The 57,671-nt window shown below is 37.3% G+C and carries 51 protein-coding genes, 1 tRNA gene and 3 pseudogenes (1 of these 55 running past the window's edge); 33 read left to right on the plus strand and 22 right to left on the minus strand.

The genetic code is table 11. The features are described 5' to 3' along the window. The 11 genes and pseudogenes from MP478_RS08175 to putP form a co-directional block, all read left to right on the plus strand. Nucleotides 1-472 (plus strand): hypothetical protein (locus MP478_RS08175; RefSeq protein WP_257200157.1); only part of this gene is annotated, 472 nt, incomplete at its 5' end. Between the two features lie 6 nt (nt 473-478). Next, nucleotides 479-1,168, plus strand: a complete 690-nt coding sequence (locus MP478_RS08180; protein ID WP_257200158.1) for a barstar family protein — start codon at nt 479-481, stop codon at nt 1,166-1,168. 116 nt (nt 1,169-1,284) lie between these two features. Continuing rightward, a complete protein-coding gene (locus MP478_RS08185) occupies nt 1,285-1,488 on the plus strand; it encodes a hypothetical protein (RefSeq protein ID WP_257200159.1) in 204 nt (67 codons plus the stop codon). Nucleotides 1,489-1,856: 368 nt separating this feature from the next. Further along, entirely contained in the window at nt 1,857-1,988 is a 132-nt protein-coding gene (locus tag MP478_RS08190; protein WP_257200160.1) for a hypothetical protein, read from the plus strand. A 330-nt stretch (nt 1,989-2,318) separates the two neighbouring features. Beyond that, nucleotides 2,319-3,263, plus strand: a pseudogene (locus MP478_RS08195) (RHS repeat-associated core domain-containing protein); the annotation flags it as partial. Between the two features lie 3 nt (nt 3,264-3,266). Next, the gene (locus tag MP478_RS08200; RefSeq protein WP_257200161.1) at nt 3,267-3,743 is read left to right on the plus strand and encodes a hypothetical protein; all 477 of its coding nucleotides are present in this window, start codon (nt 3,267-3,269) and stop codon (nt 3,741-3,743) included. A 772-nt stretch (nt 3,744-4,515) separates the two neighbouring features. Beyond that, nucleotides 4,516-5,352, plus strand: a pseudogene (locus MP478_RS08205) (hypothetical protein); the annotation flags it as partial. After that, complete coding sequence (locus MP478_RS08210) at nt 5,352-5,852, plus strand: hypothetical protein (protein WP_257200162.1); 501 nt, start codon at nt 5,352-5,354, stop codon at nt 5,850-5,852. The pseudogene MP478_RS08205 and the gene MP478_RS08210, both read left to right, overlap by 1 nt. Nucleotides 5,853-6,540: 688 nt before the next feature. Beyond that, nucleotides 6,541-6,675: pseudogene (locus MP478_RS08215) on the plus strand (RHS repeat-associated core domain-containing protein); the annotation flags it as partial. 146 nt (nt 6,676-6,821) lie between these two features. Continuing rightward, a complete protein-coding gene (locus tag MP478_RS08220; RefSeq protein WP_257200163.1) occupies nt 6,822-9,386 on the plus strand; it encodes a M1 family aminopeptidase in 2,565 nt (854 codons plus the stop codon). 139 nt (nt 9,387-9,525) lie between these two features. Beyond that, complete coding sequence (gene putP / locus MP478_RS08225) at nt 9,526-11,022, plus strand: sodium/proline symporter PutP (RefSeq protein ID WP_257191400.1); 1,497 nt, start codon at nt 9,526-9,528, stop codon at nt 11,020-11,022. Between the two features lie 168 nt (nt 11,023-11,190). On the opposite strand, the gene MP478_RS08230 is transcribed toward putP, so the two are convergent. Next, complete coding sequence (locus tag MP478_RS08230; RefSeq protein WP_257200164.1) at nt 11,191-12,333, minus strand: MFS transporter; 1,143 nt, start codon at nt 12,331-12,333, stop codon at nt 11,191-11,193. A 103-nt stretch (nt 12,334-12,436) separates the two neighbouring features. Between MP478_RS08230 and MP478_RS08235 the strand changes: the two genes are divergently transcribed. The 5 genes from MP478_RS08235 (at nt 12,437) to MP478_RS08255 (ending at nt 15,589) form a co-directional block, all read left to right on the plus strand. After that, on the plus strand, nt 12,437-12,832 hold the full coding sequence (locus MP478_RS08235) for a helix-turn-helix domain-containing protein (RefSeq protein WP_230038530.1): 396 nt from the start codon (nt 12,437-12,439) through the stop codon (nt 12,830-12,832). Nucleotides 12,833-12,908: 76 nt separating this feature from the next. Beyond that, nucleotides 12,909-13,904, plus strand: a complete 996-nt coding sequence (locus tag MP478_RS08240; protein ID WP_257191402.1) for an MsnO8 family LLM class oxidoreductase — start codon at nt 12,909-12,911, stop codon at nt 13,902-13,904. Nucleotides 13,905-13,964: 60 nt separating this feature from the next. Next, a complete protein-coding gene (locus tag MP478_RS08245; RefSeq protein ID WP_257191403.1) occupies nt 13,965-14,543 on the plus strand; it encodes an AAA family ATPase in 579 nt (192 codons plus the stop codon). A 56-nt stretch (nt 14,544-14,599) separates the two neighbouring features. Next, nucleotides 14,600-15,025, plus strand: a complete 426-nt coding sequence (locus tag MP478_RS08250) for a GNAT family N-acetyltransferase (protein ID WP_257191404.1) — start codon at nt 14,600-14,602, stop codon at nt 15,023-15,025. A 3-nt stretch (nt 15,026-15,028) separates the two neighbouring features. Then, nucleotides 15,029-15,589, plus strand: a complete 561-nt coding sequence (locus MP478_RS08255; RefSeq protein WP_257191405.1) for a DUF6624 domain-containing protein — start codon at nt 15,029-15,031, stop codon at nt 15,587-15,589. A gap of 263 nt (nt 15,590-15,852) precedes the next feature. On the opposite strand, the gene MP478_RS08260 is transcribed toward MP478_RS08255, so the two are convergent. The 3 genes from MP478_RS08260 to MP478_RS08270 form a co-directional block, all read right to left on the minus strand. After that, nucleotides 15,853-16,191 carry a nuclear transport factor 2 family protein gene (locus MP478_RS08260; protein WP_230038541.1) on the minus strand — a complete coding sequence of 113 codons (339 nt, stop codon included), beginning with the start codon at nt 16,189-16,191 and terminating at the stop codon, nt 15,853-15,855. 202 nt (nt 16,192-16,393) lie between these two features. Beyond that, entirely contained in the window at nt 16,394-16,582 is a 189-nt protein-coding gene (locus MP478_RS08265; protein WP_257200165.1) for a tRNA 5-methoxyuridine(34)/uridine 5-oxyacetic acid(34) synthase CmoB, read from the minus strand. A 10-nt stretch (nt 16,583-16,592) separates the two neighbouring features. Next, entirely contained in the window at nt 16,593-17,510 is a 918-nt protein-coding gene (locus MP478_RS08270) for a GNAT family N-acetyltransferase (RefSeq protein ID WP_257200166.1), read from the minus strand. Between the two features lie 176 nt (nt 17,511-17,686). On the opposite strand from MP478_RS08270, the gene MP478_RS08275 reads away from it, so the two are divergent. The 3 genes from MP478_RS08275 to MP478_RS08285 all read left to right on the plus strand — a co-directional run bounded on the left by MP478_RS08275 (nt 17,687) and on the right by MP478_RS08285 (nt 18,976). Then, complete coding sequence (locus tag MP478_RS08275; RefSeq protein ID WP_257200167.1) at nt 17,687-18,457, plus strand: hypothetical protein; 771 nt, start codon at nt 17,687-17,689, stop codon at nt 18,455-18,457. Further along, nucleotides 18,429-18,695 (plus strand): DinB family protein, encoded by a 267-nt coding sequence (locus MP478_RS08280; protein WP_257200168.1) that lies wholly within the window; start codon nt 18,429-18,431, stop codon nt 18,693-18,695. Before MP478_RS08275 ends, MP478_RS08280 begins: the two co-directional genes overlap by 29 nt. Nucleotides 18,696-18,891: 196 nt before the next feature. Further along, nucleotides 18,892-18,976, plus strand: a tRNA-Ser gene (locus MP478_RS08285). Between the two features lie 63 nt (nt 18,977-19,039). On the opposite strand, the gene MP478_RS08290 is transcribed toward MP478_RS08285, so the two are convergent. The 4 genes from MP478_RS08290 to MP478_RS08305 all read right to left on the minus strand — a co-directional run bounded on the left by MP478_RS08290 (nt 19,040) and on the right by MP478_RS08305 (nt 22,383). Then, nucleotides 19,040-19,690 carry a DUF6624 domain-containing protein gene (locus MP478_RS08290; RefSeq protein WP_257200169.1) on the minus strand — a complete coding sequence of 217 codons (651 nt, stop codon included), beginning with the start codon at nt 19,688-19,690 and terminating at the stop codon, nt 19,040-19,042. A gap of 62 nt (nt 19,691-19,752) precedes the next feature. Further along, nucleotides 19,753-19,881, minus strand: a complete 129-nt coding sequence (locus MP478_RS08295; RefSeq protein ID WP_257191410.1) for a hypothetical protein — start codon at nt 19,879-19,881, stop codon at nt 19,753-19,755. Nucleotides 19,882-20,341: 460 nt separating this feature from the next. Continuing rightward, the gene (locus MP478_RS08300; protein ID WP_257200170.1) at nt 20,342-21,070 is read right to left on the minus strand and encodes an NAD(P)-dependent oxidoreductase; all 729 of its coding nucleotides are present in this window, start codon (nt 21,068-21,070) and stop codon (nt 20,342-20,344) included. Nucleotides 21,071-21,195: 125 nt separating this feature from the next. Beyond that, the gene (locus MP478_RS08305) at nt 21,196-22,383 is read right to left on the minus strand and encodes an MFS transporter (RefSeq protein WP_257200171.1); all 1,188 of its coding nucleotides are present in this window, start codon (nt 22,381-22,383) and stop codon (nt 21,196-21,198) included. Between the two features lie 88 nt (nt 22,384-22,471). On the opposite strand from MP478_RS08305, the gene MP478_RS08310 reads away from it, so the two are divergent. Continuing rightward, nucleotides 22,472-23,320, plus strand: coding sequence for an AraC family transcriptional regulator (locus tag MP478_RS08310; protein ID WP_230038568.1), 849 nt, complete (start codon nt 22,472-22,474; stop codon nt 23,318-23,320). A gap of 9 nt (nt 23,321-23,329) precedes the next feature. On the opposite strand, the gene MP478_RS08315 is transcribed toward MP478_RS08310, so the two are convergent. Next, complete coding sequence (locus tag MP478_RS08315; protein WP_257200172.1) at nt 23,330-23,782, minus strand: hypothetical protein; 453 nt, start codon at nt 23,780-23,782, stop codon at nt 23,330-23,332. A 36-nt stretch (nt 23,783-23,818) separates the two neighbouring features. Here MP478_RS08315 and MP478_RS08320 point away from each other — a divergent pair, with 36 nt between their 5' ends. Together MP478_RS08320 and MP478_RS08325 are read left to right on the plus strand one after the other, a co-directional pair. Next, nucleotides 23,819-24,061 (plus strand): hypothetical protein, encoded by a 243-nt coding sequence (locus tag MP478_RS08320; RefSeq protein ID WP_257200173.1) that lies wholly within the window; start codon nt 23,819-23,821, stop codon nt 24,059-24,061. Nucleotides 24,062-24,363: 302 nt separating this feature from the next. Then, on the plus strand, nt 24,364-24,555 hold the full coding sequence (locus tag MP478_RS08325) for a cold-shock protein (RefSeq protein ID WP_230038573.1): 192 nt from the start codon (nt 24,364-24,366) through the stop codon (nt 24,553-24,555). Between the two features lie 111 nt (nt 24,556-24,666). Here MP478_RS08325 and MP478_RS08330 read toward each other — a convergent pair whose 3' ends face one another. Beyond that, the gene (locus MP478_RS08330; protein WP_257191414.1) at nt 24,667-24,948 is read right to left on the minus strand and encodes a DUF3817 domain-containing protein; all 282 of its coding nucleotides are present in this window, start codon (nt 24,946-24,948) and stop codon (nt 24,667-24,669) included. A 481-nt stretch (nt 24,949-25,429) separates the two neighbouring features. Here MP478_RS08330 and MP478_RS08335 point away from each other — a divergent pair, with 481 nt between their 5' ends. After that, nucleotides 25,430-26,461, plus strand: coding sequence for a hypothetical protein (locus MP478_RS08335; RefSeq protein WP_257200174.1), 1,032 nt, complete (start codon nt 25,430-25,432; stop codon nt 26,459-26,461). A 37-nt stretch (nt 26,462-26,498) separates the two neighbouring features. After that, complete coding sequence (locus MP478_RS08340; protein ID WP_257200175.1) at nt 26,499-27,479, plus strand: hypothetical protein; 981 nt, start codon at nt 26,499-26,501, stop codon at nt 27,477-27,479. 426 nt (nt 27,480-27,905) lie between these two features. Here the strand turns inward: MP478_RS08340 and MP478_RS08345 are convergent, their stop codons facing one another. Continuing rightward, entirely contained in the window at nt 27,906-28,049 is a 144-nt protein-coding gene (locus MP478_RS08345; RefSeq protein WP_230036856.1) for a hypothetical protein, read from the minus strand. 288 nt (nt 28,050-28,337) lie between these two features. Between MP478_RS08345 and MP478_RS08350 the strand changes: the two genes are divergently transcribed. From MP478_RS08350 to MP478_RS08360, 3 genes are read left to right on the plus strand one after another with little or no spacing between them, the layout of a single operon-like run. Beyond that, entirely contained in the window at nt 28,338-29,213 is an 876-nt protein-coding gene (locus MP478_RS08350) for an alpha/beta fold hydrolase (RefSeq protein WP_257200176.1), read from the plus strand. A gap of 46 nt (nt 29,214-29,259) precedes the next feature. Continuing rightward, nucleotides 29,260-29,853 (plus strand): dihydrofolate reductase family protein, encoded by a 594-nt coding sequence (locus tag MP478_RS08355; RefSeq protein ID WP_257192167.1) that lies wholly within the window; start codon nt 29,260-29,262, stop codon nt 29,851-29,853. A 58-nt stretch (nt 29,854-29,911) separates the two neighbouring features. Then, nucleotides 29,912-30,280, plus strand: a complete 369-nt coding sequence (locus MP478_RS08360) for a VOC family protein (RefSeq protein ID WP_257200177.1) — start codon at nt 29,912-29,914, stop codon at nt 30,278-30,280. Nucleotides 30,281-30,395: 115 nt separating this feature from the next. Here the strand turns inward: MP478_RS08360 and MP478_RS08365 are convergent, their stop codons facing one another. Continuing rightward, the gene (locus MP478_RS08365; protein WP_257200178.1) at nt 30,396-31,199 is read right to left on the minus strand and encodes an SDR family oxidoreductase; all 804 of its coding nucleotides are present in this window, start codon (nt 31,197-31,199) and stop codon (nt 30,396-30,398) included. A gap of 77 nt (nt 31,200-31,276) precedes the next feature. Beyond that, entirely contained in the window at nt 31,277-31,834 is a 558-nt protein-coding gene (locus MP478_RS08370; protein ID WP_257200179.1) for a Crp/Fnr family transcriptional regulator, read from the minus strand. Between the two features lie 357 nt (nt 31,835-32,191). On the opposite strand from MP478_RS08370, the gene MP478_RS08375 reads away from it, so the two are divergent. Both MP478_RS08375 and MP478_RS08380 read left to right on the plus strand, forming a co-directional pair. Further along, nucleotides 32,192-32,389, plus strand: coding sequence for a hypothetical protein (locus MP478_RS08375; RefSeq protein ID WP_257200180.1), 198 nt, complete (start codon nt 32,192-32,194; stop codon nt 32,387-32,389). A gap of 270 nt (nt 32,390-32,659) precedes the next feature. Further along, nucleotides 32,660-44,164: a non-ribosomal peptide synthetase gene (locus MP478_RS08380; RefSeq protein ID WP_257200181.1), complete on the plus strand. Its 11,505-nt coding sequence runs from the start codon at nt 32,660-32,662 to the stop codon at nt 44,162-44,164. Nucleotides 44,165-44,341: 177 nt separating this feature from the next. Here the strand turns inward: MP478_RS08380 and MP478_RS08385 are convergent, their stop codons facing one another. Beyond that, complete coding sequence (locus MP478_RS08385; protein ID WP_257192173.1) at nt 44,342-45,130, minus strand: helix-turn-helix domain-containing protein; 789 nt, start codon at nt 45,128-45,130, stop codon at nt 44,342-44,344. Nucleotides 45,131-45,223: 93 nt separating this feature from the next. Here MP478_RS08385 and MP478_RS08390 point away from each other — a divergent pair, with 93 nt between their 5' ends. The 4 genes from MP478_RS08390 to MP478_RS08405 are packed head-to-tail and all read left to right on the plus strand — an operon-like array spanning nt 45,224 to nt 49,456. Then, the gene (locus MP478_RS08390) at nt 45,224-45,454 is read left to right on the plus strand and encodes a hypothetical protein (protein ID WP_257200182.1); all 231 of its coding nucleotides are present in this window, start codon (nt 45,224-45,226) and stop codon (nt 45,452-45,454) included. Between the two features lie 12 nt (nt 45,455-45,466). Next, on the plus strand, nt 45,467-46,810 hold the full coding sequence (locus MP478_RS08395; protein ID WP_257200183.1) for a TolC family protein: 1,344 nt from the start codon (nt 45,467-45,469) through the stop codon (nt 46,808-46,810). 5 nt (nt 46,811-46,815) lie between these two features. Continuing rightward, on the plus strand, nt 46,816-47,862 hold the full coding sequence (locus MP478_RS08400; RefSeq protein ID WP_257200184.1) for an HlyD family secretion protein: 1,047 nt from the start codon (nt 46,816-46,818) through the stop codon (nt 47,860-47,862). 4 nt (nt 47,863-47,866) lie between these two features. Further along, complete coding sequence (locus MP478_RS08405; RefSeq protein WP_257200185.1) at nt 47,867-49,456, plus strand: MFS transporter; 1,590 nt, start codon at nt 47,867-47,869, stop codon at nt 49,454-49,456. Between the two features lie 126 nt (nt 49,457-49,582). Here the strand turns inward: MP478_RS08405 and MP478_RS08410 are convergent, their stop codons facing one another. From MP478_RS08410 to MP478_RS08445, 8 genes are all read right to left on the minus strand, one after another. Then, entirely contained in the window at nt 49,583-50,527 is a 945-nt protein-coding gene (locus MP478_RS08410; RefSeq protein ID WP_257200186.1) for an MBL fold metallo-hydrolase, read from the minus strand. Between the two features lie 172 nt (nt 50,528-50,699). Continuing rightward, nucleotides 50,700-51,287, minus strand: coding sequence for a ferritin-like domain-containing protein (locus tag MP478_RS08415; protein WP_257192179.1), 588 nt, complete (start codon nt 51,285-51,287; stop codon nt 50,700-50,702). 68 nt (nt 51,288-51,355) lie between these two features. After that, nucleotides 51,356-52,465: an agmatine/peptidylarginine deiminase gene (locus MP478_RS08420; RefSeq protein WP_257200187.1), complete on the minus strand. Its 1,110-nt coding sequence runs from the start codon at nt 52,463-52,465 to the stop codon at nt 51,356-51,358. Between the two features lie 82 nt (nt 52,466-52,547). Further along, on the minus strand, nt 52,548-53,372 hold the full coding sequence (locus MP478_RS08425; RefSeq protein ID WP_257200188.1) for a GyrI-like domain-containing protein: 825 nt from the start codon (nt 53,370-53,372) through the stop codon (nt 52,548-52,550). A 138-nt stretch (nt 53,373-53,510) separates the two neighbouring features. Next, nucleotides 53,511-54,329: an AraC family transcriptional regulator gene (locus MP478_RS08430; RefSeq protein WP_257192182.1), complete on the minus strand. Its 819-nt coding sequence runs from the start codon at nt 54,327-54,329 to the stop codon at nt 53,511-53,513. Between the two features lie 116 nt (nt 54,330-54,445). Continuing rightward, nucleotides 54,446-55,861 carry an aldehyde dehydrogenase family protein gene (locus tag MP478_RS08435; protein WP_257200189.1) on the minus strand — a complete coding sequence of 472 codons (1,416 nt, stop codon included), beginning with the start codon at nt 55,859-55,861 and terminating at the stop codon, nt 54,446-54,448. A 262-nt stretch (nt 55,862-56,123) separates the two neighbouring features. Then, the gene (locus MP478_RS08440) at nt 56,124-57,035 is read right to left on the minus strand and encodes a PhzF family isomerase (protein WP_257192184.1); all 912 of its coding nucleotides are present in this window, start codon (nt 57,033-57,035) and stop codon (nt 56,124-56,126) included. 85 nt (nt 57,036-57,120) lie between these two features. Beyond that, on the minus strand, nt 57,121-57,671 hold the 3' end of the coding sequence (locus tag MP478_RS08445; protein ID WP_373691684.1) for an FAD-dependent oxidoreductase. 568 nt of this gene lie beyond the right edge of the window; 551 of the gene's 1,119 nt are visible here — the last part of the coding sequence; the start codon falls outside the window, past its right edge; its stop codon occupies nt 57,121-57,123.

The following is a 57,671-nucleotide window of genomic DNA, read 5'->3' on the forward strand; positions in this document are numbered from 1 at the left end:
TGTATATCGTGAGACAATTCCAGCTAAGAGTCCCAAAATAACAAGAGAGGAAATATTTAGGGATAAAAAAGAATCTTTAAGAGCAGAAATTTATCCAGCTGCTAAGAAAGATAAATTAACTGTTAGGACTTTTCCGGCTGAAGAAAAGAAAAAGATTTCTTTTTTCAGTATGTTTGAACCAGTTGGTAATAAATATATTAATAAGGAAGTCAAAAAGGTTGTAAATGGACAGGGAACGGCTAGAGAAGAAGAAGATGGTTCTCAAAAAGTATTTAGAGGAGATGGTTATACAAGAGATTCTAAGAAATATGGATCTCAAAAAAACTGGGTTGGATCTTTAGAGTGGGATGTTCCTGAATCAAAAAATGTACACGATAGAATATTAGAAAGAACTAATAAAGATGGCAGTAAATCATATGGTTATTCAGAATCGGCAGATTACCAAAAAATATACGAAATTAAACAGAAATAATTAAATATGAAAATTATTTTTAATGGTAAAAATAATGTTATACATTATATTAAAATAAAGAGACAATCAAATAAAACGATAGATCACATCTATATTTATCATTCTGACAATTTTTTAGTTGAAGATTTTCTAGTAGGAATTAATATAATAGAAATTATAAATAATACTATTATAGAGATTTCATACTTAAATATGATTCTTACAAAAGCCAGCATTCTTACAAAATCAAAAACATATACGAAGTTAGAAGGATTTATTAGGGAGGAAGATGGATATTTATATGATCAAGATATTATTGATACTCTTTATGATTGGGATAATGGTAAAATAATAGATTGGAGATCTAAATCTGAGAGGTTTAAAGCATCTTATATTAATGCTTGTTCTCTTGGAAATTATAGACAATTCAAATTTATAAATTCTGAAAATAAAATGTTAGACGGTAATAAGGTAAATTCTAAAAATGAACTTTATATTATGCTTGGAGAGCTTTTTTATGGGATAGGAGGTTTTTTTGGGAGTGGGCTAGATGGATTATATGATTACTTAATAGATGTGAGTAAAAATAATTCTCTTAATGAAATGACCCTTTTAATTATTAACAAAGAAAATCTTATTTTAAAATTAGATGAAGATTATTATAGAGCTTTTGTAAAAATTCTTAAAAATAAAAAATTTAATGTAATAGAGAAATAAAAAGATCTTCCTCGCTAGCGCAAGCATTTTGCTCGTCTCTGAGGCAATAAGTATAGCTAGACAATGATCTAGATAAAGAAAAGGCCGCTGCTGTTTTTGGGCAGTGGTCTTTAAATATGAGCTGTCTTATATTAAGCATTATTATGCAGGAAATCAGCCTCTCGCTGGTGCTTAGAATAGAAAACAAATCCCTTGCAGCAGTGAGGGCTTTGGTTTTACAGCAAGATGAAAATTGTATATCCCCGCTGCGCAAAGTCTTTGACTTTGAGCAGGTAAAAGTAAAACCACTGCAAATTGGACATGCCCTAAAAAGTGTTTAACTTTTTGGGGCATATCCAGATACATAGCTTTAGGAAAGGATTCATTTAAGTTTTTCTTTATAACAAATTCTGACAATGAATATAAGCATAAAGTTGATGTAGAAAAGTATAATGAACATTGGCTTTTACTGATAGATATTTCCGATTCTAAATCGAAGAGTTTAAGAATATTTCATGCTAATAGAGATGATTATCGTAAAGAATTAAAACTGTTTGAAGAAGAATTTATTGATAAACTTGAAAAAAGTAATGTAAGTTTTTCTAGTATTCCTCTTCGCTAGCACGAGCTTATAACTGGTGCCCAGAATGAAACCAACTGCGAAAAGTTTATAACCTTGAGCAGATAACATTAAACAAAGCTAACTTTTATGAGTTGGCTTTGTTTTTTTCCTAACGGAATGGCTGTGGTAAGATTGATCTTCAACACCCAGACCCAGAAATATGGGCTGTCTTATACTAAGCATTATTATGCAGGAAATCAGCCCCTCGCTGGTGCTTAGAATAGAAGCCAAAGCCCTTACATAGTGAGGGCTTTGCTTTTATAGCAAGATGAAAATTGTGTATCTTCGTATACAATGGTAGAGGAGAAAGATACGTATTGGTATCATCCTGATCACTTAGAGGGCGGAGCGTAAAGAAAAGGTCTGGTGGACCTTTTTAGCGAACGAGCCAGACTGTCGCGTAGGCGTTCTTTTTATTACCGGTTTAGATGGTGAAGTAACCCAGAATATAGAGTATTTCCCAAGCGGAGAAGTGTTTGTAGAAATCGACGGAGGAGATTCGCCGATTCCTTTAAAAACAATAAATAAGGAAAGAGGCAAAATCATAAGAATTCTTACAATACACCTTATAAGTTTAATGGTAAAGAGCAGGATGATGAGACGGGATATTATTACTATGGGGCGAGATATTATAATCCTAGGGTTAGCCTTTGGTTAAATGTGGACCCCGAAGCTTTTAAAGCACCACAAATCTCTCCTTATATTTATTCTTTTAACAATCCTATCAATTTTGTTGATCCTAATGGAGCTTGGCCTTGGCCGTTTTTAATAAGATCTTTTGCTCCATGGTCTTCATTTGGAGCTGTTAATCAATATGAAGGAGATAAAAGAGGCTATTCTACAAGCAGGAGTGCCACAGCAAGGGTTAATAGCCAATTTACATTTGATCCGGAAAAAGGACAAATAGGAAGTAGACGTACTTGGAGTAATTCAAGTGCTTGGAATATAGATACAGGGAATATTAGAGAGAAATATAGAGATACAGCCCATCCTACAGGAACCACAACTATTTCCTCAGTATCCAAAGATCAATATGGAATGACGAACTATATTTTAGATAATGTATATGCAGGATCATTACCATTGCACCCAGGGTTTGATATTGATGTAAATACGCGATTCAATATATCTGATGATAACAAAGGCACATTATATTTAAATGTAAATCAATCAGGAGATAACTTTCCTACAGCAGAAACACTTATTTATGATTCATCTGGACAAGGATTAATTATAGTTGTTGCACCTGCCGTAGGCAAATATCCAGAAGTAAATGTTGGAGGGGATGGGAATGCTCAAATGATGAGCTCAACAATGTGGATCCACTATAATGATAAAAGAGAATTTACTGGAGTTACGGTTTTAGGGAATAGTTCAACAACAAATTATACCCCTACTGAGTGGAATAACAAAATGAAAAGCTCTCCTGTACAACAAACAAAGTATATCAATGTGAATAAATGGTTAGACAAAATTAAACAAGTAATTCCATAATTTATGAAGAAATATATAATATTATTTATAGTTTTCCTTTGTTTATCATGTAAAACAAAAAATATAACGGAAATTGTATTAATTCCTAAGGGTTTTACAGGTAAAGTAGTCGTAATTTTTAATCAAAATTATGAAATTATGAAAATATTAGATAAGGGAGAAAGAGTTTATTTAATCCCTGAGGATGGGATATTATTAAGTAAATTTAGAAAAGAGAAAGCAAATTATAAGACACACTATTTCTTTGTAGATTCTTTGGGAAATAAAACTCCTATAGAATCACTGAGAGAGGTGAAACGAACGACCGTAAAAATTTATAATGAAGAATTTGGGGTTATGGGGAATTCTGATGATAAAAAAAGTTTAAGATATTTTGGGTTTTATGTTTCCAGTCTTGATAGTCTTGAGTCTTTTTTCAAATCAGATTATGAAAATGATTATAATAAACAGATTATGAAGAAAACAGGATATAATTTTTAATAATTATTAAATTAACATTCCCCCTTTGCTCGCGCAAGCTTTCAGCTCGTTTCCAGAATAAAAAAGAACTCTAGCAATAGCGAGGGTTCTTTTTTACAATATGGTTGTTTTTCCTATTTTAGAATATGAACAAAAGCTAAATTATATCCATCAAAGTCCTGTTATAAGTGGTTTTGTAATAGAACCATTGGAATGGAAATAGAGTAGTTATAGAAATTATTGTAATGATTATCAGAAGATATTGGAAATGGATGTAATTTTATAAAAGAATATCCAATTAGCACGCGCCAGCGGGGAGCACAAGGAGGGATTCAATCTGCTCCTTATATTGGAGAAGGGGATAATGCTCCTCATTTTGATTTAGCAAGACCCGCTACGCAAAGTCTCTGACTTTGAGCAATAACAAAAAGAGGTTCCCTCACTTTTGAGCCTCTTTACAGCAAGATGAAAATTGTGTATCTTCGTATACAGGGGTAGAGGAGAAGGATACGTATTGGTATCATCCTGATCACTTGGAGGGCGGAGCGTAAAGAAAAGGTCCAGTGGACCTTTTTAGCGAACGAGCCAGACTGTCGCGTAGGCGTTCTTTTATTACCGGTTTAGATGGTGAAGTAACCCAGAATATCGAGTATTTCCCAAGCGGAGAAGTGTTTGTAGAAATCGACGGAGGAGATTCGCCGATTCTTTTAAAAACAATAAATAAGGAAAGAGGCAAAACCATAAGAATTCTTACAATACACCTTATAAGTTTAATGGTAAGGAGCAGGATGATGAAACTGGGTATTACTATTATGGTGCGAGATATTATAACCCTAGAGTGAGTCTTTGGTTGAATGTGGATCCCTTGGCGGATTATAATCCGTTTATGAATGATCAGGCTTATATTGATGGGGAACATAATGGGGGAGTGTATAATTCTGGAAATAATAATCCGTATATTTATACCTATAATAGTCCTATTATATTTATTGATCCAAATGGAAAACAGGTTGTTACTCCTTTTATACCACCACCTCCACCACTAGTACCGGGGCCTATTGGGAAAAATCAAAATGGTCCAGTTTATTATAGACCAGGGATACCTTTTCCTCTTTTCGATACTAGATCGTTAGTAGGAGGGTTTAACAGGCAGACAGCTAAGAGTAGCGCTATAATTTTAGGATTTACAATAGTTGCTGTTGAAGGTTTTAAGGAAGTATTTAATAGGACAACTACTGGGTTGTCAGTGTTGTTTTCAGATAAACTTAAACCAGAGAAAGGATATTTAAGAGGGCAAAAACATGGCATAAAATGGCAAGAAGGAGATGCGAAAAAGGTTGCTGAAGATACAGGGTTACCTCAAGGTAAATGGGGAAGTAAGGAAGATTTAGATTATGCAGGAGAAAAAGCAGCAACGCTTCTTCCAGGACCAATAAAAAATGGTACGCCAACACCAGGCGACTTTAAAGATTTTCCGATTAATCCAGGTAGTACAAGTACGGTTTATAATCCAGATGGAACTCAATCTAAACCGGATATGATGCGTTTGAGAAATAATGGAAATGGAACCCTTCATGGATTTCCTATAGATTCAAAAACTGCAGAACCAATATATAATAAATCGAAATAATGTTTAAAATTATTACAAAAAAGGAAATGTTTTTAGGAAATTTGGACCTTGAAGATACGACGGTTACAGAAGCTATTTATACATTATATTTAAATGATAATATGATGATAAATATTAACTGGAATGGTTTTGTTATTCCGATGAATGGATCTTCTTTTTCTCAAGTATATAATGATGTAATATTAATGCTAGAGTTAATAATGAATGATGAAAAAGAATTTTCTATAAATTTTTTAGATAGCTGTTTTACTGCTATATGGAATTTTTCAACTTATGATGATATGATAAAAGTGGAAGCCAATTGGATAGCAATAGCTTCATATGGAGACATAAATGTGTCATTAGAAAATCTTTATAAAACCTCTAATACTTTAATCATAAAAAAACAAAATTTTATTGAAGAGTGGAACTCGCTTTTAAAAATTATTAAAGAAGATTTATTAAAAGTAGGATATAATGATACATTGGAAAATTTTGAGTATTTAAAAACTTTAAACTAGTACTGAATATTACTTTTAGTAATTACCAGCTACCTCTTCACTGGCAGAAACTTCTAGGTCGTGTCCAGAATTGAAACCAATTGCGTAAAGTTTAAAATCTTGAACAGATAATAAAAAGCAAAGCTAACTTTTATGAGTTGGCTTTGCTTTTTTTACCCAATTCTTTTAATTTTAGAATATTAGCAGAAATTTCATTTCATGAAAAAGGAGGCGCTTATTTTATAAGCTTTGCTACGGTATTCTGAAGTGATGTTTTTACCAGAATGGAATATTTTGATAGTATCACTAATGCATTGGATTATTGCAGGAAAAATAAGGAAACGTCTACTTCTCACGCTGCGAAAAGTATCTGATTTTGAGCAATAACAAAAAGAGGTTGCCACACTTTTGAGACAGCCTCTTTACAGCAAGATGAAAATTGTATACCTTCGTATACAGGCGTAGAAGAGAAAGATATCTACTGGTATAATCCCGATCACTTGGAGGGCGGAGCGTAAAGAAAAGTTCCGGTGGACCTTTTTAGCGAACGAGCCAGACTGTCGCGTAGGCGTTCTTTTATTACCGGTTTAGATGGTGAAGTAACCCAGAATATCGAGTATTTCCCAAGCGGAGAAGTATTTGTAGAAATCGACGGAGGAGATTCGCCGATTCCTTTAAAAACAATAAATAAGGAAAGAGGCAAAATCATAAGAATTCTTACAATACACCTTATAAGTTTAATGGTAAGGAGCAGGATGATGAGACGGGGTATTATTACTATGGAGCGAGATATTATAATCCTAGGGTTAGCCTTTGGTTGAATGTGGACCCACTAGCTGAATAGATAAATTCAGTTCCTGCTTCTGTTTTTTTTTGAAAATTATTTTTAAATAGTAAAAAAAACTCACCACAGGGAGGAGTTTGTGTTACCGTAAAATTCTGGTGGATGTTTCTATTTTCCATCACAATTTCTATCCTTATATTTGAATTATGAAAAAAGGGGTACTCGCATTATGTTTTGTTATTTTCAGCAGCAGTTATCATACACAGGTAACATCTTTACCGAAGATTGAATCCGGTGTTTCATATGAATTGGCTCAGCTGAGAAAGAATACACTCAGTGAGATTAAATATGAGCTCAGTCTGAAGATTCCTGAAAGCAAATCTGAGAGGATTTCGGGGACAGAAGTTCTTAGTTTTAACTATAAAAAACAAAATGAAGCTCCGTTGCAGATCGATTTTAAAGAAGAAGCTTCTTCGTTGGTATCGGTGTCTGTGAATGGACAAATGACAAAATCTGTTCTGGAAAATGAACATGTGATCATTGAGGCAAAATACCTGAAATCAGGGTTTAATCAAATCAATTTCACCTTTCTTGCCGGTAATGGAGCTTTGAACAGGCGGGATGGCTACTTATATGCTTTATTTGTACCGGACCGTGCGCGAACCATGTTTCCGTGTTTTGACCAGCCTAACCTGAAAGCTAATTATTCTTTAGACTTAACCATTCCTGAAAAATGGAGCGCCATAGCGAATGGGAAACTTAAGGAAACAAGTATACAACAAGGACAAAAAACCTTAAAGTTTAACCAGTCGGATTTACTTCCCACTTATCTCTTTTCTTTTGCTGCCGGAGATTTTAAAACTTCTACAGAAAAAATAGGAGAGCAGGACTCCAGACTTTTATACCGTGAAACAGATTCTGTGAAAATTAAAAACAGTATGGATTCTATTTTCTCGCTGTATAGAAACTCTCTTGCTTACTTTGAAAAATGGACCGATATTCCTCATCCTTTTCAAAAGCATGGAATGATTGCCGTCCCTGATTTCCAGTTTGGAGGAATGGAGCATCCCGGAGCCATCTTATTTCAAAATTCCACCTTGTTTTTAGATCAGAATGCTACTCAAAATCAATTGAATAACCGTTCCAATCTCATTGCCCACGAGGTGGCTCATCTCTGGTTTGGAGATATGGTGACGATGAACTGGTTTAATGATGTCTGGATGAAAGAAGTATTCGCCAACTTTATGGCGGATAAAAGTACCGGAGCTTCTTCGGATAAAAGTGTTTATGACCTGAAATTTTTAACAACACATTTCCCGGCGGCATATGGAGTAGACCGTACATTGGGAGCGAATCCCATCCGACAGGTTTTGGATAATCTTCAAAATGCAGGGATGATGTATGGCCCGATTATTTATAACAAAGCGCCGATCATGATGCGTCAGCTGGAATTATTGATTGGAGAAGAGAACTTCAAAAAAGGAGTGGGCGAGTATCTTAAAAAATATGCTTACAATAATGCAAGCTGGCCGGATCTTATTGCTATTTTAGACAACCATACACCGGAAGATCTGCAAAGCTGGAATAAAGTGTGGGTTAATGATCCCGGAAGACCCGTCATTGATTACGATGTGAAATATAAGGACAATACAATTGAACACTTTAGCCTTTCTCAGCATCCGGAATATGGAAAGGACCAAAAATTATGGCCTCAGGAGTTTCAGCTCAGCCTGTTTTATACTGACAGGGTAGAAAAGGTTAGTATAAAGTTGTCCAAAAAACAACAGGAAGTTCCAGCATTAAAAGGAAAAGCAAAGCCTCTTTTTATCCTGCAGAATTCTTCAGGAATAGGGTATGGGGTATTCAAAACTGATAAAGCAGTAATGACAAACTTTTCTGTAGTGAAGGATCCGATTAACCGTGCCAGCATATATATATCATTGTATGAAAATATGCTGAATGGTTCAGAAGTAACCCCGCAAGACTTACTGGATTTTTTTGCCGGACAACTGTCAACAGAGAATACAGAACTGAACCTTCGCCTGATTACCGGTTATATTGCTACTATTTATTGGGAATTCTTACCTGAGAATATACGGCTGAAGGAATCTGAAAATATAGAAAATATACTTTGGAAGGCTCTGCAGGCGCAAACGGCTAAAAACAACAAGAAAATTTTATTTGATGGCTATCAGGGGATTTTTCAATCTCAACAGGCCTATGATAATCTGTATACGATCTGGAAATCCCAGACTCCTCCGAAAGAGGTTTCTCTTAATGATGAAGATTTTACCAGCCTTACCCTTTCTTTATCATTACGAAATAACAGTAATAATGATTTGCTGCAAGAACAGCTGACCAGAATTAAAAATCCGGACCGGGTAAACCGTTTTAAAATTATTATGCAGGCAGCTTCATCAGATCAAAAAGTTCGTGACGATTTCTTCAACGGCCTTATTCAAAAACAGAACAGAACGAATGAATCTGCTGTAGGAGCTGCATTGGGCTACCTGCACCATCCACTGAGACAACAGACTTCTATTCAGTATCTGCCTAAATCCTTAGAACTGTTACAGGAAATACAGAAAACAGGAGATATCTTTTTCCCGGATAACTGGCTGCGGTCAACATTTAGTAATTATCAGAATCTAAAAGCACTTGAAACGGTTAATCAGTTTCTTTCGCAGCATCCGGATTATAATGCGATTCTGAAGAATAAAATTCTGCAGGCAACAGACAATCTGAAGAGGGCTCAGGCATTGGTTAAATAGAACCGTGCTGGTTCTTAGATAAATACAAGAACCCTGGTAAGCTTGCCGGGGTTTTTATATTGAGAACATAGCCTGTTTTGCGATACAAAACCTCCGTTTTTCAAAAAATAACTATCTTCGGCTTCATAAAAAAAATGATATGCAAGTATATGAAGGGATTTCTGTGGGGTTGTATCTGTTATTGATGATAGGTATAGGCATCTATTCTTATAGAAAATCAACCAGTAATTCAGAGGAGTTTTTAATTGGAGGAAGAAAAATGGGCGCAGCCGTTACAGCCCTGTCTGCCGGAGCGGCTGATATGAGCGGCTGGCTGCTGATGGGAGTTCCCGGTGCTATGTATTTATCCGGAATTTCCAGTTCATGGATTGCGATAGGTTTAACGATTGGGGCTTATCTCAACTACATCATTGTAGCACCAAGGCTCAGGATTTATACCGAGGTAGCTCAGAATGCCATTACAATACCCGTGTTTTTCGAAAACAGGTTTAAAAATAAAAACCACCTTCTGAAGATCACTTCCTCTATTTTTATTCTTGTATTTTTTACACTCTACACTTCAGCGGGGATGGTTTCCGGAGGAAAACTGTTTGAATCGGCTTTTGGAATGGATTACACTGTAGGATTACTGGTAACGAGCTTAGTTGTTGTCTTATATACCTTTTTAGGAGGATTCCTGGCGGTAAGTCTTACCGATTTTGTACAAGGGACGATTATGGTGTTAGCCCTGGTTATTGTACCGATTGTAGCGATTTCTGAAATCGGGAGCTTTCAGGAAACATTTTCACTTATTAAAGCGAAAGATCCTAAATATCTGGATTTATTCCAGGGCACTACCACAATAAGTATAGTATCTTTATTAGCCTGGGGACTTGGGTACTGTGGGCAGCCACATATTTTGGTACGTTTCATGGCGATAGATAAACCTAAAGATTTGATCAAGGCAAGAAGAATAGGGATTACATGGATGATTTTTACCGTGGCCGGTGCTTTAGCCATAGGTTTGGTTGGGATCGCTTACCTGCAAAAATTCGATATTGCAACGATGATGAAATTTGATGGGTCAAAGACAGAAGCGGAGACTATTTTTATTTATTTCTCCCGCATATTATTCCATCCGTTTATTGCAGGATTCCTGCTTACGGCTATTCTGGCAGCTGTAATGAGCACTATTTCTTCGCAACTGCTGGTAACCTCCAGTTCATTAACGGAAGATATTTATAAAGCTTTTCTGAACAAAAAGGCAACACCCAAACAACTATTGATTACCAGCAGGGTTTCCGTGTTGTTGGTTGCTGTTATTGCCGTTCTTTTATCATTGGATCCTAAAGACAGCATTCTTAACCTGGTAGGAAATGCCTGGGCAGGTTTTGGTTCCGCATTCGGTCCTCTGATCCTTCTGTCTCTTTTATGGAAGAAAACAACCTGGCAGGGAGGCTTTGCCGGGATGCTGGCAGGAGGAGTAACAGTACTGGCATGGGTCTATTTTCAGCATCCGTTTAAAGACTGGTACGAAATGATTCCCGGTTTTACGCTTTCATTACTTACCAATATTATTGTTTCTTTACTGACCTACAAGCATGATACAGTGATTGAGAATGAATTTGATGAGATGAATAAAATAATGAAGGATTAATATTTCCAACCGATATACAACATAAAAAACAAACCCTTGCGGACAGCAGGGGTTTGTTGTATACATTAAAGAACCTCAGGTCTGCAAAAAAGATTAAACCCATTCTTTTTCTACCACAAATAATACACCCAAATCTTAAAATATCACCTTGAAAGGGGTAGATCTGACTTATTCTGTCAGCTTCTTCTTTAAAAGCAATATGCAGAATGCTAATGTGATGCATATAATGCTTGGCCATACAATACTTCCAATACCATAATGGGAAATCCAGAATCCTCCCAGTAAAGTTCCTGCTGTTACGGCAAAATTACCACAGGACGTAAAAATACTGTTGATAAATTCAGGAGAACCGGAAGTGGAGGAAGTAACATTGATATTACTGATCAGAAAACCTCCCGAATGAATCAACCCCCAAAATGCGATGATTCCAATCATAGGAATAAAAAAAACTCCGTAATAAAAAATCAATAGATAAATACCCAATAATAGGATTAAAAAAATAAGGGTAGTTTCAAAAGGAAACCGGGACATGTATTTTCCTGCCATTTTATTTCCTGCAATTCCTACGGTTCCAAACAGGAAAAACATTATACTGATCTGTCTGCCATTCATTAGGGTAATATTCTTTAAAAAATCAGCCATATATCCATACGTAGAATACATTGCCATTATGGTAAAAAATGCAAGAAAAAGGCTGGTCCATAAAGGGATATTATTAAGTGTTTTAAAGCTAAGTCCTGTTGATGATCCTGAAGTATTCTGAATAGAGGGTAAAAATAACTGAACGCCTGCCAGCGCCAATATATTAATGAAAGCAGTCAGAAAAAAAGAGGCTTGCCAGGAGATCAGGTCAGACATTAAAGTGGCTAGCGGGACCCCAAGCACTGTTGCCAAGGTGAGCCCGGAAAAAATAATACCGACTGCCTTTGATTTGTTTTCGGGAGCGGAAGTTTTTTCAGCAACAGATAACGAAATAGACCAATATACCGGATGGAAAAATGCAGGAATCATTCTGACAGCCAGCAGTATATAGAAATTGGTAATATAAGCTGATAAAACATTAGCTGCAGCAAAAATAAACAGAGAACTAACCAGCAAAGGTTTTCTTCTGAAAGATGAAAAGAGAATGATCATAAAAGGCCCGAAAACCGCCACAATCAATGCGAAAACACTTAACAGCCATCCTGCTTTGTCAATCGGGACGTGAAATGCAGAAGCTATTTCAGGTAATATCCCGATGACCCCAAATTCTGTGGTGGTAATCCCAAAAACACCTAAAGCAAGGACATAAAGATTTCTTTTTGATTTCATATTTTTTTGTGCAAATTTGCAAAATGGGCTATCAGAAAACTATATACTTACCTTTTAGTTCTATACTCACCTTTATGAAAGGGTAACTGTAAAAACTATTATTATGCCTGAATTTTTTCATGATAAAAGACTGTATTATACGCCTATTGAGTTTGCGTTAAGCCATATTGGAGGAACCTGGAAAATGCCCATTTTATGGAGACTGCAGGAAAAACCACTTCGTTTCAGTGAGCTTAAAAAAGATATTCCCCATATCACGGATAAGATGCTGACCAGCCAGCTTCGGGAGCTGGAAGCCAAAGACATGATTCATCGTGAAGTATTTCCGGTAGTTCCTCCGAAAGTAGAGTACAGCCTTACCGAAAAAGGAAAGAAAGCGATTCCGGTTATTGAAACCATTATGATGTTCGGATATGATCTTATCAAAGAAGAAGGAATAACCTTTCCTCCCAAAGAAGGAAAGAGTCTCAGTGAGAAAGATGGCATACGAGGCAAATAATTTTAAAACTCAATATATATCAAACTCTCTTTTTTCTTATCTTCACATGAATGGATAAAAAATCTGATTCAATAGTATGAAATTAAAACTGGGGATATTAGATCAGTCACCTACGTCAATGGGTGGTAACGCATCATCGGCATTGACCAACAGTATTAATCTCGCTTTATTAGCTGAAGAAACAGGATTCCATAGTGTAATGTATGCAGAACATCATGGTGTAGAAGCATATGGCAGCTCAAGCCCTGAGCTTTTAGCGGCTATTATCCTGAGTAAAACAAAAAGGATAAAAGTAGGAACAGCCGGAATTATGATGAGAAACTATTCAGCTTATAAAATAGCAGAATGGACGAAACTATTGGGAAGCATATATCCAGGGCGCTTTATCCTCGGATTGGGGAAAGCTCCCGGAGGACTGAAAGATGCGGTGATGGCCTTAAATAATCATAAACCTGTAGTTTTATCCAATATGGAAACGAAACTTCAGGAGATCATTCAACTTATCAAAGAAGAAAAAGGAGTTTATGAAAGCCTTATTGCACAGCCTACACATCTACAGCACCTTCCTGAAATTATTTGGCTGGGTTCCGGAATGACATCAGCCATTGAAGCAGCAAAACACGGAATAGGATATTCTTTTGCTGCCTTTATGAACAGTGAAAACGGAAAAGAAAATACAGAGGCTTATCTTCAGAAATTTGACCGGACTCAATATACTTCCAGCCCTTCATTGCAGGTTACGGTAGCTGCTTCTGTGGCAGAAACTATTGAAAAAGCCACACGTAACGCATATGGGATGGCTTATCAGTTTTTGCAGTCAAGACAATTGGTCAGTCCGGAGGCCCTTTTTCCGCCTGAAATTGTAGAACAAAAAGTCCTGGGAACTCAGGATGAAAAAGAGTTTTTTAGAATTTTAGACCGGATGGTGATAGAGACTTCTCAGTCGATATCAGCAAGATTAGAGCATATTGCTGAAAAATACAATACAGATAATATTCTTGTTCTAAGTAATATGTACCGGGAAGAAGACCGGATCAGTACCTACCAGAACATTATTAAAAATAATAAATAGCTGCATTTCCGTTTCATATGGAAATGTATGTATTCCAATCATTAACCCTATGAAATAAAGATGGAAAAAGACACTCCAGCATTATATATTATTACCGGCGGTCCGGGATCAGGTAAAACCACGCTGCTTAATGAACTGGGCAGAAACGGCTGTATCACGGTTCCTGAAGAAGGACGGAGAGTGATTAAAGAACAGCTTAGTATGAACGGTGAAGGCTTACCCTGGATAAACAAAAATCTTTTTGCCAAACTGATGTTTGATGCTTCTGTAGCAGCCTATCAGGAAATAAGCCGGATTCCCGATTTGAAAACGGCTTTCTTTGACCGGGGAATATTAGATACAATCGGCTATCTCAAAACGGAAAATATCCGTGTTCCGGAAGAGATGAAAATACAAGCCAGCGCAATGGTTTATCATAAAAATGTTTTTATTCTTCCACCCTGGGATGAGATTTATGAGAACGATCCGGAAAGGAAGCAGACTCCTGAAGAAGCGATACTTACCTTTAATTGTATAAAGGAAACCTATCTGGAATTTGGGTATCATTTAATAGAGGTTCCTAAAGATACACTACAGCGGAGACTTCAGTTTATTCTTGAAAAAATTGGGATAGATAATTCTGATTCAGTGATTTTGTAGACTATTATTTTGTAACTTGATCGGGTCATTGAGTCTCCTTTTAAAACAATAAAGCTATGAATATCAGAAGAATGAAAGACGAAGATCAGAAATTTGTTATAGCCCTGCTGGATCAATTGGGATACTCTGATACAGAAGAATTTCTTTCTCAAAAAATAAAAAAACTTTTAAACGACCCTAACGAATATCTTAGCGTTGCAGAAAATTCAGAAGGCAGGGTTGTTGCTTTTATTTCTGTCCATATTATTCCGCAGATTGCTCTTAAAGGAGATTTTGCAAGGATCAGTTATTTTTCGGTAGATGAAAACTACAGGAGTTCAGGGATAGGAAAGCTTTTGGAAGAATACTGTGAGAAAGTAGCCCGGGAGAAAAACTGCGATAGAATAGAGGTGCATTGTAATTTCAATAGAGAAAAAGCACATCGGTTTTATTACAGGCAAGGCTATACAGAATCACCTAAATACCTGATCAAAAAACTTTAAATAATGGAGTATAAATTCTCAGAAGAGCTCATCGAACTTGCCAATCATGATTTGTCCGTAAGGGAAAAGCTGGTAGCCAAAGGAGAGTTGTCAGGAGGCTATCACCCTGAAATGGAAGCCGTTCATCAAACTAATGCAAAACGTCTTAGAGAAATCATCCAGGAAATTGGCTTTCCAACGATCTCAAAAGTAGGAGAGGAAGCAAGTGATGCAGCCTGGCTGATTATCCAGCATTCTATAGGGGAGCCTGCATTTATGAAAGACTGCTATATCATGATGGATGAGAACAGTAATGATGTTAACCCCAAAAATAAAGCCTATCTGTATGACCGGATTCAGGTGTTTCAAAGTAAGCCGCAACGGTATGGAACCCAGCTTATTCCTGAAAGAAAATTATATCCTGTAGAAAATAAAGAGAACATAAATGAAGAACGGCTCAAGGTGGGCCTGCCACCATTATCCCTAGAAGAGATCAACCGTATTCCCGGTTGTGAACATATCCCCGAAATGGATGCCAGAGAAAAAGACTATACCCTATGGAGAGAAAAGGTAGGCTGGATATAAAAGGATAAAGTATAGCGTAATGGTCCCAGATTCTGCTCTTAAAAATGAACAGAAATATCATTCAAATAAAATCTTTGAAATTCTGTTCATCAGGGAATTCTTAATTCCGGAATTTCTCATTTTCAATTTCCTTATTTCCCGGAATTTATCTTACGGTTAAAGATAAGCATAGATGGTGATTCCTGACGTAACAAAAAACATCCATAAACCTGTATAGATGCTGTTGTATTTATGCTGAGCCCATGAATCAGATGATGTTATTGTTATTGATCATTTAATAATGGTCTGGGATCAAAAAGGACCTGCAATGACCGGATCTTTTCATCTTTGATTTCATACCATCCTGATGCCAGTATTGTTTTTTCTCCCATAGTGATCTGGTACCAGAAACATACATCTTCACCGGCTGTAAATGCCTGAAGAATCTTATATTTAAACTTCATCTGTCTCATATCTTTGATGTACACTGAAGCATTATCGCGGCTTCCCATTACTCCGATGAATTTAAATTCCGGATCGAGACAGCTTTCTGCTTTATCAAAGTTTTCGTCATTTAAATACTGGATAAATTGTTCTGCTGTGTTTGTGGTTTTATTGTCCATATCTATTGTTTTACTGAAGACAAAATTAAGGGATTAGTAATGGTCTTACTTGTGACTATAATCACAAAAGTTCCTGTATTTATATTTTTTGACAGTTGATTATAACAATAGCGGTGTACATGCTGTAGGAAATCAGGACGTAAATTCAGTAATTCTTTGTCCGGGCTTGGTTCTTCCAGGTTTTTTAATATAAATCCTGCAGTTAAAAAGAGTATTGACAATAGTGATGGCCCAGACCACAGCCCATATCAAGAATTGTTTTATTTTGAACAGGAAGCAGTAATCTTTTCATTACCGGTTGTTCCAATAGTTCATTTAAGACTTTATCTCCATCACGGAGTGCCTTATAGCCTGTGAAGAATTCAGGATTATCATAAATATTCTGCTTCATAATCTGTTTTTTAAGTGTGTGATAATACAGGTACAATAAGTTGCTGCTTCTTAAAAAAAGGCTCTAATTCTTCAGTTACAAAAAGCTGTAAATCATCATCTTTCCATTTTCGGTAATTAAAATTATTCTGCTCCGGTGTGAACCCTAATACAACTTCATCGAATGGAATATCCGTAAAAGCAGCAATAACGCGGGTGATATCTATGGTACTGGGGCTGAAAACTTCTAAAATATGCAGTGTTTGTTCTTCATTTTCTACCACAACAGCACAGTTCAGATCTTCAATGAAGTAAATAGAATCCCTGTAACCCAATTCAGGATTAGCATAGCAGTAAAAAAAAGAGAGCCCCTTGTTTTTTGTTTGAAAAATGGTGTTCGGGACAGCATTTTCTACCATATTTTCAAATAATTTCAGATCTGCTTCCTGGTCAAGATTTAATTTCCTTTTATCAGATCTTTCTCCAGGATTTAAGTTTTTAATATGCTGAAAAGCCTCAAATTCCTGTACTGGAACAAATCCGAACTTAGGATAAAAATCAAGTACCGTTTCGTTGGCAAACAGGAATATTCCATCATTCTTTCCTTTAAAATCATTGAGAATACGTTCCATTAAAAAACGGCTCAAGCCTTGCTTCTGATAATCTGCATCAGTCATTACTGTTCCGAGCTGTATTAAAGTTTTTGTTTCTCCTGTACTATTTCCGGTAAATAAACTTACAGTGGTATGGGAAGCAATGGTGTCTCCATCAAATAGAGAGTATAAAATACAGTTGTCATCCCAATATCCGGACTGATAATAGTTTTCAAAATCAAACTCCCAGACTTTTTGCGTTAGCCTGTTAAATTCCAGCCGCAGTTTTTCATTATTTTGATATTGTGTATATAACGTATAATTTTTATGGCTGATGGAAACGTTTTCTGTCTTCATTTTCTGTAATACTGTTTTTTATAAATTATCGTCATGATGACTTCCAAAATTTAATTGGCTTTAAATTACAAAAAATTGTAAATATGTGCTGTGAAATACTACTCTGACATTTATTTTTAACTGAAAACAATATTTTGTCAGAATTGACATTTTAAAATAAGGAATAAACAATAACTATGAATACAATAATCCCTCATTTTTTAAATTATAAATGGTTATCAATCATTGCAGTGGTGACGGTTTGCGGCTGTTCTGAATCTGGTAAGAAACAAAATCGTCCCGGTAACAGTAAGCAGGAAGTTACACTAACAAAATCGGCACCGGCTGTTCCTGTTACAGATACCCGGAAAGAACCTGCTGAATTTGTGCCCAAAGGATTTAGTGTTTTTGAAAAAACCTATGGAGATCTCAATAAAGATGGGGTAGAAGACTGTATTCTCATCATAAAAAAAATTGACAAAGAGAATATTATTACTGATGAACATCGGGGAAAACTGGACAGGAACCGCCGTGGTATCATTGTCCTCTTTAAAACAAAAAGCGGTTACGAATTAGCATCAAAAAACAATGATTGTTTTTCATCAGAAAATGAAGAAGGTGGCGCGTATTATGCCCCGGAACTGATGGTGTATGCTGAAAAAGGAAATTTACATATTCATTATGCCCATGGCAGATATGGCTATTGGAAATATATTTTTAGATTTCAGAATTCAGATTTTGAATTGATCGGCTATGAAGACAGCTCGAATACAGGTCCTGTGGTCAACAGTACAACGAGTATTAATTTCTCCACAAAAAAGAAACTGACAAAAGTTAATACCAATGAAAATGCAGAAAGTGGAGATGAAGTCTTCGAAAGTACGTGGACAACCGTTACAATGCCAAAATTACTCAGGCTTTCGGAAATTAAAGACTTTGATGACCTTGAGCTTTCATCTGCTGAATAAGAATAAAAAGCTGTTTAAACTATTTTATTTTAAATCAACAATTGAAGATCTTAACCGGAAATGTTTAACACCTGCAAATCATGAGATTACAGTGTGGAAATGGCTTCGGGCAATGATAGAACATGAAATTCACCATCGCGCAGCATTATATATTTATCTCAACCTGCTGGATGTGAAAACACCCCAGATCTATGGTTTATCAGCAGAAGAGGCACAGAAAATGAGCGTAAAGCTATAATATATCCTATATAGTTCTTTATTCCTGATGAAGTCTATATAAAGAAAAAATAAGTTGATTGCCTGAAAAGCCTTGTGTTTAGGATGAAAAGAAGTAAGCCTTAGAAAATATTAATTTTTGTTGAAAAATATTTTGCCAGTATTAAAAAACTTTCTATATTTGCACCACTGAAAACAACGATAACATCGGAGTTTAAGGAGAGATGGCAGAGTGGTCGATTGCGATAGTCTTGAAAACTATTGACTGTAACAGGTCCGGGGGTTCGAATCCCTCTCTCTCCGCAAGAAAAAGCCTTAGAATAATTTATTCTAAGGCTTTTTATTTATTTTTCGCGATTTTATATATTATTTATAAAATACAGGTTCTGTAATACCTTCCTTTATTAAAATATTTTTATTTATATTGAAATTTCTTTCTGTCATGAAGTTTAAATATTTTTTCAAAGGTTCAAGATTATATTTTGCTCTCCAGTTATCAACATTAACAGTATCAATCAACCCTTTTTTAGGTATAGCCTGTCCATTTTTTTTATATTCTAGCTGAGTGCCAAATAATTGTTTTTCTCCATTATTGATCTTAATTCTATCATATAAAAGAGCATAATTGTCTGGACTCGCATTTTTTTTGCTAACTTCTTTTTTTAAGGATTTCAAAACCTTATTTTGAAAGTCAACAGATTTATCAGAGTGTTGTACAATTGCCCAAAATTGCGTTTCTCCCTTTTCTCCTACCTTATCAAATCCCAAATACCCATATTTTTTATAAAGTAGCTCTGCTTTTTTCGTGTTATCTGCCATCACACTATCCTTAAATGTATTCCATTTTTCACGAGAATAGTTGGCATATTTTCCTTGGGGAATATATGCTGCAACCTGATCTATTTTCCCCATTGCATCTATTTCATTTACTAAATCTCTTTTTTCAGTGACCGACAATGTATTTTTACAACTTAAGATGATTAATAAAAGGGAAATAGCAATTATTTTTTTATACATATCTGTTTTTTTTAAATAAATATAATTTTATTTTTCTACCAATTCTGATAAATTGTAATGTTTTATTGCTTTTTGTTTAATTGGATTTTTACTCCACTCATCCATTCTCCGGTATAGGGATCATAGCCGGATTTCAATGGTTGGGAAATATCGAGTCCATCAGTAAGCTCAGTATAAGCTCTACAATCCATACAGATATAGCGGAATTCACAGTCCTTACAAACTTCTATTTTATCTTTGGTAAGATTCCAGTACTTCTTAAAATCCGGATGTTGCAGAGTTGTTTCTAAAGTTGTATCTTTTATATTGCCAAAGGTTTATGGCATTGATGGACAGTTTTTTATATTGTCTTCTTTGTCTATTGCCATTTTTTTACGAAGACAAGAATTATAGGCAAAAATTTTTATCCAAACTGTAAAAAGTGAAAAATCAATCATAATCGAAGAATTCTTATATAATGAAAACGATGACTTTAAACGCGAATTTATCTTTCCAATGTATCAAGTAAAATGAAAACGCTCCAAAAGGTAGTGACACTTTTAGTATTCAGAAAAGTGCCACGCAAACTTTTGTAAATTATTGAATTTCAGTGTGTAATTGTGATGGTCAACTTTGCTGCCCATTATTAATGCTTTTCAAACAGATCTTAATTTACTTTTTAAGCTTAAACAGATCAAAAGAATTATACTGGGGATCATAACCCGTTAGAAGTTTGGTCTTCTGAATGTCAAGTCGCTTGTATGTATTATTAGAAATGGCATTTACTATTTCAAATTTTATATTTTTAGATTCAATGCACAGATGCAGGAGCTGATTTAGATCATCGGGATGCAGGTAGGCACTTAGGTCCCGGGCGTTCATTTCTGTGAAATCCTGCGGAAATTCATAGGCTCCGATCCTAAGACATATCGCGTTTAAATCGCTGCTAAAACAATGGTAGGAAAGGAGAGCTTCTCCAAAACATTTGGAAACACCGTATAAGTTTCCGGGCTTTACAGGCATCTCGGGGTTAAGCTGAACATCTTTTGGATAGCCTTCTATTGTTTGTGCACTGCTTGCATAAATAATTTTTTTACAACCGGCTGCAATGGCTGCATCAATGACATTCTTTGTTCCAATGATATTGGCGTCCAGTAAATCATCAAATGTAGCATCGGGACTGGCAATACCACCCAGATGAATAACAATGTCCACATTTTTACAAGCCTGCATGAGATATTCCTTATCCGTAAGATTTCCCTGAAAATATTCAACGGATGCATCCTGAACCTTGGGAAGATGAAGGTCAAAAACTCTCAATTCATATTGAGCTGAAAAAGATTTGATAAAGTGGCTTCCAATTTTTCCGGAGCCTCCGGTAATTAATATTTTGTTGCGCATGAGTATTTGTTTATATATAAAAAATTTAAAATATTGATAGTTCCAGCTGCATTGTTGTTGACGGGAAACTCCTGCCAGTGCAAAAGGTTGTTTTCTATTGAAAGTAATTCGTTGTTACAAAATAATTAACTGTGTTCACATGCAGGTGCTGCATGTTTCAATTGTCTTGCCTCTTCATTTTCTGTACTATTTTTCGGAAAGGTTACAAAGCTCAGAATAAATGTTAGTGTCAACAATAAAACACTCACCCATAAAACATACTGAACTCCGTAATAGGCACTCACTATCCCGCCGAGAAATGCACCTAAGGAAATTCCAATGTTAAAAGATGAAGTCAATAAGCTGTTAACAAACTCCAGTGCATGATGCGGAACAGACTGTGTGGTCCGGATATTTGAAACCAGGAAACCACCAGTATGGATCATTCCCCAAAAGGAAACAATGATGACCATAGGAGTAAAAATTCCTCCAAGGTAATAGGCAAGAATCTGTACTGTTACTAGAAGGATTAAAAATAGTCTTGCAGTCATAAGTACATTGCGGTTCAATGCAATTCCCATAAGCCAGTTCCCAAGCGTTCCCATACCACCGAAAAGGAGCAGCATCATACTGATCTGGGCACCATCCATCTTTGTAACCTGTTCAAGAAAGGCAGTAAGGTAGGTATAGCTGGCAAACATTGCCGCCAGCGTGGCAATGCTGGAAATCAGGTTGAGCCATAAAAGAGGGCTTTTCAATACGGCTAGCTGATTCTGAGTGGATCTTGTGTTATCTGCAGGAAGAGAGGGGATGAATACTAAAAGGCCAATAAAAGCAATTAAACTTATTGCACTGCTGAGGAAAAATGAAGCCTGCCAATGATGGAAAAGGTCTACAGCATAGGTTGTTAAGGGGATGCCGAGCACTGTAGCTAAGCTTAATCCCAACATTACGGTAGACACCCCTTTTGCTCCTTTTTCCTTGAATGCAATGGCTATAGAAATATTCCAGAATAAAGGATGCAGTATCGCCGGTAATATCCTGGCGATCATGAGTGTCGTGAAATTGGTGGAAAATGCAGAGATTAAGTTAGAAAGAACAAATATGCTCATGACCAGGCATAGCAAGAACTTCCGGTTTATTTTGGTTGTAAATGAAGTGATAAAGGGGGAAGAAACAGCTACAGTTATGGCAAAGGCGCTAAGCAGCCATCCTGCCGTATCTATTGATACACCGAACTGCCGGCTAATAGTGGGTAGGATACCGACTATCCCGAATTCAGTGGTAATAATGCCGAAAGCTCCCAGCGCCAGAACATAGATTGATGTTTTCATGAATGCTTACAATTTTGATGTAGCAAATTTGAACAGAAAAATTGTAAAAAATCAGTATATTTTAATGATAAATGGGTATTTTTACCACATGAAAAGAGAGAATATAGATCAATTGGTAAAGGTAGAATACCATCAGGCCGCAAACTGTCCTTTAAAAGACAGTCAATTTTCCTTTTTTCAGATTGTATATGTCATTTCAGGAAAAGGGTTCCTTAAGATCAATAATAATATGGCTTCTTACAGTGAAGGAAGTCTTATTCTCCTGACACCTAATGATCTGCACTATCTGGAAATTGTTGAAAAAACTGATCTTTTGCTCGTGAAGTTTAGTGAACGCTATGTAAAGGAATATAAGTGGAACAGTATTAATTCTATGGAATGTTTATTGTATGGGGCTTCTTTTCTGTCTGGATGTATTTTGCAAAATAAGCCCGACATTGTCTTGGTTGATTCCATTGTAACCTCGCTGCTCCATGGTCTGGAGCATCCTGACCTCTATCATGAGGAACTGACATTACATTATGTGAATGCATTGATTGTAATAGCCGCCAGAAATATTTCAAAGATGAGAGCGGAGAACGTGGCTTCCAATACTGATAAAAGAGTACTGGATATCATCAATTATATCCAGGGTAACATCCATGATCCGGCATTGCTGAAGGTCTCTGCGATATCTCAGAAATTTGGTTTTTCTGAAAGCTATCTTGGAAGTTATTTTAAAAAACAATGTGGAGAAACCGTACAGCATTTTATATTGAATTATAAAATGAGACTGATCGAGCATCGACTTCTTTTCAGTGATATGCGGGTGAATGAAATTGTAACCGAGTTTGGTTTTTCAGATGAAAGCCACCTGAATAAGTTTTTTAAAAAACAACATAATATGAGCCTGACGGAATTCAAAAAGACGAAAAAGCTTACATCAATGGTTGAATAATCTGATTCCCTAAATAGTAGCCCAATTATTGTTCTTGGTGTGGAGGTAAATGAATACAGTATTACTTTTGTCTTCTCCAACACCAATTGATCCTGCAGCAAAATCATTTATATTAAAAGAAATATGGCGGTTAAGCCATCTTTTGTATTGAGACCGCCTTTCTCCGGATTTGATATAAAAATCTTCTGCATTTTTATATTGATTGTCCAATTCCTTAACTGTAATAAATATAGAAACCAGAATACCATCTTCAAACCTTAAAGATAAATGGGGGGAACTGTCAGTCAGTTCTATTTCAGCATTGCTAAACTGTACCTGTATCTTATTGCCGAGTACCTGAAACGGTGTTGATTCTGTGGCAGTGAAGTATTCCGGCAATTCTGTGATCTTGATTAGCCCGGTAATCGTAAAATCATCCAGTTCAATATCGCCATTTAATTTTATTCCTAATTTCCTTGTCATTTTATTGTATTTTGTTGACTATGTTTATATAACCCAATGCTGAGGTTACCAAAGATTCCGGCCATTCTAATTTTAGAGCAAGATAAAAAAAAGACAGTTAACGTTGAAACAACCAATTCACATAAGCCAAGAAAATATCATGCTGAAAATCAGAAAGAAGAAATAGGGCGACTATTAAACATAAGTGCTACAAAAATGGAAAATTGGGAGTATGAAGAAAATGCTGACTATGCGGTTTTGCCAGATCCCGGACAATTCTTTTATGCTGTCCAGGTATAAAAAACACCAAAGATTTTGTTTTTCAATAATTTATGCTTACATTTGTAAAATAATCAGGCTCCTGCCAATGCTTCTTCTGATATTTTGAGGTTACTCTTTTTGCCAGTCTTCGCTTTTTCAGCCGCTATTTTTGTCATCAATATATCAGGTAAGTTTCTTTTCCAAATTGAATATTTTTCAATACGCTAAAAATACCAACTTCATTTTTGTTTACAGATTGATTAATTGCTTTAAAGGTATGGTTATCAGTAAAGTAATGGCAAATGCCAAAAAATTTAATAAATACATAATTTTATAATATAATGCAACAAGGAACAGTAAAATTCTTTAATGACGCCAAAGGTTTTGGTTTTATTACACCATCAAATGGAGGTCAAGATGTTTTCGTACATACATCAGGTTTAATTAATGAGATACGCGAAAACGACACTGTAACATTCGATTTAGAAAACGGTAAAAAAGGCATTAACGCAGTTAATGTTCGAGTAGTATAAATTCAGTAGAAAGCCTCAAAACTTTCTCAATGTTAAAAAAAAGCAGATAGCATTTATGTTATCTGCTTTTTTCGTATGTTTTCGCATGAAATTACAGACCTTAATCTTCAGTTATGAATATTCTTTTTTCAGATTTTTATCTAATATAAAAGGGGCAAAAGGTAATATTGAAGCAATTAAATAGATTGTAATTCTTTTAAGGCTCCATCTGTATTTTATTGAGGCTAATATAAGAACTACCAAGAATATAAGGAACAGCATCCCATGGATCCATCCAAAGTATTTTACACCTTCCGTTATATTAAGAATGTATTTTAAAGGCATTGCAATGAACAGTAAAATCAGGTAAGAAATCCCTTCAAGCAACGCTATTTTACGATATATAGTAATCATCCAAACAATTATTTAGAAAAAGATTATTTTTAAACAATAATAACTTATTCCTGTGGAATATACAACAAAGATTTAAATCTCAAAACTTTACCGTTTTCTATGGTAAAAACAGTCAATACTATATCTGGGGTTTATGTCAGTGGCAAGTCATACTGTTAAAATAGGTAAAAAAAATATATAAAATTTATTGATTACACTTGTTTTGTACTCTTGTAAGTATGTTTTGGCTCTTAGAATACTGGAAATTCTGCAGCTGATAATTTGAGTTATAATAAATAAATTGGCTTTCAGTCTTGGTTTGTGTTTATTTTTAATAAAAATAACATTTTAATAGTATAATAATAATAAATTTATATATATTAGTTCACATTATTCATGATTGTATCTGATTGGTAATTAGTTTGATAGTGATTCCAATATAGTTTGCTATATGTAAAAAACTATACATTCTCTGAAAAAAGAACCATTAAAACATAAAATCATGAGCAATGAAAATTTTAACACCCTTGAACTGCTTCGCAATCAGTTCAGGTACCCGTTCCCAACACTTAAAAATCCCAATGCCGAGCAATTGCAGGAGATCACCGAGAAACAATGGATCGACGGGGAATACCTGTGGCTTTATGAGCAGAATCCCGATCTACGCAAAAAGTACAAAAAAACAAAGACAGCCCATATTGCGGCCCAATGGTTTCCAACTGCATCACCAGAACGGTTCAAACCCATCTGCAGGCTAATGCTGTGGACCCTCTACAATGATGACCTTTATGAAGAAAGTGAGCCTGAAGATATCGGACATATACATGCCCAATCAATTGCCATACTCAATGGTGAGATCAGTGCTGAAGATTCCGGAATCCCGTTAGGTCCTATGCTGGCCGCATTAAGACAGGAGCTATTACAGTTTATTCCTCAGGAATCGGTTTTCCGGTTTACAAAAATGATCAGCAAATATTTTACAGGATTAGAAACCGAATTAAAATACAAGAAAAATAAAGCCTATCCCAGTGTGAGTGAATGTATTGCCTTACGTGAAAACTCTATCTGCCTTTACCCTTTCCTTCAGCTTACAGAGCTGGAAACAGGAATTATTCTTCCGAAGGAGATCCATGAGCACCCGGTGATCATCCGTTTACAGACACTGGCCTGTCATCTGGTTACCTTTTTCAATGAAGTACAGTCTGTATTGAAAGATGAGGCAACCGACAGTATTTATTACAATATTGTAAAGGTAATCCAGCATGAACGTCAGATGTCTTTGAAAGAAGCCTGTCTTGAAGATTTGCGCCTTCATAATGAAGATCTGAAAGAATTCATAGAACTACAGGCTTCTCTTCCTGATTTTGGAATATGGCAGGATGCTGTTGTAAACTGGGTACACTATATGAGTATGGTGCTCAGTGGATGGAAAAATATATCAACCCAACTTGACCGCTATAATAAAACTGAATTTCCGAGTGCCCTGGAACTAAAGGAGAGGTTGAGCCGAAGCCAGACTCAAAAAGAAATTTAGTAAGCGCTGCATTATTAATAACCTTAAACATTTAATCATGAAGCAAAAAGATATTTCTGTTTTACAATATCCCTGGCCTTATGAAATAGGACCCTTCTCACAGTCATTTTATGAAGAACAAAATGGTTGGATTGATACAGATTATTTGTTCATGTCCGAAGTTGCCCGTACTAAATACAAAAATCAGGGTTTGGTAGAGACTGCATCGTATATGTTTCCTGCGGCAAGCAGTAAGGAACTGGTAAGACCTATGGCCAGATTTATTGTATGGCTTACATTATTTGATGATTACCATAAGCTGTGTCCTGTCCATCAGCTTGCTGATATCAGGGATCATATCATGGATGTAATGATGGGGCAGAAACCCAGGGCTGATGATATAGGTTTAATAAGACAGGTTGCTTTAAGCAGAGAGGAGCTTCTTCCCTATGTGAATGATGACTGGTTTCATCGGTGGACAAAGGACTTTTATAACTTTACTACTTATGGTATGATGGAAGAAATACCTTATAGGTTAAAAAAACAATTTCCTGCTCTGGATACCCTGTTGCTAGTCTGTGAGTATTCTATTTCTATATACCCTTATGTAAATCTGGTTGAGCCGTCTATCAATTTTATAATTCCGAACTTTATATCTGAGCATCCCGTTATCAAACGGTTAAAAATGCTGATGTGTCGTATCATTACAATCCAGAATGATTTCTCTTCATGGGAAAGAGGATTAGCTGTTGATACAGAAGTTCTGAACATTATACTTGTACTACGGGATCAGTACAAAATTTCATTGGAAGAGGCTTGTGCTGAAGTGCGGAATATCCATGATCAATATGTCAATGAATTTATAGGACTGCAGAATAATGTTCCTGATTTTGGCTTACACCAAAAGAATGTGGCTCGTTTTGTTCATAATATGGCCTTAATGATCTCAGGAATGGGAGCATGGCATCATAAAGAAGGCGCTGTACATTATAAAATCCCTAATGAGTTTCCACAACCTGAATATGGAACATCAGTATAATTTAAAATTCAATGAAGAACGTGCCGTTATTGAGTATATGTATGTATCCAACGAGTTATGTTGCTCAGTGTAATGAGAAATAATAAAATCTTCACTGATTTCCTGTTAATTGATATGCACAAGAATCTCAAAAGTAGAATCTGATATTCCATTATCGTTCCTGCTCATACACAAAAATAAGCCTTAGAATCAAAAAATTCCAAGGCTTATTTATTTCTGAATGGTATGTATTAATACCTTTTAAGTTGTTAACTTAATATATCACATGGGGCTACACATATCACCCATGGACATCTTTTTATTCCCGGAGGTGGGCAGCATGCTTCGGAACAGCCTGATGCTCCACCATTAATACTCTTTAACAGATCTCTTGAAATTTTCTTACAATTTTTCATAATAAAGTAATTAATTGGGTTCAACTTACAATTAAGGCTGGTTTCCACCACCACATCCGTCATATGGCATACATTGCCATTTTCCGCTGATTAAGCATATCTGACCACCTGGGCAGTTGATTCCTCCCTTAATTGCTTTCATTTCCTGTCTTTGGATTTTTTTTAAATTTTTCATAATAATAAGCTTGTTTGTAATTCGAAATTAATCAAATTTTGTGAACTGAAGTAATATTATTCTGAATTTTTTCTCTTTATTGATTTTGTTTGAATGGTATTTTATGTTAAAATTTATTAATTAAATAAATGAAAGATGCCCTGAACACCTGAAAAAGTATCTGTTTAAACGAAATGCAAAAAAATGATTTCATCCGAATAAAATCTTGTCTTGTGACAAGTGAGTTTTCACAGCAAGTTGGTAATTTTGATTAACAGTTTTTTTGATGAACAAAATCCAAATCATACTATGAAAAATTTATTTAAATCCTCTAAGTTTATTAAACCATTATTCATAATGCTTATTATTATGTTTACGGTAACAACATTATATGGACAAAAACTAACTCCGTCCGGCAGTGGTTATGTGCCTGTGAACGGCAGCAAAATATATTATGAAGTATATGGTGAGGGCAAGCCCATTGTATTATTACACGGTGCTTTTATGACAATTGATATGAACTGGGGGCAACTGATCCCGGACTTGTCTAAGAACCATAAGGTAATTGCTGTAGAATTGCAGGGACACGGACATACCCCATTTTCAGACAGAAAATTATCACATACTACTTTAGCAAGTGATGTAAAAGGGGTATTGGATTACCTTAAAATAGATAAGGCAGATGTAATAGGGTATAGTTTTGGAGGAGCTGTGGCTTACCAGTTTGCCATACAAAGCCCTGAAAAACTAAATAAGCTGGTAATTATTTCTGCTACCTATAAAAGTACCGGGTGGGTTCCCGAGGTAAGAAATGCTTTTAAGGCAATGAAACCTGAACTTTTTATGAACAGCCCTATGCAGGAAGCCTATAATGCTGTTGCTCCCGATAAAACAAAATGGACAAAATTTCTGGAGCAAATGATTGCATCTGCAGGGCAGCCTTTCGACCTGGGGGATTCCAATATTTCGAAAATTCCGGCACCTGTTTTAATTATAGCCGGTGATAATGATGGACTGGATAAAACGGAGCTGGCAAAAACCTATAAACTACTGGGAGGTGGCATCTCTGCAGATATGGCTCCCATGCCGAAATCTCAGTTGGCTATTGTTCCGGGACAGGGGCACGTTACCCTGATGATGCAGACTGCAACGATTCTGAGCTACTTAAACAGCTTTTTAAAGTAACTTAGATCAAATTGGAATAAAAAATATATTAATTAAACAGATCAATATGAGAAATATAACCGTTTTATCAATGATCACACTGGATGGTGTGATGCAGGGGCCCGGAGGTCCTGAAGAAGATGTGTCCGGAGACTTCAGATATGGTGGCTGGACAGTATCTTATGGAGATGAGCTTTTTGGTCAGATCATGCAGGAAGAAATGAAGCAGGCTGACTATCTTTTAGGAAGGAAAACATTTGACATTTTCTCATCCTACTGGCCGGATCATGCTAACTTCTGGCCCGCTATTAATGAGGGAACGAAATATGTACTGTCCCAAACTATGGAAAAATCTGATTGGAAACATACCGTTTTTCTCAGGAATCTGGCGGATATACAGAATCTTAAACAGTCTGAAGGAGCTGATATCCAGGTTTGGGGAAGCAGTGAGCTTATTCATCTGTTGTTGAAACACGACCTCGTAAATGAAATTCGCCTTAAAATCTATCCGCTGATTCTTGGTAAAGGAAAAAGACTGTTTGACGATCATGCAGTTCCGGCAACCTTTGTCCTGACAGAGAGCCATGTGACATCAAAAGGGGTAATCATAGCCAACTATAAACGTGACGGCGAGGTTCTAACAGGTAATATTGAAATCTAGCCAAGAGTGAGAACTTATCTGTTTAATTTTTGGGATTACTATTGAAAAAATATATACTATGGATATAAAATTTGAGGCAGGAGTTAATATAGCTATAAAAATTCCTAAAAATAAGTACGAAAAAACAGTGGCTTTTTACAGGGATATTTTGAAATTGGATGTTGAAGAAAAGCCCATTGCTAATCCCACTGTTTCCAGAACACATGAAGTGAAATTCGGCAGTAATATAATATGGTTAGATTGTGTGGACAACTACACGCATTCCGAAACCTGGTTACAGCTTACTGTTCCTGATGTAGAAGAAGCTACAAAATATCTGCAGTCAAACGGTGTGGAAACCTGTGACGAAATTGAGGAGCTTCCTGAAAATATGCACTGGATTACCGATCCTGCAGGCACGGTGTTCAATGTACAGCAAACGCAATAGCAATACAAGCACGTAACAATTTCAAGGTAAAGGGAATTGTGGTAATCTGAGAAATTTTGAAAAATAACATATTGGGGGTAAAACTCTTGCCCCCGGCATGGAAAATGGAAATTTCTTATCCGAAAAATCTTTTTTTCATACTGTCGATTACAGTATCAATTCCGTCTTTTCTTAACCAGATGTATTCTGATGAAGCTAGGCTACCTGCGGTATAATGCAATTGTTTCTTTCCATCTGTAGCTGCTTCGTAAACAATATCTGCAATACTTTCGGGAGTATCACGCTGAGTGGCTGCATCTCCTCTCATTGCTGTAATATATTGATTAAAAACTTCGTGATAATCCTCATGGGTAACCATCTGTGCATTATTTCCAAAACCAGTCTTCATATAAGCGGGCACTATTGTTTTGATGACTATACCCAACCCGTCTAATTCATAACTCATTCCTTCTGTCCATGTTTCCAGTGCAGACTTTGTTGCGGCATAAACGGCCACAAATGGATAAGGAATGTTTGCGGTAGAAGAGGTTACAGTCATAATGGTTCCGTTTTTTCTTGCTCTGAAATAGGGAAGGAATGCTTTTGTAATAAGCATGGTTCCCAAAAAATTGGTGTTAATTTGCTGAGCCAGCTGTTCATCGGTAGTTCCTTCAAAAGCCCCCATAAGCCCATATGCTGCATTATTAAACAGCACGTCTACCGGGCCTATTCTCTCTGCTTCATGTGCTATGTTAGCAATTTCCTGGGCATTGCTGAGGTCTAATTTCAAGAGATGAACATTGGCTAACTGTGTAAGTTCTGTTTCTTTTTCAGGTCGTCGCATTGCTGCAGTTACAGTCCATCCTTTTGAGGCAAATAATTGGGCGGTTGCTTTTCCCAATCCTGAAGAAGCCCCTGTAATGAAAATTGTGTTGTTCATTTTTAAATTTTTACAATTGATACTGCAAAAATGCATCGTTTAAAAATAGACCTGTTTACCATTTGGTAAAAAGCAACTTAACGGATGTTTTTTCTTATTCTGCTTAACGATTGTTGAGTAATTCCCAGGTAGGAAGCGATGTATGAAAGGGGAATACGGTTGACAAGTGTAGGATATTTTTCCATAAATTCCAAATAGCGGGTGGTGGCATCCTGTGATACTAACGGACTTACCCTTTCCAGTTTTTGAACCAGCGATTTATTGGTAATCTTTTGAATGATAGTTTCCCAGCCGATGATGGTGTCGGAAATTTCCTTCCAGTCAGAATTGGAAAATATAAGAAGTTGACAATCTGTTGCCGCCTGAATATATTCTGTAGAAGGTACATTTTTGAGGTTAAAAAGTAAATGCTTTTCTTCTATGAAAATTTTGGTAATTTCTTCCCCTTTATTATTGTAATAGCAAATACGGAAATTACCGTCAGTAACAAAGGCTACCTGTTTCAAAACCTTTCCTGCTTCTGCAAAATATTCATCTTTCTTAAGTTCTATTTCTTTTGCTTTGCTTGTGATCAGTTCAATTTGCTGTTGGTTCAGGTTACCAAACAGTAATAGGTATTCTATAAAGTCTTTCATTTCCATAAAATTAAGAATAATTGTTGTCTGACAAATTACCATTTGGTAAAGAATCTTTTTGAAAAGCCCAATCTGTAATGTTCAATAGTAGTAATACTCTTACACTTTGTGTTTTTTTAATAAGGCCCAATAGAAATAGAAGTTTTTCCTTTACAATCAGGTGGATTCCAGAAGTACAAAATAAGGACATATCAGGAATCTGGATGGCTCAAAGAAAAGAAATTATCTTTCTCTCTAACTTTTGATACTAAGGATATGTTTAACAAAATGTGATTATTACAATGATTTTTTTTTTAAAAATATCACCACTGTAAGAGTTATTTTGTTAATTTTATGCCGCATCAAAAAACTAAAATCATGAACTATACCTTTCTTATTATGGACGTTTTCTTTTTTGTTACAGGTTGTACTATATGTTACCTGATCAATAGAAGAAGATTAAATGCTGAAGGACTGGAAGGCTTTTCTCTACATAACCACACTGCTTCAACAAAATTTATAAAAGACATTGGAAAGCTGATCGCTTATGCACTTATCACGTCAGGTATTTTATAGTAGTTTTCTTTTCTGAGTCTCTCGTAAAGAGATGAATGCAGGGCTTGCCATTGGTACTGCACCTTTATTGCAGCATAAACCGGCACATTTGAAAAATCAAGTGACGGGTCAGAATATATCCGGCAAAGAAATCAATCCACGAAGAATTCAGGACATCCATTTGAAAATTTCGTAATGCAGAACATTGCTGAAAATGGATGTATCCTAAAAATATAAATGATAAAGACAATAAAAACATATATCTGTTAATTTTTTTAAACTAATATCTAAATGAGTACAATCCATTATCCTTTACATCCCGCACAGCGAGATATTTTTATTGACCAGGTAATGAATCCGACCAGTCTGCGCTATAGCCAGGGTTGCTATTTAACATTAAAAGGTCCTTTGGATAAAAACATTTTTTTCTCATCTGTTAAACAAATGTTATTTGCCTATGATGTGTTCCGGTTACAGTTTGATATTGATGACTTAGATTCAACGGCAATCCTTGTGGCAGAGCTTCCTTCAACAGTGTTTACGGAAAAGGATTTTAGCGGAGAATCCGAAGAAATTGCATTGATATGGATGCAGGAACAGCTAAATATACCCATAGTATTGAAGCCGGGGCACTATCCCCATAAACACTATTTATTAAAGATTAATGATGATACATATTGGTATTTTATTCATTATCATCATATCATTTTAGATGGTTTCGGTTTATCCAATTGGCTTAAAGAAGTTGCACAATACTATCGGGAAAATACATCGGCCATTAATAGGATAAAAGAAGGTCCATCTTATGTAACACTGATGAAAACTGCTGATGAGTGCTATAAATCTCATGTTTATGAAGAAACCAGAGAATATTGGAGAAATAAATTTACGGAACCTCTTCCCTCATTACTTGACAAGAAATATCCCATAAAAGGAAAAGAGACCAGTGGATTATATACCATAGAACTGAATACTGCACAGACCGCGTACCTGGATTCTTTAAAAAACGGTGCAGGTGCTGGTTTATCTGCATTTTCGCTGGCAGTATTAACTATTTATCTTGGTCAGGTTACCGAAGAAAATACCTTTACCCTTGGAGTAACATTGCATAAAAGGAGAACTGATTTCGAACGTTCCTCTGTAGGAATGTTTTCCGGGATCCTGCCATTTTCCTGTCAATATGATCCGGAGAAATCATTTTATGAATTATTGGCAGATATAATGGCAGCTCAAAAGGAAAGCTATCCGCATTACCGCTACATGGTTTCCGATTTTACTACGCTATTCCCCGTTGATGAAGAAAGAACATCTCCCTTTGAGATTATTGTGAATCATGGAAGACTTGATTTTGCACTGGACTTTGGACGAGACATACTTTCAGACCTGAAACTGGTGAGAAACAATTATCAGACACTTCCGTTAGAAATATTTTGGAGGGACTTTGGTAACAATCAGCCGTTACAGTTAGAGTTTATTTATAACAAAATTTATTTTTCTCCCGAAGAGATACAGCTTTTTGCCAGCCGGTTTTTATACATTCTTGAGCAATGCAGCTATAATCCTGAAGCTCAGCTAAAAAATATTCAGGTACTGCCTTCTGAAGAATTATCGTTATTGGAACAGTATTCAAACAACAAAGAAATATATACTTCTGAAGATACCGTTATCTCCATGTTTGCTGCAAAGGTTGCTGCACAGCCTGATGCTGTTGCAGTAATTGCAGGTGAAAAAAGATTTACTTATTCAAAACTGGCGACACTTTCTGATGCACTGGCTGTACACCTCAAAGAAAGAGGAGTAAAGCCTGGTATGCCTGTGCTTTTATGTATGGAACGTACACCGGAACTGATGATTGCTATTTTAGCAATTCTTAAAGCAGGGGCTGCTTATGTGCCGGTTGAACCGGATCTTCCTGCTGAGCGATTACAGGTGTTGATGGAAGAAGTAGACAGCAAAATTGTGGTGACCACCCTTCATTATGCTTCACGGTTTATTGCCCCGGAAATTATATGTATAGACAGCCTGCAGCTGCATTCAGGAGCAATAACAGATATTGCCATTCAAAACACAGACATGGCCTATATAATGTTTACTTCGGGCTCAACGGGTAAACCTAAAGGAGTAATGGTGACCCACCGAAATGTAGTCAGTTTAGTAAAGGCAACAGATTATTTTCCGATTACAGCGAACGACTGTATATTGGCTGGTGGTTCTTTTGCTTTTGATGCAAGTACTTTTGAATATTGGGGAGCATTATTAAACGGGGGCACACTGGTAATGGCAACCAAAGCAGAATTGATGGATGCTGCAACATTAAAATCCATTATTCGTACGCAGAAAGTCACTAAAATGTTTTTTACTACAGGATGGTTTAATTTGCTGGCGGATACCGATGTTTCGGTATTTGAAACATTAACAGCAGTTATTGTTGGTGGAGAACGTTTCTCTGTTCAGCATGCCCGGAAGGTGGCTGCTCATTGTAAAAACTTACAAATTGTAAATGGTTACGGACCTACTGAAAATACCACTTTTTCAATGGGATATTTAATCGGTAATAATAATTTACCTGAAGAAGTTCCTATTGGCAAACCACTGAATTTCCGGAGTGCTTATATTCTTAACAAACATCAGGAGCTTGTTCCCATTGGAGTTACCGGGGAGCTGTATGTGGGAGGTGCGGGATTAACTAATGGATATTATAAGAAACCAGAGCTTACTGATGCTGCTTTTGTATCCCATTTGTTTAAAGAAAATAAGGGTGAAAAACTTTATAGAACCGGTGACCTGGTGCGTTGGTTACCGGACGGAAATATTCTTTTTGTAGGCCGTGCGGATGATCAGGTGAAAATCAGGGGATTCCGTATAGAACCGGCAGAAATAACAGCTGTATTACTTCAGTCACCTATGATAAAACAGGCTGTGGTTATGGCCAGACCAGATGCTACCGGTGTTCTTCAGCTGGTTGCTTACGTTGTTGAATCGGAAAATCCATATAAAAAAGACCTATTGTTGCAATGGCTTGAAATGAAGCTGCCGGGCTATATGATTCCTGCCCATATTGTTTTGATGGAAGCACTTCCACTCAATTCTAACGGCAAAGTAGACCGAAAGGCATTACCCATTCCTGAAAACACGGTAGTGGAGCAGAGTGACAGACCGCGTAATGAAACAGAGCATAGGTTAGCTAAAGTATGGCAGGATTTACTGCAGGTACCGGAAGTGGGTATCCGCGATAATTTTTTCCACCTGGGCGGCCATTCTCTAATGGCCATGCGTATAAGTGCTTTTATTAAAAACGAATGGGGACAGCGTGTGGCACCTACCGTATTATTCACTTGTAAAACCATAGAACGTCTTGCGGCCTATATTGATCAACTGCAGGAGGAGGAACCCACAGAGAAAGTTATCAGGTCAGAGGAATATCACACAGGAAAACTGCCATTGTCATTTGGTCAGGAAAGGATGTGGTTTCTTGATCGTTTGCATGGTTCCGTACAATATCATATCATTTTAGCATTCAGGCTCACAGGTGAGCTTGATATACCATCACTGGAAAAAGCACTGAGGTATATGATTGACCGTCATGAAGTGCTGCGTACTGTGATCCGCCAGGATGACGGCGTACCTTATCAGCATATACTGGAAAAAAATACATGGAAGATCGATATGTATGAAGATGATTTTTCAGCCTCAGATGAACAAAGTGTTCAGTTTCTGATGGATGATCTGGTAACCAGACCTTTCGATTTATCTGATGAACATATGCTCCGCGCACATCTTATTCCACTTTCTTCACAGAAACATATACTGGTGATCAATATTCACCATATTGCGGCTGATGGTTGGTCTTTGTCTGTTTTAACAAAAGAACTTGATACTTGTTACCGGGCTTACCAGCAAGGTAAAGAGCCAGCATTGGCAGCACTACCGTTTCAGTATAAGGATTATTCGGTTTGGCAGCGTCAGCAGGAAGCCGTGTTGGCTGAGAAGCTTGATTATTGGAAAAGCAAACTCAATGGTGTGGTTTTACTGAATATGCCTACCGATTACGCTCGTTCTGCAAAACAAAGTGTTCGTGGTGATTCTATGAAGTTCAGGGTAGACAAAGAACTTACAGAACAGTTAAAATTATTTTCAGTAAAAGAGGATGTCACTTTATATATGACACTGCTTACAACATTTAAAGTATTGTTACACCGTTATTGTTCTCAAGATGATATTTGTGTTGGTGGTGCTATCTCAGGTCGTTTGCAGCAGGAATTTGAACCGTTGATTGGTTTCTTTGTAAATACGCTTGCTTTACGTACCGATTTGGGTGGGCAGCCTGGTTTCCGTGAAGCATTACAACGTGTCAAAAAAACACTTCTGGAAGCATATGACCATCAGGAGGTACCTTTTGAGAGGGTTGTAAATCAGGTCCAGGGAGAACGGGATACCAGCAGAAACCCTCTTTTCCAGGTAGTATTCGTATTACAGAATGCTCCGGATATGGAAATGAATAAGCTCGACGAAATAATGGTAGATCCCATAAGCCACCGCTACCGTACCAGCCAGTTCGATCTTCATTTTTCAATACACGAAACCCCGGATGGGTTATATGCAGATGTAGCGTATTGCAATGATCTTTTTAAGGCTTCTACTATTGAACGCTTATTGGGGCATTTTGAAACGTTATTGCGATCCGTGGTTACAGCTCCTGATAGGTCTATCGGTAAAATGACGATGCTAAGCACAGCTGAAACAGACCAGTTACTATATTCATTCAGTGGTGTTCCTGCCACTTATCCTACCCAGCAAACCATTGTGGGGCTATTTGCAGATCAGGTGATGCGGACCCCTGATCATATTGCGGTTAGCTTTGAAGGAGAAGATCTCAGCTATCGTACACTTGATGAACAGTCTACGAGGCTTGCGGTGCATCTCCGGCTTGCAGGTGTTGATAAAGGAACATTGGTGCCAATATGTACAGGTCACTGTTTGGAAATGATGGTCGGTATTCTGGGAATATTAAAAGCCGGTGGTGTATATATTCCTGTAGATCCCGAATATCCTGAAGATCGTATTGGCTTTATTCTGAGTGATACAAATGCGCCTGTTGTATTGGTAGTAGAACGTACATTGCCTGTAGTAAAAAAAATATATGAATCCCGGTTAATTTGTGTGGATGGTGATTGGGACGTCACCGGACTTACAGCTGATTTACCTGCCTGTGATCCGGGGCAGCCTGCTTATATTATTTATACTTCCGGCTCTACAGGCCGCCCTAAAGGAGTGATAATTCCTCATCGTAATGTGGTTCGTTTGTTTATGACTTCTGTTCCGTTGTACGATTTTAATGAGCATGATGTATGGACCATGTTCCATTCTTATTGTTTTGATTTTTCTGTCTGGGAAATGTATGGAGCTCTTTTTTACGGAGGTCGTCTGGTGATTGTTCCTCGTACTGTAGCACGTGATACCATGGCGTTTACGAAGCTGTTGGTTAATGAGGGAGTAACAGTTCTTAATCAAACCCCTTCAGCATTTTATGTATTACAGGAGTATATTCTGCTGAATCCGGTTTCCTTAGGAGTCCGTTATGTTATTTTTGGGGGGGAAGCACTGCATCCGTTGCGTTTAAAGGGCTGGCACAAATTATTCCCTGCCTGCAAATTAATCAATATGTATGGGATTACAGAAACTACAGTACATGTTACTTATCAGGAAATTACAGAAAAAGAGATGAATGGCAGCGGCAGTATTATAGGTAAAACAATTCCTACATTATGGGCTTACATTCTGGATAAGAATCTGCAGCCAGTTCCTATTGGTGTACCGGGAGAACTGTGTATTGCCGGTGAGGGCGTTGCCACGGGATATTTGAATAGAGAAGAGCTTACTGCAGAACGGTTTGTGAGGAATCCGTTCAGTGAAGACGAACACGAAAAGCTGTACAGAGCAGGCGATTTGGGAAAATGGTTAGAAGATGGAACGATAGAATACCTGGGCCGTATAGACCATCAGGTAAAAATACGTGGCTACCGTATTGAATTGGGTGAGATAGAACATGCCTTAAATAAATTGCCGGAAGTAGCTGAAAGCTGTGTTGTTATAAAAAACTCAGAGGATCAGTCAGATAAAAAATTGGTTTGCTATTATGTGCCTGATCTAAGCAAAGTAAAAAACTTTGAGAAGTCTCTTTATCAGGATCATGTGAATAAATGGCAGAGGCACTATGAAAAAACGTATGATAAAAAATATTCAGATGACGGAACGGCAGTATCTGATACCATTGGCTGGTATGATTCTTTTACAGGAGAAGCCATTCCTGAAACAGAAAGGAAAGAATGGCTCAATGATAGTAGTCAGATAATTCTTGCACACCAGCCACAGCATGTGCTTGAGATAGGATGTGGTACAGGCTCGCTTTATGATCGGCTGGCACCTCATATTAAACAATACACAGGGATTGATCTTTCACATCATTCCATCGAAAAATTGCACAGCCACATTAAAGATGATCCCAATAATTTCCCTGCTACACAGCTGCATGCCTGTGCTGCCCATGAGATGAGATCCAATGAAATAGAGGGTGCTGATACAATAGTACTTAACTCGGTAATACAATACTTTTCGGGAGAAGATTATCTTACAGATATTATTTCGGACAATATAACACGTCTCAATGGATATGGCCGTATTATTATCGGAGATGTGAGAGATTATCGCCTGCTACATACTTTTAAATCCCGTCTCTGTCTGGATAAAATACAGGAACATACAGGGATTGATGAATTTCGCTGGCTGGTAGATCAGGAAATGATGAAAGAGGAAGAATTATGTTTTGCTCCTGATTATTTTTATCAGCTCACAGAAAGATTTCCGGATATAACCCACGTAGATATCCGTTGGAAAACTGGAAATGGAAATAATGAACGTACGCTGTACCGCTTTACAGTAATTCTTCATATAGGAACAGATAAGCAGCTGTTGAAACCGGAATGGGTGGATTGGAATCTGATGAAAACTGATCCTGAAAAGTGGATACAAAATGATTTCCCTGTGTTGGCAATAAGCAATATGCCAAATTACAGACTTTGGAAAGAACAGCAATTGGCAACAGGATTAACGGAAAAAACAACGATAAATGTCCGTGATTTACGCCATGCTGTCGGGCAGCCTTCCCAGGAAACCGGGTTAATATCAGCCTTCCTAAAGAAAGCTTCCGAAAAAGGATATCATATACGCATGATGCCTGCTGTAGATCCTCTGTGTGTTAATGTGTTATTAGAGCAGAATCCTACAGCTGATTTTGTCGATCCTCTGTATGAAGTTAACTATCATTCAGCATATAATAATATACCTCTTTTCTCCGATATTATAGCGGTCATGCAAAAGCAAATAAAAGAAGCGCTAGCTCGTACTATTCCTGACTACATGATACCTGCCGATATAATTGCTTTACAGCATATGCCTGTAACTTCTAATGGAAAAACGGACCGAGGCTTTCTTTCGCAGATTGAGGATCAGCAAAGAAAACGAAGTACCGGATATGAGATGCCTGTTTCTGCAATGGAAATTGTACTTGCTGATATCTGGCAGGAAATATTGAGTATAGAGCGGGTAGGTGTTCTTGATAACTTTTTTGAAATTGGAGGAGACTCCATCCGTGTTGTAAAAGTAGCGGCCCGTATCAAGAATAGGATCGGTGTTGAAATAAGTGTCGCAGATATCTATGGGACACGTACCGTTCGGGATCTGGCTGTTTTATTGGAAAACACTAATTATGAGAATACTAATGAAGTCCTTAAAGATATAACCGAAGAACTGTCTGATCTGGAAAAAAAATACCTGCCTTTACTTGATTCAGGAGGTAACTTGGAGTCTGTTTATCCTATGACCAGTATTCAGAATGGGATGATCTACGCTTCATTACGCGACCCGGATTCATCTATTTACCACGACCAGTTTCTATATCCTGTAGAACGGAAAATAGATAGACTGCTTTTTGAGAGTGCCTTAAAGCTAATGGTTGACAAACATGAAACATTCAGAACTACTTTTCATCTCGGACTTCATGAAACGGGATTGCAGGCTGTGTCACGAAGTATACCGGTGATGGTAGAAGAATTGGATTTGTCTGATAAGGATATAAATGGGGTAAAGCAATATCTGACCATCTATCTGGAAAAGGAACGTGTGAAATCTTTTGATATTCAGGAAGGCCCTTTATGGCGTGCAGCTCTTTTACATTGGCATGAAGGCACTGTTTTTATTTTGCAGTTTCATCATGCTATACTGGATGGCTGGAGTGTGGCTGCTTTTAACACAGAGTTATTTAACCTGTATTTACAATTGGAAAAGAATCCGGTACATCAGCCACTCCCACGGCTGAATGGTCATTATCGCGATTTTGTAAAAGAAGAGATGAGCAGGAAGAAACAGGCACTGGACCATATTTTTTGGCAAACTGAAATGGAAGATCATCAGCGGCTTGATATCTTTACCCAGGAAGAGAACTATGAAAATGTTGTTGTTGGATATGATATTCAGATACTAAATCACCTGAAAGACCTGACCAGGGAGTATGGACTGTCATTGAAAGGTATATTTCTGGGAATCAGTCTTTACGTAACAAGTATGCTTAGCTACAGACGCAAAATAACAATTGGTCTGGTGGCCAACAACCGGCCTATAGTAGAAGACGGAGATAAATTGCTTGGGTGCTTTCTCAATACAATACCATTTGTACTGGATATGCCCGGATCTGATATATCCTGGATAGATTATTTCAGAACAGTAGAAGATAAATTAAAACAACTGGAAATTCATGATCGTACACCTCTTGCAGAAATTGCACGCATTAATGGAGAATCTTCACCCAAGGAAAACCCTTTCTTTGATGTTATTTTTAATTTTATCAATTTTCATATTTATGATGAACTTGAAAAAGATCTTGTCAATGTACAATTAGGAAAAGAATCGCTTACCGACACCAGCTTCGGTGTAGCAAATACATTTCTTAATTTTTCCATAAGCCTTACGGGAGATGATATGAAAATAGTTTTCTCCTTTTCCAGAATGCTTCAAAGTGGCAAAACAGCCGGAGATCTGAAATACTACTTCGATTATGTGCTGGACTGTTTCCGTCACCGGGCAACACAAAAGATAGAGAAGCAGCTGCTGTTACCAATGGCAGAGCATGATTATCTTATTAAAGATCTCAACAATTCAGGAGCCATTTTCTCACAAGATAGTACACTTTCTTCCGGTTTTGATAAAGCCGCGGAAAATCATCCCGATAAGATTGCACTGGTAACGGCAGAAAAAGAATATACTTATCGTAGATTACAAAACTGGGTAAACAGGCTGGCTGCTTTGTTTATCAGTGCGGGTATTAAGCCTGGTATGTATGTTCCGGTAATTGCTGACCGTACCGCAAATACAGTAGCAAGTATTCTGGCCATTATGAAAGCAGGTGCCGCTTATGTACCTATTGATCCTAAAATGCCGGAAAACAGAATGCTAATGATATTGAATGATACAAAAGCCACCATTGTAGTAGGCCACCAGCTGCCTGTATTTCAACTTTCTCCTGGAGCTGTATTTGTAAATACTGCGGAGGTTTCAAGTATTGATGCGGCTGATGTATTTCCTGTACTGTCCTCTTCCTCTTATGCCTATGTGATTTATACTTCGGGATCTACCGGAGTGCCTAAAGGGGTGCCTGTAAAACACAGATCTGTGGTGAACCTTATAGAAGGATGCAGCACGCAGCTTGATTTTTCTGCAGATGAACGCTCATTACAGTTTACAAATTTCACCTTCGATGCATCTGTGGAAGTAATGTTTTTATCTTTATTAAAAGGTGCTGCATTGGTTGTACCGAATGATGAGGTATTACATGATCCGGATCTTTTTTGCAAATTCGTAAAAACACAAAATATCACTCATCTTGTTCTTACTCCGGGTTTCTTACAAAGTCTCGGTCATATAAGGCTGTCATCTACCCTTAAAAGGATTGTAGTGGGTGGAGAAGAATGTCCACCAATGCTGGCGGAGTATTGGTCTCAATACGTAGATTTTTATAATGAGTACGGACCTACAGAAAGTACGGTAACTGCCACAAGGTACAAGTATACAGGGGAATCCTTAAAAAAAACACCTATAGGAAAACCTGTACAAAATGTATCTGTTTATGTATTGGATGAATTACAGCAGGTGCTTCCATCCGGAGTTACCGGTGAAATATACATTGGTGGAGAAGGAGTTACAGATGGCTATCTGAATCGCCCGGAATTAACGGAACAACGTTTTATACCTGATGTATTCACTGATGCCTCAGGGGCGGTCTTGTATAGAACCGGGGATATAGGAAGATGGCTGCCGGATGGTAACCTGGAATATCAGCATAGAGCTGATAATCAGGTGAAGGTACGTGGCTACCGTATAGAGCCCGGCGAAATAGAATCCGTATTGCTTCAGCATCCGGGCATTAAACAGGCTGCCGTACTGGTACAGACAGATATGCATCACAACAATCGATTAATTGCTTACGTATCAGTTGTTAATGGGTTGTCTGAAGAAGATGTTATTTCTTATTTACGAGAACAGCTTCCGTACTATATGATTCCGGCATATATTCAGTTATTGTCACAAATTCCGCTCACTTTTTCAGGAAAGGTAGATAGAAATGCCTTGAGCATTAGCACACCAACGGATTCTGGATCCCGCCAGCTTATTCTTCCGGCAAATCCACTAGAAAATATGCTGGCAGATATATGGCGGGAGCTATTGAATGTAAATGAGATAAGTACTGATGATGACTTTTTTGCACTGGGAGGGCATTCACTTACTACATTACAATTGCTGAGCCGTATACGGGCAGCAGGATATGAAGTTCAATTGCAGGAAATACTTGCCCATACAACAATTGCCGGACAAGCTGTTTTCCTGATGAATAATCAGCAAAGAGCAGACTCTGATAAGGCAATGCAAAACGAACACATTAGAATACTTAACAAAAGCCGCCAGCCTCAAAAAATATTTTTATTGCCGGGATCAAATGGTAATTGTGATGGTTATGATGAACTGGCTGCTTCATTGGCTCCTTTGGGAACTGTATATGGTATTCAGATGATGGGGGTGCTGGAAGGTGAAAAGCCATTGTATAATATGAGGGAAATTGCAGAACTTCAGCTTAGCTGGATACGGGAAATACAGCCAACAGGACCTTATCAGTTTATTGCTCACTCTTTTGGCGGACATGTATTATTTGAAATGATTAAACAGTTGGAACAGGCTGGCGAAAAAGTAGAAATGGCTTCCATACTGGATGTAGCCACAACTTTACCTGATATGTTTTTTAATGCCGGTTATGTGATGAATTTTGTGATGGATTCACTTGCGAAATATGGTTTATTAACGGTTTCAGATCCTGAATGGAAAGAGGACCTGCATACTGAACTGATCACATTGATTTCTCAAAAGAAGATTCCCGATATTACTGAATTATTGAAACATAGAATTATAACACAGCCTGAAGGTAATGGTTTGATACTTCGGATTATCAATATGAATATAGCCAACATGATGCTTGGCCATGCTATTGAGGATAAAATTGATACTCCTCTTATCGTAATAAAAGCAGCGGAAAATAAAGTATCTCATGAGCTGTCTGCACTTGGATGGGAGAACCACAGTACATCGGTACAGGTTGCAGAAGTGGCCGGAGACCATTTTACAATGCTATACAAAAAAAGTGCTGTGGAAATAGCCACCTTGGTACAGCAATTTATTGTTGAGCTGGCAGAATAATTATAGCCTTTATTTAATTCTAAAACAAGATTAGAATAGTTATTTAATCTTACAGTTTTGAGTAGCTTCTTTTCAGTTGTTATAATGTGGAAAGGGTATTAAAGCCTGCAGTTTTTTAAAGCTGCAGGCTTTATTTTTTTTGATAGCTGTTCATAATTTAGCAATAACTGAAGAAATTTACTTGGAAGACATCGCTTTAAATTCAGTAGGACGCATATTGGTTAATTGCTGAAATGTATTGCTGAATGCTGATATGTTGGAATAGCCGATCTCATAGGCAATTTCACTCATACTGAGATCGGTATCTTTAATCAGTTCCATGGCACGGATAATGCGCAGCATTTTTAAATATTGGACAAATGAAATCCCCAGCCTGGTTTTAAACAGGCGGGTCATACTTCTAACACTCATTCCTGATTGGCTTGCTATATCTTCCAATGTTATAGGTTCACTTATTCTTTTCCGTATATCACCTGTTATATCCCCTAATCTGCTGTCATCAGTAGTAGGCAGCTGAATAGAAAATCTTTTTAAGTTCTCCCTGGGAAGCAGATTCTTTAGAGTCGTTAAAAACTCATATTCCCAGTCACCGGAAAAGAAATTCCCCTGCCATTTTTCACTGTAAGACAGCATCTCAGATAAAAGTTTACTGACCGGATAGATCCCCAGGTTATCATAGAAGTCCTGCTGATCTCCCGGTGGAAAATAGATATTGATGATGTTCAGATCCTGAGTATTATACATCAGATTGTGAGGATAGCGGGCAGGAATCCATATATAATGGCTGGACGGAATGTAAAAGTCCTTTTCATGAGTCTGCAAATACGCAATTCCTCCAAATACCAGTAAAAGCTGCCCTTTGTCATGCTGATGGGCAGGTAGTTTCTGCTCAGTCTGCTGCCGGACAACCAAAATAGAATCCTGATACTGATCTATAATTCTGTTAAGTTCCTTTAAAATTTCCATCTGGCCAAAATTAACAAAAAATAGGCTAATTATATAAAATAACACAGAGCTGAGTGCGATAATTTTGTATCAAAGTTAATAAGCGGAATCATTATGACAATCAAAAAATATAATAAAGGATTGGAAACAGGAAGGAAAACTGTCCAAAATCAGGTAAGCATCAGAGAACTTTCATACCATAACCCTGGCAAAGCTTACTGTATGATCTCATCAGTGTTTTTACTTCCGTTCTTCTCCCTGGGAAATGTTTCAGCTTTCATCGATGGGCTGATGATCTTTCTGAAAATCCGTACAGGAAAATTATGTAACAGTAAAATTAAATAGGTGAAAAATACAATGAAACCATTACAATTAATAAATGCAGGCTGCGCTGTGCTATTCTTTTTGTTTTTTCTGCCAATTGATGCCCAGGTTTCCGACAGTATTCAGGTATTGAGACTGGAAGAAATCTGGAAAATAGCAGAATCCGGCAACAGACAGATAAAACTTACAGATCTTGAACAAAAAGAAAGCGGCATCAGTATCCTCGAAGCCAAAGATAAACTTCTGCCTGAACTTTCCGTTGCCGGAGATTTTAAACTCAATTCAAAATTTCTCATTTACGATAACGGATTGTTTTCAACACCTCAAAATGTACCAGCATCCCGATACGGATATGCAGCAGGCTATAACTTTAGCCTCAATATTTATAACGGTGGCAGAGAGCAGCGGAATATCAGAATAAAAGAGGAAGAAAGAATACACAGACAACATGAATCTGAGTTACAAAAAAACACTGTAAAATATGCCATAGCCGTTGCTTATTACGACCTCAGCAAATTTCTTCAGTTCCGGGATTTACTTTCTTCAGAAATGATCAACGAAAAAAAGCAACTGTCAAAGATTGAAAGCTTACACCGGAATGGTATTGTCCTGAAAAGTGATGTATTAAGGACCTCACTGAAACTATCCCAATTGGAACTGAGCTTTTCAGATGTTGAAAAAAAGATTGAAGTGGCAAGACAGAGACTGAATATATTAATGGGACGTAAAGGTGATCAGGCATTGGAGATTCCATACCAGGAAATACTCAGCCATAGCGATATAATGGAAACTGATTATTCAGACTACGTGGCTATAGCGCTTAGCCAGTCACCGGAAATAAAAATAACACAAAGTAATCTCAGGTTAAGTGAACTGAATATAAAGCAGGTAAAAGCAAGCCTGCTTCCCAGGATCTCCCTTTATTCCTATTACAATTATACTTATCCCCAGGTTTCATTCTTTCCGTATTCAAATGATGTATGGGGGTATGGCCAGACGGGTGTAAAAATGCAGTTTTCCATTGACAATCTATATAAAAGTAAACACAGTATTGCCCATGCAAACAATATAAATCTGCAACAACAGGAAAAATCCAATATAAAAAAAGACGAAATAAATATTCAGGTAAAGGAAGCTTTTCTGCAAAAAAAACAAGCCGAAGAAAGCGTGGAAACAGCAGAAAAAAATATTATCCAAAGTACGGAAACCACACGGGTAATACGAAACAGCTATCTCAACCAGGAATCATTATTGACAGACCTGCTGGATGCAGAAAATACGTTGCTTGAAGCCAAGTTTACACTTACATCAGCCCATATGGCTTTGAAATTGAGTGCTATAAGGCTTTTAATCATTACAGGAATATTTGAATACTAAACATTATGAAAAACAACAGAACCGATAAAATAGTAGTCCGTGCAACCCAATGGCTGGGTATTGCCTTACTTATCACGATCACGATATGGACAGCATTATATTTCCGGAACAGATTGCAGTACGAGCAAACCAATGATGCACAGGTGGACGCTTATCTTTCTCCCATCAATGCAAAAGTAGGCGGATATATCAGCAAGATCAGATATAAAGATAACCAGATGGTGCATAAAGGGGATACACTTGTTTTGATAGAGCGTGATGAATATGGACTGAAAAGGGATGCCGCTTTTGCAGAACTCGTAAGCTCCCGTACAAAGCTGGATATATTGAGTGCTAATGAACAAACTCAGCTTAAGAATATTGAAGTAATCAAAGCCCAGATTTCGGGTTCCAAAGCAAAGCTTGAACAGCAGCAGAAAGAATATAAAAGATATAAAAGCCTGTTGGATGAAGAATCTACTACTCAGCAGAAATTTGATAATGTATATACAGCCCTGGAGATCAATCAATCTGATTTTAAACAAACGCAGGCGTCCTTACATGCAGCAGAGTCTAAGTTAAATGATGTAAAAGCCCAGCGATCTTCTGTATACGCTGAAATCAGAATTAAAGAAGCACTACTTCAAAGACAAAACCTGGATATCCGGTATACTGTCATTACTGCACCTTTTGATGGGCAGATCGGAAAAAAGACCATTCAGGAAGGTCAATTGGTACAGCCCGGACAAACACTGGCTTTTCTGGTGAATACATCTGATGATAAATGGGTAGTGGCCAACTTTAAGGAGACACAGATTAAGACGTTTGCCATAGGCCAGAAAGTATCCGTTGAGACGGATGCCTATCCCGGAGAAAAATTCTCAGGCATCATCGAGTCGAAATCTCCTGCAACAGGATCACGGTACTCCCTGTTGCCTCCCGATAATGCAACCGGAAATTTTGTTAAGGTTACGCAACGTATTCCTGTCAGGATCAAATTAACTGATCCCCGTGAGAAACTTGCCAAATTATCGGCAGGGATGAATGCCAATGTTTACGTTTTAAAAAATTAAAAATATGCAGATTCATCAGATTCTTATCTTCAGATCCTGGGTACCAGAATGGCTGGCACGCACCGTTATTTTTTGCCTGCTCATGAGCTCCCTTTTTAGTTTTGCATTATATAGCAATCCTGCAGCCCTTATGGGATACTATGGGGTAGAGCCTGCAGATGTACAGTATGGGATGGTTCTTACCTATGCTTCAGCTGTTACTTTTCTGGCACTGGATTTTCGTATTGTCAAGTATTTCAGTTCAAGAAAATACCTGTTATTTGGCCTTTCTTTGAGCTGTTTTTGTTCATTAGCTTGTTTTTATACCAAAGGCTGGCTTCTTTTTCTGGCTTGTGCATTTATTCAGGGGATCACCTGTGCACTGATATGCAGTATTGTTTTGAATTTGGTTTTTCCCCGCTTAGATTCTGCCAGGGCAAGGGTAATAGGTTATACAATTCTCTATGGCGGGATTCAGATTTCAGTTCCTTTTTATGCGATTTATGCCAATATAATGCTGCATTTTTTTGATCTTAACTGGATTTTTTACGGACATATTATTTTACTTACTGCAATTGCCGTTATCGTCCTGATTACCATGAATGCTAAGGCCAGATTCCATAAAAAAATTCCACTTTACCAGGTCGACTGGACAGGATATTTTTTCTATACTGCTTTTTGCCTGGTTATTGGATATATTTTAATCTACGGACAGCAGCTGGGATGGTTTGAAAGCAGCTTAATAGGATTTCTTACGGTATTTGGGTTTGTACTGCTTTTTCTTTTTGTCATCAGGGAGATAAACTTAAAACGCCCGCTCATCAATTTACGGATTTTCAAGGCTAAAAACTTTGTGATAGGGCTTCTTCTGCTTTTTGTCTTTTATATTTTCAAAGGAACTACGGGATTAACATATGGTTACGTAGAAACTATTTTGGGTACAGATCCTCTTCATATATTTCCCATTTGGCTGGCTGTGATTGCGGGAACGGCTCTCAGTATGTTTGTAACGGCACGCCTTATACTTACAGGTACTGATCTTATTCTATTGATCATAGCCGGTTTTGTAATCATGGGGATATATTATGCCTATATGCTTACATGGATATCCGTAACGGGGGAGACCAGTGATTTTATTTTTCCTATGTTTATTTATGGGGCAGCAACAGGGGTTTTATTTGTTCCTATTGTTTCCTTTACAGCATCATCAGCTCCCCCTCATATCGCTTTCAATGTCGGTTTTGTGGGGATTTTTGCCAGGTTTGCCGGTTTCTGTGCCAGCATGGCCATCAACAACCAGTTACAATTGTTTACCAAAGCTTCTGTAAGCGAAAAAGTCCGGGAAGCCGTACATGAAAGCAACAGCCAATTTTTACTTACTTTAGAAAATATTCAATATGCCTATCTCAATAACGGAAATGATATTTATACTTCAAAAGCAGCTTCACAGCTGTATTTTAATACCCTGCTCAAAAGACAGATATTGGCGCGGGCCAGTATGGATTATTATGAGGTGATGCTGACAGGAATTGTTGTTGTAATCGTTCTGATCTTATTTTTACCAAAAATTCATTCATTTGTACCAAGAAGATCTGAGACTGGGAAAAACTCCTGAGATTTCAGCGATGGAATCTATAATTATTACAATTTCATCATCACAGAGAATGTATAAAACGGTCTTTATTATACAGAAATCAGCAATAAAAAGATGAGACAGGGGAGTCTCATCTTTAATCAATGGTTAAGGTAAATTGATTTTTTTGCCCTGTTCAGGGAAGATGTAATTTACTTCTAACGGATTATTTTCCAGTAATTCTTTTTTTATAATTTCGGGATTGTCCTTTGTCGGTTTTCTGTGGGTAACCACAATGCTTAAACCTTTCAGATTCTTTTGTCCTGTTTTTTCTTTCAGCTTCTGCAGTTCTTCCAGCAGCAGATTAGGGGTGAGGTGGCCGAACAGAAGGTTTTCAGGTTGGCTGTTGGGGAAAGAAACTTCGATTAATATCGTGTTTAACTTCCCTTTTTTTATAAGTGGAGCTATACTGTTCCAAAGCTTATTAAGCTGTTCAGATTTTTCAATCCGATCTGCACCGGTATCCCCCAAATAAAGCAGATAATGATCATCTTTTCTGACCAGTGCGGCACTGCTTTTATAAGGATTCACATGGCTCAGTTCATATGCCGTTATAAAAAGAGGTGTTTTGGGTACCGCTATTTCTTTTCCCTCCTGAAGCTCATTATAATGGTATTTTCCGAGCAAGGGTTTTTGCCCCTGATCGGCAAAATTAATCCAGGTATCTGTGATGAAATAATGATTCTGCAGAATTTGAAGTACCGGAGCTATAGCGAAAATATCCTTTTTAGAATCAGCCGGAGAATTGATAATGAGCCCCGATAAATGGTCCAAATGACCGTGTGAGATAAAATATCCTTTTATCTGGTCCTTTAGAACGGTTTCTTCCGGTCCGTTAAGGCTTTTCATTTGAATAGCTTTCCGTATTCCCGTATTTAAAGTACCTGCATCAAGAGACAGAAATGTGCTGTCTTTTGGCGCTCCCACTAAATAAGCTGATAAATTGTCCTCTTGTTCTCCACCATATATACCCAATGGAATAAGGTCAAAGTTTTGTCCCTGACAAGCCATATGCATAATGAAGGCCAGTAAGGAAAATGCTGTTTTTTTCATATGATCTAAAGCTAAGAATCTACCTTTTACAGTAGAATAGGGCAAATTTACATTATTTTTTAACGATTATATCCCCCTTTTATTTTCATAAAGCAGCTCTTATTAAACATAGATAAAAGTAAAAAGAGATCTTTTGTAGATCTCTTTTTATGATATTGTGACCAGAATTCAGCTATAAAGCTTTAGTATTAAGCCTTGTATCTGCCACTTTTGTTAAAAGCGCATCACATTTTTTTTCTTCGCTAAGGGTTGCTAAGAAATTTTTGAGACAGAAATTTTCTTTAAGAACTTTAGCATAGGCTGCCAATGTCCCGTAGGTAGCGATTTCGTAATGTTCCACTTTCTGTGCTGCAGCGATGATGCCCGCATCTCTTACAGATCCCGGTGCTGTTTCTTCCATAATACTTTTGCCCTCATCCAATAGCCCCTGCATAGCATCACATTTTTTTGCCGTTGCCCTCTTTTTTAGCGATTTAAAGCATTCTTCCAGTCTTTTTACATGAACCTGGGTTTCCATTAAGTGGTTTTCAATGGCTGTTTTAAGTCTTTTATCTGTCGCATTTTTTTGCATCTTAGGTAATGCCTTAACTAATGCTTTTTCTGCCCAGTAAATGTCTTTCAGCGAATCTTCAAACAAATCTTTCAGTTCTTTGGCTGCGTTTTTTTTAGCCGGAGCTTTAGCTGTTTTTTTCGCTGGTGATGACTTGCCTGCCGTTGTTTTTTTTGCGACTGTTTTTTTTGTGGTGGTTTTAGTTGCCATAATATTAGATTTAGTGTTGTCCACTATATACCTACAATTTTAAGACCATAGGGTCTCAAGTCCTTTTTTTATTTCGGCTGTTGCTGTGTCACACAATGTATCATTCCTCCATTGGCAAATAAATTACGGCAGTCAATTCCAACTACTTTTTTATCCGGATACAGCTGTTGGATAATCTGGTTGGCAACAGCATCATTAGGATCATTGTAATTAGGGACCAGCACGCGGTTATTAGTAATATAATAATTGATATAAGAAGCACGGCCTACATTTTTTCCATAGGTGGTCATCACATCATATTGAGTCAAAGGAACTTTTACAAACTGATATGCGGCTCCATTTTTCCCTGTGGCACGGTACAGTTTATCAATATCACCATCCGGAATCTGCCAGTAGGCCAGATCATCAGAGTTCATTGTAATAATGGTAGAAGAATTTACAAACCGGGCAAAACCGTCAATATGCATGTCTGTGATGTCCAGGCCTGCTTTTCCTTCCAGCCAGATAAACTTGGTTATCCCTAAATTCCTGGTGAATATAGCCTCAGCCTGCTGCTGGGTCATGCCCGGGTTTCGGTTTGTATTGAGGATGGAACTTTTGCAAGCCATTAATACTCCGTTTCCATCAATTTCTACACTTCCGCCTTCATTAATCATTACTGAGTTGAGATCAATTTTTGGAATATGGGCATCTGCAGCAATTTTAGAGGGAACCGAATTGCAGTGGCTGTATTCTGCCTTATTACCCCAGCCATTGAATCCCCAATCCTGAATAAATAATTTTCCGGTATTATCCTTTACATAGATAGGGCCGTTATCTCGTACCCAAAAATCATCCGTTGGATAAAGTTTAAAATTAACATGGGTGAGCGGAATTCCTGCATTGGCTAGCAATGCTGTAATGCGCTGTTTTTCCGTATCGTCATAAGCAATGATATGAACGTTTTCACTTTGTACCAATTCCCTGGTCATGGCTACCCATGTTGCATCCAGGCGCTTTCGGTAGGTAACACCATATTGATATTCATGTGGCCATTGAAGCCATGTTCCTTCATGTGGAGCAGATTCTTCCGGCATTTTGTACACAGCATCAGTGGATTCATTGCCTGTCCCCGAAGTATCTGTTATATCTGTTTGCGTGCATGAGAGAAGAAGAGGTAATAATAAGAATGGTATCATATTTTTTTGCATAATTAATCTATTTTTTGATATGACAAAATTAGATCGATTACTATTTTCAAAGTTGTCCGGAATTGACAACTTACTTCAGAGGTAATAAAATATAAGTCAGCTGATCGTCCTGACTATCTGTATGATCAGCATGTCTTTCATATTTTTCTATAATAGGAGTATGGGAAAATTCAAGACCGGAATTGAAAATCCAGCGGGAATAAATATTCGTGTAGGTTTCATCTATGGTTTCATAGCTTCCCATATGTGTAAAACGGGCATATCTGCATCCGAATATTTTTTTTGTAGGTAGCTTTTTATTTTTAGCCTGGGCACTGGCACAGGCATCATAACGACAGTTTATTTCAGTTTTGATCAACGGTTCATCTGCGATAATCCCAAAATACTCAGTACCGGAAACGGGAAATTCATTTTGTGTAAATTTTCCCCATAATACTTCAATCTCCTCATTGTTGTAATAAGTTGGAGTGCTTTGATAGTACACGGGTATTGATGTAAGGTATACAATTTCAGGTTCCAGCAATATATCAGATGCTACAGGAATCAGATCAGATCCACAAAGCAGCTCTTCTCTGCTCAGCTTTGCTGCTTTAGGTGAAATACCGAAATGCTGTTTGAAAGCTTTTGAAAATGAGGCTATATTGGCAAACCCTACTTCAATACCAATGGCTGTCAGACTTTCATGGGTATAGAGAATACGTTTATAGGCGTTTTCCACTTTCAGCCTTTGCTGAAAAGCACCGATTGTTTCTCCACAACTGTATTTGAAAATACGCTGTATATTTCTGTAAGAGTAGTGGGATACGTCTTCCAGATCTTTTACAGAGATCTGCTGATCATAATTCTTCTCTATAAAATGAATGACCCTGTAAATACAGTTCAAATTGTCTTCCATAAACAACGATTTTTAGCTTCCTTAATCAATTATAATAATTTTCTGAAGATTCAATTCATCTTTATACTGCTCGTTGAGGCTCTTCATTTTTTCTTTATACTGCAATTACTTTCAATATAAGTAACAATGTTATTTGTCTTAGCTTTTTTGCTTTTGTGCCTGTATTGTACTGGGAGAATAGCCAAATTGTTTTTTAAATGCAAAAGAAAAATGGGAAAGGTTTTCAAATCCCAATTCCAAATAAATATCAGAGACCGGTTTATCTTGTTGTGTAAGTAAAATGTGTGCCTCCTTCAGTCTCCGAAGCTGTAGCCATTGTCTTGGCGGTATCCCAAAACTTTTTTGAAAATCCCTTTTAAAAGTAGATAAGCTTCTTCCCGTTAAATAGGCAAAACGTTCAATTTTAGCATTAAAATGGAAATTCTTATTCATAAATGATTCAATATCAATTTTGTAAGGTTCTGAAAAATCAAATAATATATCTTTGAGATCAGGATCATAAGCGAGCATCAGAATTAATGCTTCCTTTTGTTTCAGGCGAATAAGCTCTGTTGAAGCAGGATTGCTCAATAATTCCTCGTAGGGAAGAAGAGAACGCATAAACGTGAGTAATGGCTGGTTGTCCGGCTTTATAAATGTTGAGATATTTTCTTTTTTCTCTGCCGAATATCCATATTCCCTGCTGAAATTCTGTAATACGGCATCGTCAAAATAGAGAGTTACCGTTTTAATTTCTCCATTTTTGGGTGGATATTTAGCAAATTTCAAAAGACGGTTTTTACGTGAGGAATAAAGCTCACCTTCTTTAAATACTGTTTTTGTACTTCCATCATCTAATTCCATTTCACCGGAAAGGACCAAACCCAGACTGTGAATTTGAGTGAACTGTTCTCCCTCCCGGAATTCTGAAAAATGGCAGGAGTAATTAACGGGCCAAACTGTTTTCTGATCATTCATTGCTCAAATGGTAGTTTTCTATTGATTCTTATTCAAACTTACAAACTTTTTCCTCATTGCAGGAACATATAAAATGTCTATTCCTTACAGCCAAAACTATGAGGAATAAGCTCTGGTTATGATAAAATAGCTTTGGGTTCTAAATAGGCTTCCAGTCCAAAGATACCATATTCACGGCCAATACCGCTTTGTTTAAAACCACCGAAAGGAGCAAGCGGATCATGGGCAAATCCATTAATGCAAATCCTTCCGGCATCAATCTGGGCTGCAACATGTTCTGCATGTTCCCGGCTGGAAGAACTGATGTAGGCTGCTAATCCATAGGTTGTATCATTTGCGATCCTGATAGCTTCCTCTTCGTTTTGATAAGGGATAATAGATAATACAGGACCAAAGATCTCTTCTCTGGCGATGCGCATATTATTATGAACATTTGTGAAAATAGTTGCCTTTACAAAATTACCGTCCTCAAGACCTTCAGGTTTTCCTTCACCTCCCGCCAGCAGAGTAGCACCTTCGCTTTGTCCAAGCCTGATGTAACTTTGTACCCGCTCATATTGTTTTGTACTTACCATGGGACCAACAGTGGTATCCTCTTCATGTGGATGTCCTACTTTCACATTCCGGACAGCCTGTTTTGCGAGCTTATTCACTTCATCCAGCTTATTTTGAGGGACAAGCAGGCGGGTAGGGGCAATGCATGCCTGGCCATTATTCATATAAGCTCCAAACACAGCCATGGGAACAGCTGTAGTAAGATTTGCATCCTCCAGAATGATATTAGGCGATTTTCCACCAAGTTCCAGGGTTACCCTTTTCATGGTATCTACCGCTCCTTTAGCAATGGTTTTCCCTGTAATTGTAGATCCAGTGAAAGATATTTTAGCAATATCAGGATGATTTGTAATTTCAGCACCCACTACATTTCCGAAACCATTAACTATATTAAAAACAGCTTTTGGCAATCCGGCTTCATGGAAACATTCTGTAATTAATTGCGTCTGTTGGGCACTCATTTCACTCGGTTTGATTACAGCAGTACAGCCGGCAGCAATTGCTGTAGCCAACTTATTGCATATAAAACTGTTGCTGGCATTCCACGGAGTGATAATCCCTACAATGCCCAATGGTTCAAAACGTACTTTTGAATGTCCTGCGGTTCTTTCAAAATCAAAAGATTCCAGTATTTCAATAGTGGTTGCAAAAGAGGAAATGGCATTCTGTATACTCATTTTACAGAATTGAAGAGTACCTCCGTATTCTTTAACCATGGTGAAAACCAGTTCTTCTTCCCGGCTGCTGACTGCCTGATGAAGCTTTTTCAGGAAAATAATACGTTCAGCTTTGGTAGTTTTTGAAAAGGTTCTAAAAGCTTCTTTTGCAGCAGCAATGGCTGCTTTGGTATCTTCTTCGTTTCCCAATATCACTTCGCCGGTTTTCCGGTTGGTCGTTGGGTCAATAAGATCAAAAGTATCTGTCCCTTGTGGTGAAACAAATTCGCCGTTGACGTAAATTTTATTAATCTGTATCATTTTGTTTGATTTTAATACCACAAAGTTCGTCCGAAATACAAAAGTTAAGTTTGCTGTGCAGTTCAATTTTTGTTTGTTGTATGGTTCATTGTAATTTCAGTAGATAGAATTACTTGAGCTTAATACTAATAGAAAATATTTGTTTTGAAAACGGATAGAATTTCAGCCGTAATTTAATTTGGCAAATAGAGCCTCCGGATCAGCAGTCCGGAGGCTTTTGTTATTGAAATATCTTATTTTAGGATGTTTTGTGGTCGAAATCTTAGATATGCATCACAGTCCTGAATACACTTACTGCATTCCCTGTAATGCTGACGATATTGGGAGTACTGCCTTTTACCCTAACTTCCACCTGCACTTTTCCAATACGGTTGATCGCTTCTCCCTGTTTACCTGTAAATTGGAAAATATCTTCAGTAATACTGATAATTTTATTTTGAATAAGATAGCCTCCCAACGGTCCATTGGCATTTCCGGTAACGGGATCTTCTGAAATGCCTATTGCCGGGGCAAACATTCTTCCATAGGTCAGGATTTCCTTATCATCGGAATCAAAAGTAAATACAAAATAACCATTACAGCTGATCACTTTACTTAGCTGAGCTAAAGCCATAAGATCAGGTTGAAGATGATTTAAAGTGTTTCTGCTTTTAATACCAATCATAACCTTTGAGTGGCCTGTCGAAGCAATTTGTACAGGGCATTTCTCATCAAGATCTTCCATTATCAATCCTAATGCATGAACGATATTTTGTGTCGTTAACGGATCAAAGGCCGGGCTTAGCTCAAAACTTCCCTGTGTCATTGTGATTTGATAATCATGGTCCTGTTTTTCAATCCTAATGGGTAAAATTCCGATTTGAGTCATTATTCTGATGGTACAGGAATCCAACTGATCTTCCATAGCTTTTGCATATAATGCAGCAATAGTGGCATGTCCACAGGAAGGAACTTCTGTTGTCGGGGTGAAATACCTTACATGGTATTCAAAATTTTGTTCCTGAGTAGTGGGGCGGAAAACAAATGCTGTTTCCGAATTGTTGAGTTCCCTGGCTATCAATTGCATTTCCGAAGTGGTCAGATTTTCTGCATTTAAAACGACCCCGGCAGGGTTTCCTTTGAATTTTTCTTTAGTAAAAGAGTCAATTTGATACACAAGTACTTCCTTCATCATACCATATTAAGTTCAACGTAAAGGTAAGGATAAATGAGATGTGAAAAGCCTTTTTAAAGACATACTTATGGCTTTAACAAGTGTTCTAATGAATCAGCTGGGTAAAAGAAAAATCAGGACGGCGCATTTCTATTTCATTTCTGAAAGATGAAATCTGGGCTTCGGAAGCATAGATAAACATTTGCTCTTCATAATCATGAATAGCTCTCTGCAGAGAATTGTATTTTCCGTCAGTGAGATTCTCAGCTAAAATGAGAGCATCCATCAACCCCGTATTGACGCCCTGGCCGGCAAAAGGAGGCATGAGATGAGCTGCGTCTCCAATAAGGGTTATCGGTAAAAGGCGGTCAGTCTTCCAGGGTGTATTCAAAGGAAGTTTTTTGGTAGGTAAGCTCAAAAAAGAGGGCGTCAATTGAATTAAATGTTGGTAACATTTGTCCCAACGGGCAAAATTTTTCAGGAGAAATTCTCGGATACTGTCTGTATCCTGGATATTATATTCGGTATTATCAGGTTTTTCGAAAATAACACCATAAGTTAATGCGCCGTTATTGTTGGAATTTACGACCAGCAGCTTACCCTGAAAAGCTGTCATCAGCCTGTTTCCATTGCATAATTGATAAAATTCGGGACAAT

Origin of the sequence: Chryseobacterium sp. WG14 (assembly GCF_024586945.1) — a bacterium.
GTDB lineage: Bacteria > Bacteroidota > Bacteroidia > Flavobacteriales > Weeksellaceae > Chryseobacterium.

Coding starts and splice junctions, on each gene's coding strand:
- MP478_RS08250 (WP_257191404.1), top strand. CDS start 14,600: ATGAATATCAGAAGAATGAAAGACGAAGATCAGAAATTTGTTATAGCC.
- MP478_RS08365 (WP_257200178.1), bottom strand. CDS start 31,199: ATGAACAACACAATTTTCATTACAGGGGCTTCTTCAGGATTGGGAAAA.
- MP478_RS08260 (WP_230038541.1), bottom strand. CDS start 16,191: ATGGACAATAAAACCACAAACACAGCAGAACAATTTATCCAGTATTTA.
- MP478_RS08230 (WP_257200164.1), bottom strand. CDS start 12,333: ATGAAATCAAAAAGAAATCTTTATGTCCTTGCTTTAGGTGTTTTTGGG.
- MP478_RS08280 (WP_257200168.1), top strand. CDS start 18,429: ATGACCTTGAGCTTTCATCTGCTGAATAAGAATAAAAAGCTGTTTAAA.
- MP478_RS08240 (WP_257191402.1), top strand. CDS start 12,909: ATGAAATTAAAACTGGGGATATTAGATCAGTCACCTACGTCAATGGGT.
- MP478_RS08315 (WP_257200172.1), bottom strand. CDS start 23,782: ATGACAAGGAAATTAGGAATAAAATTAAATGGCGATATTGAACTGGAT.
- MP478_RS08355 (WP_257192167.1), top strand. CDS start 29,260: ATGAGAAATATAACCGTTTTATCAATGATCACACTGGATGGTGTGATG.
- MP478_RS08305 (WP_257200171.1), bottom strand. CDS start 22,383: ATGAAAACATCAATCTATGTTCTGGCGCTGGGAGCTTTCGGCATTATT.
- MP478_RS08295 (WP_257191410.1), bottom strand. CDS start 19,881: ATGGATTGTAGAGCTTATACTGAGCTTACTGATGGACTCGATATTTCC.
- MP478_RS08435 (WP_257200189.1), bottom strand. CDS start 55,861: ATGATACAGATTAATAAAATTTACGTCAACGGCGAATTTGTTTCACCA.
- MP478_RS08325 (WP_230038573.1), top strand. CDS start 24,364: ATGCAACAAGGAACAGTAAAATTCTTTAATGACGCCAAAGGTTTTGGT.
- MP478_RS08255 (WP_257191405.1), top strand. CDS start 15,029: ATGGAGTATAAATTCTCAGAAGAGCTCATCGAACTTGCCAATCATGAT.
- MP478_RS08340 (WP_257200175.1), top strand. CDS start 26,499: ATGAAGCAAAAAGATATTTCTGTTTTACAATATCCCTGGCCTTATGAA.
- MP478_RS08220 (WP_257200163.1), top strand. CDS start 6,822: ATGAAAAAAGGGGTACTCGCATTATGTTTTGTTATTTTCAGCAGCAGT.
- MP478_RS08395 (WP_257200183.1), top strand. CDS start 45,467: ATGAAACCATTACAATTAATAAATGCAGGCTGCGCTGTGCTATTCTTT.
- MP478_RS08270 (WP_257200166.1), bottom strand. CDS start 17,510: ATGAAGACAGAAAACGTTTCCATCAGCCATAAAAATTATACGTTATAT.
- MP478_RS08425 (WP_257200188.1), bottom strand. CDS start 53,372: ATGGAAGACAATTTGAACTGTATTTACAGGGTCATTCATTTTATAGAG.
- MP478_RS08210 (WP_257200162.1), top strand. CDS start 5,352: ATGTTTAAAATTATTACAAAAAAGGAAATGTTTTTAGGAAATTTGGAC.
- MP478_RS08290 (WP_257200169.1), bottom strand. CDS start 19,690: ATGTATAAAAAAATAATTGCTATTTCCCTTTTATTAATCATCTTAAGT.
- MP478_RS08390 (WP_257200182.1), top strand. CDS start 45,224: ATGACAATCAAAAAATATAATAAAGGATTGGAAACAGGAAGGAAAACT.
- MP478_RS08360 (WP_257200177.1), top strand. CDS start 29,912: ATGGATATAAAATTTGAGGCAGGAGTTAATATAGCTATAAAAATTCCT.
- MP478_RS08350 (WP_257200176.1), top strand. CDS start 28,338: ATGAAAAATTTATTTAAATCCTCTAAGTTTATTAAACCATTATTCATA.
- MP478_RS08275 (WP_257200167.1), top strand. CDS start 17,687: ATGAATACAATAATCCCTCATTTTTTAAATTATAAATGGTTATCAATC.
- MP478_RS08200 (WP_257200161.1), top strand. CDS start 3,267: ATGAAGAAATATATAATATTATTTATAGTTTTCCTTTGTTTATCATGT.
- MP478_RS08330 (WP_257191414.1), bottom strand. CDS start 24,948: ATGATTACTATATATCGTAAAATAGCGTTGCTTGAAGGGATTTCTTAC.
- MP478_RS08245 (WP_257191403.1), top strand. CDS start 13,965: ATGGAAAAAGACACTCCAGCATTATATATTATTACCGGCGGTCCGGGA.
- MP478_RS08375 (WP_257200180.1), top strand. CDS start 32,192: ATGAACTATACCTTTCTTATTATGGACGTTTTCTTTTTTGTTACAGGT.
- MP478_RS08415 (WP_257192179.1), bottom strand. CDS start 51,287: ATGGCAACTAAAACCACCACAAAAAAAACAGTCGCAAAAAAAACAACG.
- MP478_RS08380 (WP_257200181.1), top strand. CDS start 32,660: ATGAGTACAATCCATTATCCTTTACATCCCGCACAGCGAGATATTTTT.
- MP478_RS08440 (WP_257192184.1), bottom strand. CDS start 57,035: ATGATGAAGGAAGTACTTGTGTATCAAATTGACTCTTTTACTAAAGAA.
- MP478_RS08310 (WP_230038568.1), top strand. CDS start 22,472: ATGAAAAGAGAGAATATAGATCAATTGGTAAAGGTAGAATACCATCAG.
- MP478_RS08190 (WP_257200160.1), top strand. CDS start 1,857: ATGAGTTGGCTTTGTTTTTTTCCTAACGGAATGGCTGTGGTAAGATTG.
- MP478_RS08180 (WP_257200158.1), top strand. CDS start 479: ATGAAAATTATTTTTAATGGTAAAAATAATGTTATACATTATATTAAA.
- MP478_RS08410 (WP_257200186.1), bottom strand. CDS start 50,527: ATGAAAAAAACAGCATTTTCCTTACTGGCCTTCATTATGCATATGGCT.
- MP478_RS08370 (WP_257200179.1), bottom strand. CDS start 31,834: ATGAAAGACTTTATAGAATACCTATTACTGTTTGGTAACCTGAACCAA.
- MP478_RS08335 (WP_257200174.1), top strand. CDS start 25,430: ATGAGCAATGAAAATTTTAACACCCTTGAACTGCTTCGCAATCAGTTC.
- MP478_RS08185 (WP_257200159.1), top strand. CDS start 1,285: ATGAGCTGTCTTATATTAAGCATTATTATGCAGGAAATCAGCCTCTCG.
- MP478_RS08430 (WP_257192182.1), bottom strand. CDS start 54,329: ATGAATGATCAGAAAACAGTTTGGCCCGTTAATTACTCCTGCCATTTT.
- MP478_RS08265 (WP_257200165.1), bottom strand. CDS start 16,582: ATGAAGCAGAATATTTATGATAATCCTGAATTCTTCACAGGCTATAAG.
- MP478_RS08345 (WP_230036856.1), bottom strand. CDS start 28,049: ATGAAAAATTTAAAAAAAATCCAAAGACAGGAAATGAAAGCAATTAAG.
- MP478_RS08405 (WP_257200185.1), top strand. CDS start 47,867: ATGCAGATTCATCAGATTCTTATCTTCAGATCCTGGGTACCAGAATGG.
- MP478_RS08420 (WP_257200187.1), bottom strand. CDS start 52,465: ATGATACCATTCTTATTATTACCTCTTCTTCTCTCATGCACGCAAACA.
- putP (WP_257191400.1), top strand. CDS start 9,526: ATGCAAGTATATGAAGGGATTTCTGTGGGGTTGTATCTGTTATTGATG.
- MP478_RS08320 (WP_257200173.1), top strand. CDS start 23,819: ATGCTGAGGTTACCAAAGATTCCGGCCATTCTAATTTTAGAGCAAGAT.
- MP478_RS08235 (WP_230038530.1), top strand. CDS start 12,437: ATGCCTGAATTTTTTCATGATAAAAGACTGTATTATACGCCTATTGAG.
- MP478_RS08400 (WP_257200184.1), top strand. CDS start 46,816: ATGAAAAACAACAGAACCGATAAAATAGTAGTCCGTGCAACCCAATGG.
- MP478_RS08300 (WP_257200170.1), bottom strand. CDS start 21,070: ATGCGCAACAAAATATTAATTACCGGAGGCTCCGGAAAAATTGGAAGC.
- MP478_RS08385 (WP_257192173.1), bottom strand. CDS start 45,130: ATGGAAATTTTAAAGGAACTTAACAGAATTATAGATCAGTATCAGGAT.